This is a genomic window from Streptomyces sp. 8N616 (genome assembly GCF_052246385.1).
Taxonomy (GTDB): domain Bacteria; phylum Actinomycetota; class Actinomycetes; order Streptomycetales; family Streptomycetaceae; genus Streptomyces.
Map to the genome: position 1 here is coordinate 56678 of NZ_JBQQBY010000004.1, position 57671 is coordinate 114348.

A 57671-nucleotide genomic window follows, 5' to 3' on the forward strand; every position below is an offset into this window, starting at 1 on the left:
GGACGGCTAGGTCCGGTGGATCTTCGCCCCGGCCTGCCCTCCCCCGCCCCGGTCGTCGGGCAAGGGCAGGCCGGGTGAGGCAGGCCGGGTGAGGGCAGGCCAGGTGAGGGCTCAGGGCGATCAGCGGGTCAGCGGGGCAGCGGGTCACCGGCAGGTGACCTTCATCTGCCCCGCCGCGTGGTGGGCGTACGTCGGCCCGTACGCGTCCCAGTCCTGGCCGCGGTCGAGCATCTTCACCGCGATCCGGCCGTCCTTCACCGTGTACGTGCCCGCGTTGACCAGCAGCCCGAGGTTGGCGGTCTGGTCGATCTCGAAGCTCGCGTACGCCGAGTCCCGGTCGTCCGGATCGGAGAGCACCTCGTACGTCGTCGGGTCGCCCCCCACGTCGCGGGCGTCGGAGCTCCAGGGCACGTACACCCCGACCGCGCACTTGTCGGAGTCGCCGCCCACCGACCACCACCACAGCGCCCGGTTGTCGTGATCGTCCGTCCGGCTGCCCGACATGGGCACGGCGGCGAAGGAGCCGTCGCACGCCCCCTCGTCGTAGCCGCCGGAGTCGACGGTGTACCAGCCCTCGACGCCGTCGTAGTAGCGGCCGATCTCCTGGTAGCCGCCCTTGGCCGGGGAGTCGCAGCCGTGCCCGGCCCAGGCGGCGTACGTGACGGAGTCCCCGTCCCCGTCCCGGTCCGCGGGCTTCCTGGACGGCTCGGCGGAGGGGGTCCGCGTACGGCTCGTGGGCTCCGGCGGGCGGCTCGGGGACGCGGAGCCGGTGGTGGACGGGTCGGGCTCGGGGGAACCGCCGGTCGGCAGGATCAGGGTCGGCTTCGGGGCGTTCCGTATCTCCGTGTCCTCCGCCTGGTTGGTCCGGGTGCCGAAGGAGAGGGAGGAGACGAGGAGGGCCCCCACCCCGACCAGTCCGGAGACCGCGAGGAGCGCACCTGCGGCGACGAGCGCCTTGCGGCGCCCGGAGAGCGTCGTCCAACGTCCGTACAGTGTCTCGTGGATGACCCACGGCTCCGGCTCCGGCGCCTGGGGCGACGACACGAACCGGCATGCGCACGGCCTCCCGGACAGCGTTTTCTCGTGACCGCCGCACCGCGCACAAGCCATCGAAGGTCCCTCTGGTCCGTACTAATTGAGGTTTCATGGATTTGAGGCGGGACCACTATGCATGAGGGTGCTGACCAGGGGTAGAGGTGTGGCGGCAGAAGATCGGAGGACTGGCGCAGAAGATCCAGAGACGGGCGGATCAGTGCGTATCAGCGGCCCCGCACCACCTCCTTCAGCTCGTCGCCCAGCTCGGCCGCGACCGAACCGTCGTCGTTTCCACGGTCGTTGAGCATCTGGTGGACCTTCGTCTGCACCAGCTCGGTGAAGGCCGCGTAGTACGGAGTCACCGGCCGCGGACTGGCATCGGACAGCGCGCGCTTCAACGGCCTTGTATAGACGGGAAGGCCGTCCGCGTCCCGTTCAGGGGAGCCGGAGCCCTCCCGGCCGTCCTCCCCGCCCGCACCGGGCGACTTGGCACCGGGCAGCGAGCAGTCGGCGCCGCCCGGCTCGTACGACCCCCTCAGCACCGGCGCGAATCCGGCCTCCAGCAGGCAGCGCTGCTGCGCAGGCCCCGCGAGATAGGCCAGGAGCCGACGGGCGTCCTCCGGGTGCTCGCTGCGCTCCGTTATCGCGAGGTTCTGGCCGCCGAGCACCGACTTCTCGCGCACACCCACTCCGGGCAGCGGCGCGACACCGAACTTCCCCTCGACCTTGGAGCCGTCCGCCGACAACACGTTGTAGACGTATGGCCAGTTGCGCATGAAGGCGACCTTCCCGTCCCGGAACATCTCCAGGCTGTCGCGCTCGTCGGCCCACTTCGCCTGCGGCGGCATGATCTCCTCGTAGCGGTCCACGAGGTCGTTCAGCCCTTTCTCTGTCTCCGGTGTCCCCGCACGCACCGTGCCCTCGCCGTCGATGAGTTCGCCGCCCCGGGCCCAGATCGCCTCCTGAGCGTTGACCGTCAGCCCCTCGTACGCGTCGAGCTGGGTCGCGTAGCCGTACGGGAACGTCTTCTTCACCTGCCTGGAGTCCTTCACATCCGCCGCGCTGGATTCCAGCTCGGACCAGGAGACCGGAGGCCGCCGTCTCTCGTCCTTCCAGATGTCCTTGCGGTAGTAGAGCAGGCCCGCGTCCGTGTTGAAGGGGACGGCCCAGGTCCTGCCGTCGTACTGCGCTGTCTTCTTCACCTGGTCCCACATGCCGTCGAGCAGGCCCTCGTCCAGCGGCCGGATGAGCTTGCCGGCCGCGAACTCCGCGGTGTAGACGACGTCGATGTTCACCACGTCGTAGTCCGCACTGCCCGACTGCAGGGCCGCGACCAGCTGGCTGCGCGCGTCGTCCGCCGCGCTCGGCAGCTTGACGATCTCGACCCGGACGTCCGGCTCCTGCTCGTCCCACGCCTCGATCAGGTCCTGCCGAACCGGCCCCTGTGAGACATCGGAGGCCGTCGCCACCCTCAGGACCCGCTCCTGTCCGGGGGACGGCCCCGGATCCGGCGCCGCGTCCCCGCCCGAAGTGCACGCCGCGGACAGCAACGCCACAACGGCGGCCACCCCGACGACCGCACGCCTACCGCCCCTCATCGCCCGTGCCTCCCTGCACCTCGTTCGCCACCTGCTCGGCGAGCCGCTCCGCCGCCTCGTCCGGCCGGCCGGAGAAGCAGCCGGCGCGCGGCGGGTTCTTGAACTCGCTGATCGCCGTGGTGCAGCCACCGGGCGCCACGGAGAGGACGAGTACGTCGGCGCTGCGGTCCCGCCGCTGCTCGTCCCGCATCGCCGCCTGCTCGTTCGTGCCTCTGCCTCCTTGCGGCCGGTTGTCCCCATCCGTGATCAGCACGATCAGCGGCCGGTCCTGCGCGTGCATCTCGCGCATCGCGCGCGTCAGGACCTCGTAGACCGCGGCGCCCTTGGGGACCATCGACTGCTTGGGCAGGGCGTCCGCCCAGGTCAGCGCCTTGGCCCGGGTGTCGCCCGGCGTGCCGGGCTCGATCACCACGCGGGCCTCGGCCGACTCGGTCGCCGACTTCGGGTACGACCAGATCCCGTACGAGTCCTGCGAGCCGAGGCGCTGGAGCGAGCGGCGCAGTGCGGTCGCCGCCAGCGCCCGCTTGCCGCCCTCGGCCATCGACCCGGAGACGTCCACGAGGAAGAGCACCTGGCCCGGCGTGCGGGTCCTGGTGTAGTCGGCGACCACGTCGTCGGCGGTGGACCCGCCGGCCGTATCGGTCACCACGGGGACGTCCTTCAGGATCCCGCTGGCCTCGGTGTCCTCCGAGGCCTGACCACTCGGCAGGCGCGGGCTGTTGCCGCCCGCACCGGCGCCGCGGACCAGATCGCCCAGGAACACCCTGCGGCCCTCTTCGCCCGTCAGCCAGGCACGGAAGTGCTCGATCGCCGCCTCGCGCAGCTCACGGTCCCGGCCCCCGCCCCAGCGCACCTCGGCCAGCGGCATGTCGAGCGCGGGCACCCCCTTCGGGTAGTACGCGAGGAACCGGGACTTCCGGTCCGCGGGCTTGCTGTTGTCGCAGGCGGAGTCGCGCCGCTTGCCCAGGTTGAAATCCGCGACCGCCTTCTCCGAGACGAGGGCTGCCGCCTCACCCAGCCGCGTGTCCTTCACCTCACCCTTGTAGAGCGCGCAGAGCAGCCCGTCGGCGTCGGCCGCGGGTGCGGTGTCCGGCAGGTTCTTCCGCAGCCTCTGCTCCACGGCGTCGGATTTGCTCTTCGCGCCGCCCGCGAGGACGCCGTCGTGCGCCTCGTACAGGGCGACCGTGTGCAGCAGGCCCGTGCCGGAGGTGTCCGGGTCGGGGCGCAGCAGCGGCATGCCGGGCGCGGCCTTGTCCATGGCCTCCAGCAGTTGCTCCCAGGTGCTGCCGGTGCGCGATACGCCCTGCTCCTCGAGCTTCTCCTCCAGCGAGGCGGGGACCGCGAGGACCAGCGGCGAATAGCCCACGGGCCCCAGGTCCTCGACCGTGGCCGGTCCGGGCGTCCGCTTCAGCTGCGCCTGGATGCGGCCGAGTTCGGTGGTCGAACTGGGCAGTAGGAGGTCGGGCTGCGGCCCGACGTCCTGCAGCGGGTCGAAGCACAGCTCGGCCGCGGCCTCGTCCTGCTCAGCCGTCCGCTGGGCACCGGCGCTGCCCGATGCCTCCATGCAAGGGCTGTCGGCTCCGTCCCCCGAGGAGGAACTCATGGGGGTGGGGCCGGACTCGTCGCCGACACGCCCCGCCCAGGCGGGAGTCGCCCCGAAGGCGTCGACCGTGTCGCCCGTTCCGGCGTCGTAGACGGTGAAGTTGGCCCGGCGGCAGTCCGCGGGCGCATGGTCGTCCCCGCCGAGCCGCTCGCGGTCGGCGCCGTCCTTCATATACGCGGTCACGGCCCGCTGGGCGGCGTCCCGCGTCTCGGTGCCGGTCATCAACCGCAGCTCCAGCGGCGGCGGGCATTCCGACGCGGTGCCGCCGCCGGGTCCCCTTGTCAGGTACACCCCGGTGACCACGGCCAGGGCCAGCGCGACGGCGATGGTCAGCACGGTCTTCCAGCGGTCCTTCAGCCACTGCAACCCCTGAAGCCAGGGCGGGAGCTGGGGCGGCGGCGGAGGTGGGGGCGGCGGTGGCGGTGGGGGCGGCGGCGGAACGGGGTCCGGAAAGGAGATCACGATGCCGGGACCGTCCCCGCCGCTGCGGCCCTTCGGCCCCCAGCCGTCGCCGAAGTCCACGTCTTCGTTCCAGCGGGACATCACGTCGTAGAGCCCGTCGTACAGCCCCTGCATCGTCAGCTGCCCGGAGTCCGGCCGCAGGGACTCCATGGCGCGGATGATCTCGTGCGTGAAGCGGCTCCGGCCGCTCTCCACACTGTCCAGGGGCTGGGTCTTCGTCGGCAGGGCGGAGGTCAGGATGTAATGCCCGCTCGTACCGACGCCGCCGCCCTCCGCGGCCACCCCGGAGTTGCAGCAGTCGAGGATGAAGACCGCCCGCTTGAAGTACATGCCGCCGAGCTTCTCCAGGACATCGGTCCACGCGACGGCGGTGCCCACGAGGTCGTCGAGGTGCGCGTTCCGCGTCATCAGATACAGCTGGTTGTTGAGCGGGTCGCGGTAGCCGTGGCCCACGAAATAGACCAGCAGCAGGTCGGTGGCCTCCCGGCCCGCGCTCCGCAGTGCTTCGAGCAACTCCTTTCTGCCGGGCGGCGGCTCGTCCCCCTCGGGCGGCGGGAGGACCGTGATCGCGTCCTTCTCCAGAATTCCCCGTTCCGGGTGGGACAGCGCATCCCGCAGATCCGCCAGATTGCGGTCGACGTACCCCAGCTCATCGAAGCCGGGCGCCGCCACGTCCGGGATGCCGACGAGGATGGCCCGGGACCCCGCCCGGGCCGGCACATGGAAGGTCACAGCTCACGCACCGCCGGTGGATCCGGCCTCCAGCGCCTCCCTGACCCGCTCGACGAGCTCGGGAACGTGGTCCGCGGTGAGGTGCTGCTCGGTGATGCGGACGGGCGCCCGGCCCGGGACCCGTACGACCACGACCGTCCGGTTGCCCCTGCTCAGCCGCACCCGGCTGCGCAGCCAGCCCATCAGGGCGGTGACCATCGCCCGCACCGGCTCCTCGAGCGCCGACACGGCCACATGCGCGGCCAGGGCGACCACCAGGTCCTCGAACGCGCCCGCTCTGCCGGGCGCCGGTTCCGCCGTGAACTTCCAGTGGTCGGTGAAGGATTCGTCGTCCTTGAGCCACCCCGAGATGCCGGTGAGCTCTCTCCCCCGGTCCGCACTGCCCTCGATACTGATCCGGATGTCCACTGCTGCGCTGCCCCCGTCCTTCGGCCCCGCCCTCGCCGGCGTGCACGATCCGTTGTCCTTTCATGACGCACAGCCAAGTGTGTTGGTTCTTGGGCAGGTTGGCCAGGGCTGTGGATAACGTGGCTGCGGGGGTTCGGGTGAGGTGATGGTGGGGGGCCCGATGGTGGTCCGGTGGGGTGCCGGGCGCGGGTGCCGGCGGGGTGTCAGCCCACGTCCGGGCAGGGTGTCCCACGCGGCAGCTGGTACGGCGCGGCGATCCGGTACGCACCGGCCCGGGGGGCGTGCAGCACCGTCCACTCGTCCTCGGGCTCGCCCTCCGCGACCTCCACGACCTGCTTCGTCAGACAGCCGTGGAGATTCACGAAGCCGTCGCCCGTCGCGTACGGATCCGGCGGTTCGACGCCCTTGCCCTCGCTGTCGACGAGGCCGAGCCAGGGCGAGTACGGGATGCGGATGAGGACCGGTCCCGCGGACCGCACGGTGACGATCAGCTCGCCGGCGTCGGCGCGCCTGACCGTGGCGGGAGGGTCGGCCATCGGCGTCGGGTCCGAGACCCGGTAGACCTTCCAATTGGCGTCCGACCACACCTCCTTCAGGTACGGCGGGACCGACTTGACGAGCTCGGCCTCCCCCTTGCCCCCCGTGTCCGGCACGTCGTCCGGCAGCACCACGTACCGGACCGCCCAGCGCTTCAGCCAGGCGTGGTAGCTGTCCGCGGTGAGCATCCCCTCCTCGTAGAAGAGCGGGTTGCGCTCACGGTCGGCCTGCCGGTTCCAGCCGCGGGCGAGGTTGACGTACGGGGCGAGGGCGGAGGCCTCGCGGTGGCTGCGGACCGGGACCACCTCGACCCGCCCGCGGTCGGCGTCGAGCCGCTGCAGCCGGTCGACCAGCGGGGCGAGTTCGCGCGCCCAGGACGCGGCGGGGGTGGTGTTGACCACGTCGTCGACCGTCTTGATGGTCTGCCACGCAGTGACGGCGGCGAAGGCGAGGCAGAGCGCGTACCAGCGGTGCGAGCGGGGGGCCGTCCAGGGCAGCGCGGCCAGGAATACGACCCCGGCGAAGACGAGCGCGAGGCGGGTGACGTTGCTGCCGATCTGGGAGTCGATGATCCAGGTGAGCAGCACACCGAGCGCGTAGACGGCGGCCGCGATCCGTACCGTCCGCCACTGCCGGGGCACCAGCAGCACCGTGGCCACGCCGAACACGACCGGCAGCACGACCGTGCCGAAGTCCATCGGCTGCATGCCGGAGAACGGGAACAGCCAGGCGGACAGGCCGACGACGACGGCGGGCGTGACGCCGAGGGAGTAGGCGGCCAGGCGGCGCTTGTCCAGGAACAGCGCCACGGCCAGGATCCCCAGGAAGAGGCCCGCGACGGGACTCCCCGCGGTCGCGAGTCCGGCGAGCAGCGCGGCCGCGGAGGCACGCAGGTACATCCGGGGGCGGGTGCGCCAGGCGGTGTCGCGCGGCCAGGTGAAGACGGCCGCGACGGCGCCGAGCGCGAACATGGTGCCGAGGCCGAACGTCACCCGGCCCGAGATGGCGTTGCAGGTGAACGCGAAGGCGCCCGCGAGGGCGGGCGGGAGCGGGCGCCTGACTCCCGGGTTGTGGGCGAGGATGAGCGCGAGCAGGCCGCTGGAGACGGTGCCCGCGATCATCATGGTGGTGCGCACGCCGAGTACGTGCATGAGGTACGGCGACACGACGCTGTACGAGACCGGGTGCATCCCGCCGTACCAGGCCAGGTTGTAGGCGGAGTCGGGGTGACGGCCGACGAACTCCGCCCACGCGTCCTGGGCTGCCAGGTCGCCGCCGCTGTTCGCGAAGATCTCGACCCAGACGACGTGGAGCACCGCGGCGACGGCGAGGGTGACGAGGACGGGGTGCGCGGCGATACGGCGGCGCAGCGGGCCGCGGCCACCGCTGCGGTCACCCGTACGCGCGCGTGGCCGGGAGTTCCGGGAGTTGGAGCCGCGGTCCGTGGTGCCGCCCCCGAGGGCAGTGCCGTTGGCAAGGACGGTTACGCCGTCGGCGCCACTCCGACGCTGGCCGGGCACGGATATCCGCCCCTCGGCGCCGCCGCCGTCGTCGCCGGCGCGCGTCGAATCCACGGTGGTCACTACGGCTCTCCCCGTCTGTCCCGGCGTACTTCCCCGAGCGCACGCCGCGCGCTCGCGACGCTAGCACGGGAGATCAGCCGCCCCCGGCTCGGCGCGGCGCCATGGCGTGCACGGCACGCACCTGGCGCCCTAATAGACGGCCGTTCGGACGGGGAGGTTGCCAGACTCGGTCGCCGAACCGGGGGCCGGGCTCAGGTATGGAACCCCTTGGGCCGGACTGGGATGTCGAGTCTGTGGACCGGGCTCAGGTCCGAGCCCAGGGGGCGGGCTCAGGTGCCGGGCTTGCGGCCGTAGACGAAGACGTCGTCGCCGTTCTTCAGCATGCCCCAGTACTTCTTCGCGTCCGCGCTGCGCATGTTCACGCAGCCGTGCGAGCCGGGAGGCGACCAGACGCTGCCGCTGATGGAGTGGAAAGCCTGCCCGCCGTCGAAGAACTGGCTGTACGGCATGGGGACGTCGTAGAGCGTCGACCAGTGGTCGATGTTGCGGTAGTAGATCTTCTTTGCGCCGGTCCTGGTCTCGTACCCGTCGCGCCCCGTACGCACTGGCACGGGGCCGTACTTCAGGGTCTTGCCGTCCTGGATCCAGCTCAGCTGCCGGGTCAGGTCGACGCAGGCGATGCGGCCCTTGTTGGTGGGGCACGTTCCGGCCTTGTTCGGGTTGCTCCCGGCGGCCTTCTGCTGGTTCATCAGGTTCATCACGCCCCAGGTGACGGGCCCGGCGTAGCCGATGTTCGGGGTTATGCCGTGCTTGGTCTGGAACGCGCGTATCGCCGTGCAGTCGGCGGCCGACTGCCTGCCGTCCACCGGCCGGCCGAGGAACTTCTCGACCTGCTTCTGGTACGGCCCTGTGCTCGTCGTGCAGGACGCCGCCTGCGCAGGCGCGCTGCTCAGCGCGACCGACAGCGGAACCACCATTCCGACGACTCCGAGCGCCGCTGCGGCGCGGCGGCGCACTGCCCCCATCACTACTCTCATCTGCTGCTCTCCCCACTTTTGGTCCTGACACTCGTAGGACCGCCGGGGTGGTGGGGAGGTTGCCGTGCGAAATGTCGCGGGATGGCAACAGCCCCGGCTCACGCGCGCGTGAGCCGGGGCTGCGGGCGGGCCGGTCAGAGAATGCGGGTCAGCTTGTCCCCCAAGCCCGGCTCGACCAGGTCCTTCTGGAGCGCGATCGGCACCTTCACCTGGCCGAGACCGTTGCCCACGGTCATCGTGCCGACCTCGGTGCCGGCCTTCGCCACGTGCGGAACCGTCTTCCCGTTGTCGGTCAGGGCGATGTCCACGGTCAGGCCCGTCCAGCCGACCGCCGAGACGTCCTTGGTCGCGACGACCGGAGTCGTACCGCCGAGGCCGTCGTCGACCTGCCCCACGACGTCGCCCTTCTTGACGACCTTGCGGGAGGTGAGGGCGTCGCCCGCCGCGGTGATCAGCGGCTTGCTCGCATCGACGGCGCCGGTCAGGATCGAGTTGTCCGAGGGGGCCGGGGGCTGCCGCAGCACGGCGCCGATGATCAGCTGCGTGGTGCCGCCGACCCTCTTCTCGGCCGCAAAGAGGAGATTGCCCTGCGCGGCCGTGCTCGTACCGGTCTTGATGCCCACGCCGTGGAAGGGCACGAGACGGTTCCAGTTCTGCTGGACCGTGCCGTTGCGGTCCTTGTAGGAGGGCTGGGCCACGATCTCCCGGAACACCGGGTCCTGCATCACCTTCCTGCCCAGCTTGACCTGGTCCTCGGCCGTGCTCACGGTCGTCGCGTCGAGGCCGCTCGGGTCGGTGTACGTGGTGTTCTTCATGCCGAGGTCCTTGGCGGCGTCGTTCATCTTCTCGACGAACGCCTTCTCCGAGCCGTTCGCGTCCCAGCGCGCCAGCAGCCGGGCCACGTTGTTCGCGGATGCGATCATGATGGCTTGGAGTGCCTCGTACTCGGTGAGCGTCTCGCCCTCCTCGGTCTCCACGACCGACTCGTTCTGGGCGCCGAGCTTCGCGTCGTCCTCGGCCTTCTTGTCGACCGGGATGGTGTCGCCGTGAGTGCCCTTCTTGAGCGGGTGGTCCTTGAGGATGACGTACGCGGTCATGGTCTTGGCCACGCTCGCGATCGGCACCGGCTTCTGCTCGCCGAACGTTCCGAAGCTGCCGAGACCGTCGACCCCGACGGCCGCCTGGCCCGTGGCGGGCCACGGCATCGACGGCTTCGCGCCGTCGAACTCGTAGGTGGTGCGCGCCGTCAGGTCCAGCGTCGGCTCGGGCAGCGGGCGCAGCGCCTGCACGGTGGCGAGGATGACCGCGAGCAGCACGGCGAGCGGCGTCCAGATCTTGATCCGCCGCACGATCGTCCGGAGCGGAGTCTCCGGCGGCGGCGGGGTGTTCGTCAGCTGCGCGAGCAACTCGAGCGGAGCGGGGTCGGGCAGCGGTTGCTGCTTGGTCCGCTCGGACTCGGGAAGCGAGGGCGCTGCGCTGGGCTTCGGCGGCGCGCCGGTGGGCTGCGGGGGGACGGCGGGGGTGTCGGGCTTGGCGGGCGCGGAAGACTTGGCCGGCGCGGGGGCCTCGGTGGGCTTGGCGAGCGCGGCGGACGCGGACCCGGCCTTCGCCCCGGTCGCCTTTTCCGCCTCCTTCGCGTCCTTGGCCTTCTCCGCCTCCTTCGCTTCCGCATCCTTCGCTTCCGCCTCCTTCGCTTCCGTCGCCTCGGCCGTGCCGACCGCCGACCGCGGCTTGCGCTGCGCCAGGTCGTCGGACTTCAGCGGTACGAACCGGCTGGTCCGCTCGGCCTCACGCTCACCGGCGCGGCCGCCCCGCCCACCGCCGCCCGGGCGAAGGGTCTTGAGAGCCGCGGTCGGCTGGTCGACGGGCTTTTCGGCGCGCGCGGCAGGCGCCTTGTCGCTCCCGGCGTCACCGCCGCCCGATTCCCGGGTCTCGGGCCGCACGGCCTTGAAGGTGGTGGTCGGTTGATCCACGGGCTTCTTCGGCGCCGCATCCTCCGGCGTACCGGCCCCCTTGCCCGGCTCTGAGGGCGTCTCATCCTCCGCAGCCTTACCCGAAGCACTCGGCGAGGCCTCCGCCTGGGCCTCCACGGGCCTCCCTGGCGCGTCCTCAGCCGAGCCGGAGGGTTTCCTTCCGCCCGACGGCTGTACGGCCCTGAAAACGCCGGTGGGCTGATCCACCGGTTTCTTCGCCGCAGCGCCCTCCGGCTTACCGGAGCCCTCGCTCGTATCGGTGCCGCTCGTACGGGCGCCCTCGCTCGTACCGGCGTCCGATGCGTCCTCCAATGCCTCCGACGGCTTCGTCGAGGCGTCGGCGGAGGCGTCCCGGGCTGCCTCGGAACCCGGCTCGTTCGCGGTCGGCTCCTTCGGCTCCTTCGGCTCCTCGGTCGGCTCGCGGTGTGTGCCGACGGCCATCGTCGGGCGGTCTGCGGGGCGGCGCTTCGGGAGGTCCGTGTCGGGCTTGCCGGAGCGGTCGGCCGCCGACTCGTGCGGTGCGGAGTCGCCCGCCGCGGAGTCGTCGGCCGCCTTCGCGGCCACCTCCGCCTCGTGCTCCTCCCTCTCCCTCCCAGACGGTGCCGCGTCGGCGTCGGCGTCCGTACCCGCGTCCGCATCCCCGTCCCCGTCGGCGCTAGCCACCCAGGCCGCGACCGCCGCCCTCAGGCGCGAGTTGCCCTGGTCGTCGCCCGCGCCAGACGTGGCGGCGGCGTCCTCAGCGGCGTCCCCACCCCCGGACTCCTCGTCCGCCGGAGCCTCATCCCGTGCATCCGCCGGGCCTTCGTCCGGGGCCTTGTCCGAGCCCTCGTCGAGGGCCTCGTTCAGGCTCTCGTTCGGGCCGTCGTCGGGATCCTCGTCCAGGCTCTCGTCCGGACCGTCGTCCGGACCGTCGTTGGGGGCCTCGTCCAGGCTCTCGTCCGGAGCGTCGTCGAGGCCCTCGTCCAGGCCCTCGTCCAGGCCTTCTTCCGGACCCTCTTCCGGGCCCTCGTCCGGGCTGTCCGTGGTGGACGAGGATGAGCCGCCGAAGACGGCGAGGCGCGGATCGCGTTCACGCTCGGGCCCGAGCTCGCGCTCGCTCCCGCCTTCACCTCGAGCCGCCTCCCCCGACGACTTCCGCTGCTCCGACTTGCCGGGGGACTCGCCCGCCACCGATGCCTCCTTCGTACGTCGCGCGGGACGCGGGCGCCTCTCCATGCCGCCCCGTCCCGCTGCCGCTGCCCATCCGCTCTACCAGTTTCCTGCCCGGCCGCGAGTGCCCCGCGCCGCCACGCTGCCGCCGTCTTTCGCGGCTTTCTCGCCGGACGGCGCTCACGTGCTGTTCACACGCTGCCCACGGGCAAGACGAGAACGACATACCTACCGGTTCCCGTACGAACCACCCAGGCGCTCTCGACAGATAAGTGTGAGAGGGGTCACCCTGTCATTCATCCACGCGGGGAGGCATGGATGGGCAAGAGCCGCAGAACAATTCCGGAGGAGCTTCTACTGCTCGCCTTGGACCCGGCCACGGGAACCACGGCGCAGCCGCAGTCGCTCGACCTCGGCCTTGCCGGGGCCCAGCTAGTAGAGCTGGCCTTGGCCGGGCGGATAGCCCCAGACGGGGATCGTATCGCCGTGGTGCTGCCACGGCCGACAGGAGATCCAACCCTGGACTCCGCACTCGAGCTGTTGCGCCGACGCGGCAGCCCGGTTCGCGCTGTCCACTGGATCGGCGGGCCCCGGCTGGGGCTGCGCCAGACGTATCTCACGCATCTGGAGCGGTGCGGCATGGTGCACGCCGTTGCCGGCCAGATGTGCGGGGTACTGCCGACGACTCGCTACCAGGCGACGGATACGGCGATCAGCCGGGAGATCAGGGCCCGGCTGGACAGTGCGATCCGCACCGGCGTACCGCCGGACCCGCGGACCGCGGCGCTCGCCGCCCTGGCCCACGCGGTCGGGCTCGGCAAGCACCTCTACCCCGGCAACGAGGGGCGGTCCTCCCGCTCCCGGCTCCGGGACCTGATCAGGCACGACCCGATGGGCGGCCTGGTCGCGCACGCCGTGATGGACGTGCAGAACGGCGTGGCCGCACAGCCTCGGCGCACACCTGCGCGGGGACGTGCGGGTGAGCCCGCGGGCGTCCCGGTGCAGACGCGCCGCGGTGGCATGGCCCGCGCCGTGGCCCACTGAAAGGCACCGCTGGAAGGCGCGCCTGCCAGACACGGCCGACACGGCCGACACGGCTGAAAGACAACCGAACAGCAGCAAGGAGCACACAACTCCACCCGACCGCACCGCAGTCCCCCATGACCCGGTTCGGGAGCCGCACCACGCGCGCGGGGTGACGGGCCAGGCCGCCCGGACGACGGCCGGTCCAGCCACCCCGCGCGCTTTCACGTACGCGGTGCGCGCGTTCACGTACGCCCCCAAGCCCGGCCGCGTTGCCCCCAAGCCCCGCCGCGTACGCCCGCAAGCCCCCGCACAGCCCGGCACGGGCCACGTACATCCCCGCCGCCAAACCTGCGGCACCATCCCGTGTCAAGTCCCTTGCAAGCCCGCCGTATAGCGGCCTGTGCTCAGACCGGGACCCTCTGTTGCCATTTCCCAGCGCCGCCATGGCCAGAGGTGGCAGTCTGCTGGACAAACAGCGGTACAAGTCGGAGGTGGAGTCCCCGTGGCGTCCAACGTCAATCCCACGGTCAGGCGACGCCGGTTGGGTCAGGAGCTGCGCAGGCTCCGCGAGGTCAAGGGCATGACGGCCGAAGAGGTGGCGGAGCGGCTGCTGGTCTCCCAGTCGAAGATCAGCCGTCTCGAGAACGGCCGCCGCAGCATCAGCCAGCGTGATGTCCGCGACCTGTGCGGGGTCTACGAGGTCGAGGACCACCGGATCGTCGACTCGTTGATGCAAATGGCCAAGGATTCCCGCCAGCAGGGCTGGTGGCATGCCTTCGGCGACATCCCGTACAGCGTCTACATCGGCCTGGAGACGGACGCGGCGTCACTGCGCGTCTACGAGCCGCAGATGGTGCCCGGCCTGCTGCAGACCCGGCCGTACGCGGAAGCGCTCATCACGGGCGCGCTGCCCGAGGCGGCGTCCACCGAGATCGACAAGCGGGTGCAGGTCCGGCTCAGGCGGCAGGAGCGGATCCACGCGGAGGAGTCCCCGCTGCGGCTGTGGGCGGTCCTCGACGAGTCGGCGCTGCGCCGGGTCGTCGGCAACCGCGATGTCATGCGCGAGCAGCTCGAGGCACTGATCGAGCTCTCCCAGCTGCCGCATGTGACCGTGCAGGTCATGCCGTTCTCAATGGGCGCGCACCCGGGTGTGAACGGACAGTACGCGATCCTGGAGTTCCCGGACGCGGCCGATTCGAGCGTGGTGTATCTGGAGGGCGTGACGAGCGACCTCTACCTGGAGAAGGCGAACGACGTCCAGAGCTACAGCGTCATGTACGAGCACCTGCGGGCCCAGGCGCTGAACGCCAACCAGACACGGGAGTTCATCACTGAGGCCGCCAAGGAGTACGCCCGCTGAGGCGGTGAAAGAGCGGGAAGAGCGCAAGATACACCCGAGCCGGGCCATTCCGGAAGATTTGCGCGCGGTAAGCCATCCGGTCGAGTGAACGGCCCCCGCGCAAGACGATGTTGGCGAGTAGCGTCGATCACGACTTCACATCGGCGCCTTCAAGATTTGGCGTATAACTCACCAACTGGCATGAACCGGAGCAGACATGGCAATTCGGCAAGGCTGTGCGGACACCTGGATCAAGTCGTCGTACTCCGGCGGCAACGGCGCCTGCGTGGAGGTGAAATCCCCCGCTCCACTCACCGTCGCGGTGCGCGACTCCAAGGACCCGGAGGGCCCCTCGCTGGCCTTCTCCCCGGAGTCCTGGACGGCATTCGTGACCGAGGTGAGCCGGGGAGCGTTCCACCTGGGCTGACCGGCCTCACGCAGCTCCCGCGCATCCCGCGCATCCGCAAGAACTTACGCGGCAACACCCCAGAGCCCTCTCGACTGGTCGCCGTCCCGGCCGAGGGGGCTCGGTCCTGCTCGCTCCACTTCACACCACTTCGCACAGCTTCACACCGCTTCTTCGCGCCGCGTACGATGTCAGCGCAGCTCGTCGACGTAGCGGTCGGTCCCCGGGACGGTCGGAGTGAAGGGGGCGACCAGCTCGACGCGGCCGAGACCGGCGGCCGCGACCTCCGCGTCCAGGCCCGCGCAGCTCTCCGCGAAGCACTCCCGCGGATCCCGCTCCAGGAACCACAGCAGGGTCAGCCGGGTGTCCACGCCCTCCACCTGCTTCACGTACGACATCCGGTCGAGCGGCAGCGGCGTCGGGCGGAAGATCGTCACCATCGCCGCCGCCGAGCCCTTCAGCCGCTTCGGGAGGTGCTTGGCGCGCAGCCACTCCAGCAGGGCCCCGCGCTGCTCCGGGCCGTCCGCGTCGATCACCTCGACGACGAGCCCGGCGTACGGGTGGTCGAGGGCGTGGAAGTCGCGCGGGCCTGCCGCGCCGTCGCGGTAGACGGTCGCCTCGTGGTCCTGGAAGGCCGTGAAGACGTGTGTACGGGCCTGGTGGACGCGGCCGTCGCGGTTGAGGCGCTTGTTGATGGCGACGGTCCACCGCATGTGGTCGTCGTAGCGGCCGTCGGTGATCCAGTAGACGGTGATGTAGCAGCCCGCGGTGACGGGCTCGGCGACGGCCGACTTCTCCGGGTAGCGGAGCAGCTGGAGTTCGCGGGTGGCGACCCAGCGGCGGCCCGCGTACATCCAGGGCATGGCCATGGCGCCGGCGATGAAGTGGTCGTCCTCGTACCAGCGGTTGTACGCGTACTCGTATCCCGGGTGCGGCTCGACCATGGTGATCAGGGCGTGGCCCGGGTGGACTCCGTACGGCCCGACGGCGGCCAGCTCCGCGTAGACCCCGCTGCGTGTGTCGTCAGTGATGTCGTCGGTCATGCCACAGGTGTAGCTGACGTTGCGTCAGATAGGGAGGGGCGCGGCGGCGCCGACCACATCGCGGACGACCCGAGGGTGCCGACCGCATCGCGGAACAGAAAGGTGGCGGCTACACCTTTCCCGTACAGTGCACGGCACCCCCACCCCCGTACGAGCCAAGGAGCACGCTCATGCCGCCGCGCGCCGCCGTCCCCGGTCTCGCCGCCCGCGCCACCTCGGTGGCCGGGTCGCCGGTGCGTGAGATCCTCGCGCTCACCGCGCGCCCCGAGGTGATCTCCTTCGCGGGAGGGCTGCCCGCGCCCGAGCTGTTCGACACCGGGGGGCTGTACGCCGCCTTCCAGCAGGTCCTCGGCCCGGAGTCCGCCCGGCGCAGCCTGCAGTACTCCACCACCGAAGGCGACCCCGGCCTGCGCGCCGCCGTCGCCGCCCGGATGACCGGCCGCGGTCTCGCGACGGACGCGGAGCAGTTGCTGATCACCAGCGGCTCGCAGCAGGGGCTCACGCTGCTGGCCACCGCCCTGCTCGAGCCGGGGGACGTCGTCCTGGCCGAGGACCCCGGCTATCTCGCCGCCCTGCAGTGCTTCGCCTTCGCGGGCGCCCGCGTCGTACCGGTGCCGTGCGATGACGAGGGCCTGGATCCGGCGGCGCTGGAGGAACTGGTGGACCGGGAGCGGCCGAAGCTGCTCTATCTCGTGCCGACCTTCCAGAACCCGACGGGGCGCACGCTGCCCGCCGCGCGCCGGCGCGCGGTCGCGGAGGTGGCGGCACGGCGCGGGCTGTGGATCGTCGAGGACGACCCGTACGGGGAACTGCGGTACGACGGTGATCCGGTGCCGTGGATCTCCTCGTACGAGGAGGCCGCCGACCGCACGGCACTGCTCGGCAGCTTCTCGAAGATCATGGCGCCGGGGCTGCGGCTCGGCTGGCTGCGCGCCCCGGCCGCGCTGCGCCGGGCGTGCGTCGTGGCCAAGCAGTCGGCCGATCTGCACACCTCGACCGTCGACCAGGCGGCCGCCGCGCGCTACCTCGCGGAGGCGGACCTGGACGCCCACCTCGCGCGCGTGCAGCGGGCCTACCGGGAGCGGCGGGACGCCCTGCTGGCCGGGCTGCCGGACGCGCTGCCGGTGGGGTCGCGGTGGACGAGTCCGGAGGGCGGGATGTTCGTCTGGGCGACGCTGCCCGAGGGGCACGACGCGACGGCGCTGCTGCGGGCGGCGGTCGAGCACGACGTGGCGTACGTGCCGGGCGCCCCCTTCTACGCCGGCCCGGCGGACCCGGCGACCCTGCGGCTGTCGTTCACGACGCACACGCCGGACGAGATCGCGGAGGGGCTGCGGCGACTGGCCAAAGTCATGCGCTGACACGGCACAGCCCCTGCGTCTGGGCACGCCCCCCAGCCGGGCCGGGCACAGCCTTGATGCTGGGCAAGCACGAGGGGTGCTCACCGCCCGCTGCCCCGCCGACCGCCGACCGCCCCGAACCGCCGGCCGCCGGCCACCAGCCGCCGCCCCAGGGCTGTGACCTTGGCTTTCGGCGGCGGACCGGAATCGATCGTCCGGGGTCGATTACAGTGCAGAGCCAGATCAGGGGCCGAGCATCGATCACGGAAAGGGGCGCCCCCGTGACCGCAACCGCCGCATCCGCGACCGCCGTGTGGGGCCGCGCCGAGCAGCAGGACTTCCGCAGCCGCGTGCGCGGATGTCTGCTCGGCGGTGCGATCGGGGATGCGCTCGGCGCGGGCATCGAGTTCGACTCCCTCGAGGACATCCGTACGAAGTACGGCCAGGACGGCGTCACCGACTACGTACCCGCGTACGGGCGGCGAGGCGCCGTCACCGACGACACCCAGATGACCCTCTTCACCGTCGACGGGCTCATACGGGCCCAGGTCCGCCGCGACACCGGCGCCTGGCACCCGCCCACCGACATCCACCGCGCCCACCTCCGCTGGGCCGCCACCCAGCACGACTGGGGCCCCGACGAGCGCCGCGCGGAGGACGGCTGGCTCGCCCGCGAGGAGTGGCTCTACGCCCGCCGCGCTCCGGGCCGCGCCTGCCTCAGCGGCCTCGCCGACGACGTCATGGGCACCCTGGACAGACCCAAGAATCCCGACTCCAAGGGCTGCGGCGCCATCATGCGCTCCGCGCCCTTCGGGCTGCTCGTCGGCTGGGAGCCGCAGCTCGTCTTCCAGCTCGCCGTGGAGTGCGCTGCCCAGACCCACGGCCACCCCACCGGCTACCTCGCGGCCGGCGCCTTCTCCGTCATCGTCCACAGCCTCGCCCGCGGCGACGATCTCGACAGCGCCGTCCAGCACGCGCTGCGCCAGCTCGCCACCCGCCCCGGCCACCAGGAGACCACCGACGCCCTGCGCCAGGCCCTCGGCGCCGTACGTCAGGGCCTGCCGTCCGCGGCCCGCGTCGAGTCCCTCGGCGAGGGCTGGACCGCGGAGGAAGCCCTCGCCATCGCCGTCTACTGCGCCCTGGTCGCCGAGGACATACGCCACGGCCTGCTCCTCGCCGTCAACCACAGCGGGGACTCCGACTCCACCGGCGCCATCTGCGGCAACCTGCTCGGCACGCTGCACGGCGAAACGGCCCTCCCGCCCGGCTGGCTCGCCGAGCTGGAGGGCCGGTCCACGATCCTGGAAATCGCGGACGACTTCGCCATGGAGATGACCCAGGGCCCGGCGCTCCACGGCCCCGCGGCCTCCTCCCCCGGCTGGCTCGCCCGCTACCCACGGGCCTGATCCGCGCCCAGCCTGCTAGTCGGCCGACTCCCCCACGACCGTCGTGTCGCCTGCCGCCGCCGGTGCCGGCACGGCCGCCGCGGCCGTTCCCTGGCCGCTACCACCACCGTCGGAGTTGATCCTGGCGAGGATCTCGTCCCGCTCCGGGGTGTCCTCGGGCCTGATGAAGCCGATCACGACGTAGAGGAAGAGCGAGACCGCCAGCGGCGCGGCGACCTGCCACTGCAGCTCCACGCCGTCCACCTGGTAGTTCAGCACGTAGAACGCCACCAGGCCCATCGCCCAGCTGACCAGGGCCGCCGTGGGCCCGGACCTGCGGAACGGCCGGAGCATGCCCAGCATCAGCGGGATCGCGATCGGACCCATCAGCCCCGCCACCCACTTGATGACGACGGAGATGATGTCGCCGAAGAAGCCCGAGTCGACCTGGGTGGCGATGGCCATCGAGAGCCCGAGGAAGAGCAGCGTCGTCCAACGGGCGGCCAGCAGCCCGGTCCTGCTGCTCCACTGCCGCACGCTGCGCGAGACGGCGGGCATGATGTCGCGCGTGACGACCGCCGCGATCGCGTTCGCGTCCGAGGAGCACATGGCCATCGTGTGCGAGAAGAAACCGACGATGACCAGACCCAGCAGGCCGTGCGGCAGCAGCTGTTCGCTCAGCAGGGCGTACGAGTCGGCAGGCCTGTCCGTCTTGACGAGCAGTGGGGCGACCCACATGGGGAAGAACAGAACGAGCGGCCAGATGAACCACAGGGTTGCGGACAGCCGCGCGGAACGCTTGGCGGAGGCGGCAGAGTCGGTGGCCATGTAGCGCTGTGCCTGGTTCCACATCCCGCCGTTGTATTCGAATGTCTTGATGAAGAGGTACGCGAGCAGGAAGGTCATGGTGTACGGGCCGACCGTCGGCTCGGAGTGCGTCTCCGGCAGGTCGTCCCATACGGTCCACAGCGCGCTCACGCCGCCGAGTTCGGCCAGGACGGCCACCAGCATCGCGAGGCCGGCGAGGAACTGGATGACGAACTGGCCGAGTTCGGTGAGGGCGTCCGCCCAGAGCCCGCCCACCGTGCAGTAGACGGCGGTGACCGCGCCGGTGATCAGGATGCCCTGGTTGAGGGAGACACCGGTGAAGACGGACAGCAGGGTCGCGATGGCAGCCCACTTCGCTCCCACGTCCACGATCTTCAGCAGCACACCCGACCAGGCGAGCGCCTGCTGCGTGGGCAGGTTGTAACGGTTCTTCAGGTACTCCAGCGGCGACGAGACATGCAGCCTGCTGCGCACCCGGTTCAGCCGCGGCGCGAAGAGGTTCGCACCGATGGCGATGCCGATGGCGATCGGGAAGGACCAGGTGACGTACGAGGTGATGCCCCACTCGTACGCGATGGCCGCGTAGCCCGTGAACATCACCGCGCTGTAGCCCGACATGTGGTGCGAGATGCCCGAGAGCCACCATGGCATTTTGCCGCCCGCGGTGAAGAAGTCGCTGACGTCGCCGACGCGTCTGTGCGACCAGATGCCGATGGCGACCATGACGCCGAAGTATCCGATGAGCACGGCCCAGTCGAGACTGTTCATGCCCCCTCCAGGGGTCCGCCTTGTGAACGGGGAGCGCACTTCGCCGGTACGTCCGCGGGGCGGTGCCCCGTACGGGAGCGGGGACTTCGGGGATTGAACCGCTTGATCCGGCGGGTAGTCAAGGGCGTTGGTGGTCACGAATGTGAACTCAGATCAGAAAGTCGAACGAATTTACTCGCTCTTGACCCTCAGGGGCGTTGTCCCCGGCGCGACGGCGCACACAGGATGAGCGGGCACTTCGCCGGGGGCAGCCGACTGCGCCGGGAGGCCGCACGGGCCGCGGGAACCCGTGCGGAGGAGGGGAGGGACGCACGTACCGGAGCCACTCTGGTCGGACCCACTTCGGACCGCCGCATCAGCCGCACGTACCGGATGCGAGAACAGGTCTCAGGTCAGCGTTCAGCGCATCAGTTCACCAGCGTTGACCAGGAGCGACTGGCCGGTGATCGAGCGCGCCCGGTCGGAGGCCAGGAAGACCGCGGCCTCCGCCACGTCTCCGTCCGTCGCCAGCTCCGGCAGGGCCATCCGGTCGGTGAGCCGGCCGAGCACCTCGTCCTCGGGCACACCTTCGGTGTGCGCCGTGAACCGCACGTACGCCTCCACCGGCGGGCCCCACATCCAGCCGGGCTGCACGGTGTTGACGCGGATGCGGAGCGGGCCCAGCTCGCGGGCGAGCGAGTACATCGCGGAGACGAGCGCTCCCTTCGAGGCCGCGTACGCCGCCTGCTGGACCTGCGTAGGGGCGGCCACCGAGGACTGGGTGCCGATGATGACGACCGAGCCGCCGCCCCGCTCCTTCATCGAGGGCAGGCACGCGCGCGTCATCCGCAGCGTCCCCAGCAGGTTCACGTCGACGACCTTCGCCCAGGTCGCGAAGTCGGCGTCCTGGAGGCCGCCGAAGTACGCGTCGAGCGCGGCGACATGGACGACGGCATCCACCCCGCCGAACCGCTCGGCCGCCAGCGCTGCCAGGGCACCGCACTGCCCCTCGTCGCCAATGTCCGTGGCCAGCCATGCGGTCCGCGTGCCCGAAGGGTCGACCTCGGCCGCGGACTTGGCGAGGTTGGCCTCCGTGCGGGCGCCGAGCACGGCGTTCGCCCCGTCCCGTACGCAGGCGGCGGCGAGCTGGTGGCCGAGCCCCGCGCCGACCCCGGACACGATCACGGTCTTCCCGTGCAGCAGCATGGTCGCCTCCCGGACGGACGGCACCGGATGGACGGCACCGGATGGACGGCACCGGAAAAGGGGTAACTGACGGCGCGTCAGAGTACGGCTGCGCGCCGGGGAAGGCCATACACGCAGCAGAAGAGCCCCCGGGGGCAGAGCCGCTATTCGGCGCTCAGCACCGGCAGCAGCTCCGGCAGGTGCCCGTCCGATGTCATCGCCGCCTCCTGACGCTGGGCCGGGACCTCGCCGTACGTGGTCGTCCTGGGACGGGACGGGCGGCCCGCCGCGTCGGCGATGGCGGCCAGGTCACGGATCGAGCGGTACGAGCCGTAACTCGAACCCGCCATACGGGAGATGGTCTCCTCCATGAGCGTGCCGCCCAGGTCGTTGGCCCCGGAGCGCAGCATCTCGGCAGCGCCCTCCGTGCCGAGCTTCACCCAGCTGGTCTGGATGTTGCGGATGTGCGGGTGGAGGAGGAGGCGAGCCATGGCGGTGACGGCGCGGTTGTCGCGGGTCGTGGGGCCGGGGCGGGCGATGCCGGCCAGGTAGACGGGCGCGTTGGTGTGGACGAAGGGCAGGGTGACGAACTCGGTGAAACCGCCCGTCTCCTGCTGGATTTCGGCCAGCAGCCTCAGGTGGCCGAGCCAATGGCGGGGCTGGTCCACGTGGCCGTACATCATCGTCGAGGAGGAGCGGATGCCCAGCGAGTGGGCGGTCTTGATGACCTCGACCCAGGCGGCCGTGGGCAGCTTGCCCTTGGTGAGGATCCAGCGGACCTCGTCGTCGAGGATCTCCGCGGCGGTGCCGGGGATGGTGTCCAGGCCCGCTTCCTTGGCGGCTGCCAGCCACTCCCCGATGGGCATCCCCGTGCGCGTGGCGCCGTTGACGACCTCCATGGGTGAGAAGGCGTGCACATGCATGCCCGGGACGCGCTCCTTCACGGCGCGCGCGATGTCGAAGTACGCGGTGCCGGGCAGGTCGGGGTGGATCCCGCCCTGCATGCAGACCTCGACCGCGCCGACGTCCCAGGCCTGCTGGGCGCGGTCGGCGACCTGGTCCAGGGACAGGGTGTAGGCGTCGGCGTCGGTACGGCGCTGGGCGAAGGCGCAGAAGCGGCAGCCCGTGTAGCAGACGTTGGTGAAGTTGATGTTGCGGGTGACGATGTAGGTCACCTCGTCGCCGACGGCCGCGCGGCGCACGTCGTCGGCGATCCGGCACAGCGCGTCCAGGGCCGGGCCTTCGGCGTGGAGGAGGGCGAGGGCTTCGGGGTCGGTGAGCCGGGTCGGGTCGTCGGCTGCCACGGCCAGGGCCGACTTCACATCCGCGTCGATACGGGACGGGACCATGCCGGGGGCCGCGGCCTCGCGCAGCGCCTCCCAGTCCCCGTACACCTCGTCGAAGTCGTCGCGGCGGTCGGCGGTGCGGCCTTCGGTGTCGATGGTGTGGTGCAGGTCCGTGCGGCCCGACGAGACGAAGCCACGCCCGTCAGGGCTCATCGACGCAGTCTCGGGCTCCTGCCAGGGGTGGCCCTCCACCACGGCGTCCTCGCGCGCGAGGCCGGTCTCCGGCTCGGCCAGGGCGGTCACGTGCGGCAGCAGGCGGGGGTCCAGCCAGGGCTCGCCGCGCTGAACGAACTCCGGGTAGACGGCGAGGCGTTCACGCAAGGAGAAGCCCGCGGCGGCGGAGCGTTCTGCGAGCTCGTCGATCTGCGGCCAGGGGCGCTCGGGGTTGACGTGGTCCGGGGTGATCGGGGAGACGCCGCCCCAGTCGTCGATACCGGCGCCGATGAGCCGCGCGTACTCGTCGTCCACCAGGTTGGGCGGCGCCTGGAGGCAGCCGGAGGGGCCCATGATGTGCCGCGCGACGGCGACGGTGGCGACCAGTTCGTCCAGTTCCGCGTCCGGCATGCCGCGCATCGCCGTGTCCGGCTTGGCGCGGAAGTTCTGCATGATGAGTTCCTGGATGCCGTGGTACGCGCGCGAGACGCGGCGCAGCGCGAACAGCGACTCCGCGCGCTCCTCGTAGGTCTCCCCGATCCCGATCAGCAGCCCGCTGGTGAAGGGGACGGAGCTGCGCCCGGCGTCCTCCAGGACGCGCAGCCGGACGGCCGGCTCCTTGTCCGGGGAGCCGTAGTGCGGCCCGCCGGGCTCGCTCCACAGCCGTGTCGCCGTGGTCTCCAGCATCATGCCCATCGACGGGGCGACGGGCTTGAGCCGCTGGAAGTCCGTCCACGTCATGGCGCCGGGATTGAGGTGCGGCAGCAGCCCGGTCTCCTCCAGGATGCGGATCGACATCGCCCGTACGTACGCGATGGTGTCGTCGTACCCTTCGGCCTCCAGCCATGCCCGGGCCTCGGGCCAGCGGTCCTCGGGGCGGTCCCCCAGGGTGATCAGCGCTTCCTTGCAGCCCAGTTCCGCGCCGCGCCGGGCGATGGCCAGGACCTCGTCCGGGGACATGAACATCCCATGGCCCGCCCGGCGCAGCTTGCCGGGGACGGTCGCGAAGGTGCAGTAGTGGCACTTGTCCCGGCACAGGCGGGTGAGCGGAATGAAGACGCTCTTCGAGTACGTGATGACGCCGGGGCGGCCCGCGGCTTCGAGTCCGGCGTCGCGCACGCGGGCGGCGGAGGCGCACAGGTCCCGGAGGTCGTCGCCGCGGGCCTGGAGCAGCACGGCGGCCTCGGCGACGTCCAGCGCCACGCCGTCGCGGGCACGGCGCAGCGCCCGCCGCATGGCGTTCGCGGTCGGTGCGGACTCCTCGGACCCCTGCGCGCTCGTCGTCATCCCCTGAGCATACGAGCGCCCTCGGACAGTGCTCGGCTCCGCGGGTCGTACGGCCGTGTGCACATGGTCACGGCCGTACGCGCCGTATGCCGGGAATACGCCTGACTGCGGCGCGGCCGCGCGCGCCTGCGGCGGGGGTCCCCCCAATCCGGCATCCGCCCTCCGCCATCCCCCATCCCTCCGCCAGGGCGGCCCTCGCCGGGCCTAAGGAACGTAGTCCCTGGGCGCCGGCGAGGGGCGGCGGCTCTACAGGTACTGCGCGTACGCGTCCAGCGTGCGCAGGACCTCCGCCTCGTCCGCCGACGGCAGTTGGAGGACGACCTCCGCGAAGCCCAGGTCGCGGTAGTGGGCCAGCTTCCCCGGCGAGGGGTGGACGGCGTACGGCACGACCTGCGGCCCTTCCGGACCTCGTCCGGCCTGCTCCCATGCCTCCCGCAGCGCGGGAACCGTTTCGGTGAGGCCGCGGCCGCCGATCGGCATCCATCCGTCCGCGTACTCGGCGATATGCGCGAAGAGCTTGGGCCCCGCGCCGCCGCCGATGAGGGTGCGCGGGCCGGTGAGCGGGGGCGCGCCCTTGCGCTCGCGCGGCTTCTGTACGGGTTTGGGGTGGGCGTGGCTGGCACGTACGGACCCGAACTCGCCCTCGTAGGCCGTCGGCTCGTCCGCCCACAGGGCCCGCATCAGGGCGACCCGGTCGCGGCCGAGTTCGCGGCGGCTGCGCCAGTCGACGCCGTGGTCGGCGGCCTCCTCCACGTTCCAGCCGAAGCCGATGCCCAGGGTGAAGCGGCCGCCGGAGAGGTGGTCGAGGGTGGCGATCTGCTTGGCGAGGCCGATGGGGTCGTGCTGGGCGACGAGGGTGATGCCGGTGCCGAGCGCGATCCGCTCGGTGACGGCCGCGGCCTGGCCGAGGGCGATGAGGGGGTCGAGGGTGCGGCCGTACTCGCGAGGCAGCGGGCCGCCGGGCGGGTACGGGGTCTCACGGCTGATGGGGATGTGGGTGTGCTCGGGGACGTAGAGCCCGGCGAATCCGCGCTGCTCGAGCTCGCGCGCGAGTCGGACGGGGGTGATGGTCTCGTCGGTGAGGAAGATGGTCGTCGAGATCCGCATACGCGTATGTTCTCGTGCCGTCATCGAGTTATCCACAGGCCTTCTCCTCCGTGTCACAGGCGCGTAGAACGGTGTCGAGCGGCACTTCCGACTCAGGGGGGATCCACATGGAACGGCGCGATGTGCTGAGGCTCTCGGCTGTCGCCGGTGCGGCGGGGGCGCTTACGCTCGGGACTGTGACGTTCGCCAGAGCCGAGGAGCGCGACGGCGGCGGTGAGGAGACGAGGACCGTCACCGGTCACCTGCCGACGGGCTCGCCCGACTTCGTGTATCTCCCCGTCGAAGTGCCCAGCAGGGTCCGCGAGATCGCGGTCTCGTACAGCTACGACAAACCGGCGGTCCCGCCGGGCACGCAGGGGAACGCGTGTGACATCGGTATCTTCGACGAGCGCGGTACGGATCTCGGCGGCCGGGGCTTCCGTGGCTGGTCGGGTGGGTTCCGCTCGGAGTTCGCGATCAGTGCGGAGCAGGCGACGCCCGCCTATCTCGCGGGCCCGGTCCTGCCGGGCACCTGGCATGTCGTCCTCGGTCCGTACACGGTGGCGCCGCAGGGGCTGAACTACGAGGTCACGATCACGCTGAGGTACGGCGAGCTGGGATCCCCCATGCCGGAGGCCTCGGGAGAAACCCCGAAGCCCGTCTATCCGCCGCAGCGGGCGAAGGGGCGCGGCCGGGCCTGGTACCGGGGCGACTGCCACCTCCACACCGTCCATTCGGATGGCAAGCGGACCCCGGCCGAGGTGGCGGCGGCGGCGCGGGCCGCGGGGCTGGACTTCATCACCACGACCGAGCACAACACGTCGTCCGGCCACGGCGCCTGGCAGGGGCTGTGGGGTGACGACCTGCTCATCCTCACCGGCGAGGAGGTCACGACCCGGAACGGCCACGTGGTGGCGCTGGGCATCGACCCCGGCACCTTCATCGACTGGCGCTACCGCGCGCGGGACAACGCGTTCGGCTGTTTCTCCCGGAAGATCCGCGAGGCGGGAGGTCTGGTGGTCCCGGCGCATCCGCACGCGACGTGCATCGGCTGCAACTGGAAGTTCGGCCTCAACGACGCCGATGCGGTGGAGGTGTGGAACGGGCCCTTCACCCCGGACGACGAGGTGACGATCGCCGAGTGGGACAACACCCTGGTGGCCGCCATCCGCGGGCGCGGCCGCTGGCTGCCCGCCATGGCCAACAGCGACGCGCACCGCGAGCCCCAGGTCGTCGGCCTTCCGCAGACGGTCGTCCTGGCCGACGACCTCTCGCGGCCCGCGATCCTGGAGGGCATCCGCGCCGGGCGCAGCTGGATCGCCGAGTCCTCGGCGATCCAGCTGGCCTTCCAGGCGAGCGGAGGCCGGGGGAAGCACGCGGGGATCGGCGGCCGTCTCGCAGTGGACGCCGACGACGAGGTGACGGTGCGCCTGGAGGTCTCCGGCACCCCGGGCTGCTCGGTCCGGTTCGTCACGGACCAGGGCCAGCTCTACGCGACTGCGCTGCCCGCCTCCGGCGCGGGGACGGTCGAGTGGCGGACGACGCCTGCGTATGCGGCCTATGTGCGGGCGGAGATACGGCACGCTCCGGCGGACGGCGGCGCGAGCGGTCTGCCGGGACCGATGGCGGCTCTGACGAACCCGATCTTCCTCGGGCGGGAGTAGGTCATGGTCCGGATGCCGAGGTTGGCCGGGCTGTTCTGATCCGTCCGGCGGGCCCAGCCCTGCTGACCGGCCGCCGCCACCAACCCGGAGGCACTGTGAGCCGATCCGGCCAGCGGGCGCAGCATGCTGGAACTGCGCACGTGGCCGGGCGGCAAGGCGGCCGTCGAGGCCACGGGGCGGGAGGTTCACAACACTTCCGGGCTCGCGCTCAGCTGGACCCAGCGGTCCGCCGTAGGCGGTCCAGGAGCATGGCCTGGCGCAGGCTTTCCGGTCGGCCCAGGCTCATACCGGCGCGTGCAGCCCGAGCGAACGCCGCAACGGTTTCCGCCACTTGGTCGTGTGGCGCGAGCACGGGCTCGCGGACCTCCGTGCCGGTCTCCAGCCGGATGGCGGGCCGAAGGCCGGCAGGCGAGGTGAACGCGCGGTCCACTGTGATCCGGCCCCGGCTGCCGCAGATCGTGTAGCTGGAGCGGTAGCCGTGGTCGAGACCGAAGGTGAGATGCGCGGTGACGCCTCCCCGGGTGCGCAGCAACGCCGCGCCCCCGGTGTCCACGGCGAAGCCCGGATGAGCGGTGAGGACGGCGCCGACGACCTCGAGCTCGGTCTCCAGCAGGTGCATGGCAGCCCGCACCGGGTAGACCCCGGTGTCCCACAGCGCACCGCCGCCCAGCCCGGGGTCGTAACGGATGTCGTCCGTGGCACGCCGCGGAACGGTGAACTCCGACTGGAAGGAGCGGAGTTCACCGATCGCACCCTCGGCGACGAGCTTGCGCACCACGTCGTGCTGGTGGTGATGGACGAACATGACGTTCTCCATCAGCGCCACCCGGCGCTCGCCGGCCAGCTGGAACAGGCCCGCGGTCCTGGCCGGTTCCAGGGTCAGCGGCTTCTCGGCCAGCACGTGCTTGTCCGCCCGCAGGGCCGCCTCGACCCACTCGGCGTGCAGCGCGGCGGGCAGCGGCACGTACACCGCGTCCACCGTCTCGTCGGCGAGCAGGGCCTCGTATCCGCAGACCGCGCGGCAGCCGTAGGGGCGGGCGGTCTCCTCGGCCTGGCCGGGGTCCCGGCTGGCGACCGCGACCACCTCGACGTCCGGGCACGCTGCCATGGCCGGGAGCATCCGGCGCCGGGCGATGTCCGCGCAGCCCAGCACCCCGATCCGTACGGGGCGCGCCGAGGTTGCCATCAGCAGCTCACCGCCTGTGCGTTCAGGCACGCGAGCAGCGTGCGGGCCTGGACGTTGACGTAGTGGCCGTGCCGGGCAAGGGAGTTGAGCTGGCCGGGCGTAACCCAGCGGTAGCCGGGCGGGACCGCTACCTCGTCGTCGGCGTCGACGACGAGGTAGCGGGACTCGGCATGGAGAAAGCGGCCGCCCTCCTCGGAGTGGACGGCCTCGTAGCGGATCCGGTCCGGCCCCGCCGTCAGCACCCAGTCCAGGAACGGCGGCCGGTCAGCGCCGGTCAGGTGCGCGTAGTTGCCCGGCGCGTACTGGACGGTGGGCCCCAGCTCGACAGTGTCCAGAAAGCCGCCCTCGACCCGGGCGTGCGCCAGCACGTGCGGCACACCGTCGATCCGGCGGGTGAGGAAGGCGGCCACGCCCCTCTCGACCGGCTCGAACAGCGGCTGGCTCCAGCCGGTCACTTCTCGGTTCCCGGCCTCCACCTCTACGGCCACCACCCGGAAGTACCGCCCGTGCTCGTGCTCGATCGCCCACGCGTTCCGCTGCCAGCCGGCGACCTGGGCGAGCGGGATGCGTTCGATCCGCACCTCGTGCCGGGACCGCTCCCCCGTGAACCAGGACAGCAGCTCGGTGTCCGAGTGCAGCGCCTCGCTCTCCGGGTACACGGCCGGTGCGCAGGCCAGCACGGTACGGGCGTCCATGTTGACCACGTTGTCGCGGCGCAGCAGCTCGCCGATCTGGCCCAGGGTCAGCCAGCAGAAGTCCGGGTCGAGCGGCACGTCGTCGGTCGTTTCAACGAGCATATTCCGGTTGGACTTCCGGAAGAACCAGGAGCCGTGCTCGGACTGCAGCACGTCCGCCAGCACCCGCCCGCAACCCGGTGCGGTGAAGTGGTCGATGTACTTCACGTCCGCGCCGCGGTGGACCTTGGTGTAGTTGGACCGGGTCGCTTGCACGGTCGGCGAGAGTTGCAGAAGGTTCCGGTTGCCGGGCTCCATCTTCGCCTGCATCAGGAAGTGCAGCACCCCGTCGAACTCCTTGGCCAGGATGCCCAGGATGCCGACTTCGGGCTGCTTGATGATCGGCTGCCGCCACTCCCGCACCGACTCCCCGTCCACCCGCGCGTGCAGCCCTTCCACGGTGAAGAACCGCCCGCTTCGGTGGGCCAGATTTCCGGTCGTCTCCTGGAAGAACCAGCCGTCGAGCTGGTCGAACGGGATCCGCTCCACCGCGAAGCGGTGCGCACGGGCCCGCTGCGCCAGCCACTCGGCGACATCCTCGGTGCGCAGCTGGGCACCCCCGTCCCGTTCGGCCGCGGATCGGGTCAGACGGCCGGGCAGCCCGATGTCCTCGCGGGGGCGCAGGGACGCGGCCCTGGTCATCCGTGCCTCCCCACGAACTCCTTCACCGAATCGACGACGTAGTCGATCATTTCGTCGGTGAGCCCCGGGTAGACACCCACCCAGAAGGTCTGCTCGGTGACCAGATCGCTGTTGGTCAGCTCGCCCACCACCCGGTGCGGCCGGTCCACATAGGCGGGCTGCCGGGTGAGGTTGCCCGCGAAGAGCTGACGGGTGCCGATCTTGCGGCTCTCCAGGAAGTCCACCAGGGCGGCCCTGCTGAACGGCGCGTCGGGGTCAACGGTGATGACGAAGCCGAACCAGCTCGGCTCGCTGCGCGGCGTCGGCTCAGGCAGCAGCAGGTGCGGCACCCCGTCCAAGCCCTCACGCAGCCGCCGCCAGTTGCGCCTCCGGGCCGCGATGAAGCCGTCCAGCTTGTCCAGCTGGGTCAGTCCCAGGGCGGCCTGCAGGTCGGTGGCCTTCAGGTTGTAGCCAACGTGGGAGAAGATGTACTTGTGGTCGTAGCCCTTGGGCAGCTTGCCCATCTGGTAGTCGAACCGCTTGAAGCAGGTGTTGTTCTTGCCCGGCTCGCACCAGCAGTCCCGGCCCCAGTCGCGAAGTGACTCCACGACCCGGGCCAGCTTCAGGTCCGAGGTGAGCACGATGCCGCCCTCTCCCATCGTCAGGTGGTGGGCGGGGTAGAAGCTCACCGTGGTCAGGTCGCCGAACGTGCCGGTGAGCCTGCCGTCGTAAGTGGAGCCCACGGCATCGCAGTTGTCCTCGACGAAGAGCAGGCCGTGGTCCTTTGCGAGCTGGGCGATCTCGGCGACCTCGAAGGGGTTGCCGAGGGCGTGCGCGATCATGATCGCGCCGGTCTTGGGACCGATCGCCTGGGCGACGCGGTCGGCGGTGGTGTTGTAGATGCCCAGCTCCACGTCGACGAAGACCGGGATCAGGCCGTTCTGCACAATCGGGTTCACGGTGGTGGGGAACCCCGCGGCGACGGTGATCACCTCCTGCCCCGGCCTCAGCCGCCGGTCGCCCAGCGTGTGGGAGGTCAGGGCGGTCAGGGCCAGCAGGTTCGCCGATGAGCCGGAGTTCGTCAGGTGGGCCTTGCGCCGCTTGAGCAGCCGGGCGAACCGGGATTCGAACTTACGGCACCGGTCCCCGGCGGCGATCCGCATGTCCAGCGCCGCCTCCACAAGCGCCGCCCGGTCGTCGGCGTCCAGCACCGCGCCGGAGGGCCAGATCTCGGTGACGCCGGGCACGAAGCCACCGTCGCGCTGGACGTCCAGGTGGTGCTTGCGCGTCTCGTCCAGCACCAGTGCCTTGTGGTCACTCATGTCCGGTCACCTCTCCCCTGCGTTGTCGTCGTCGCGGCCCTCGCGGTCGGCGCTCCCGTGCTTGACGGCCTTCCACCAGCCGGGGTTGTCGCGGTACCAGTCGACGGTGCCGGCCAGTCCCTGGTCGAAGGGGATCCGCGGCGCGTAGCCGAGCTGTTCGCGGATCTTGGTGTCGTCCAGCGAGTAGCGCAGGTCGTGTCCCTTGCGGTCGGCGACGTGCCGGACCATGGACCAGTCGGCGCCGCACAGCTGGAGCAGCCGCTCGGTGACGGCGAGGTTGGTCTGATCGTTGCCGCCGCCGATGTTGTAGATCTCGCCTGCCTGACCCTTGGTCAGCACCAGCTGGACGGCCTGGCAGTGGTCGTCCACGTGCAGCCACTCACGGATGTTGCGTCCGTCCCCGTACAGCGGCACCCGCTCGCCTTCCAGGAGGTTGGTCACGAACAGCGGAATCAGCTTCTCGGGGTGCTGGTAGGGGCCGTAGTTGTTGGAGCAGCGGGTGATCGACACATCGAGCCCATGGGTGCGCCAGTACGCGCGGGCCACCAGGTCAGAGGCCGCCTTGGAGGCGGCGTAGGGCGAGTTGGGCGCAAGCGGCCACTCCTCGGTCCACGACCCCTCCTCGATGGAGCCGTACACCTCGTCCGTGGAGACGTGCACCACCCGTTCGACGCCGACCTCGAGGCAGGCGTCCAGCAGCGTCTGCGTGCCGCCCGCGTTCGTGCGCACGAACGCGGCGGCGGACTGCAGGGAACGGTCCACGTGGGATTCGGCGGCGAAGTGCACCACCGCGTCGTGGCCCGGCAGCAGGTCGAGCAGGAGCGGCAGATCGCAGATGTCGCCGCGGACGAACTCCAGCCGGGGGTGGGAGGCCGGGAGGTTGTCCCGGTTCCCGGCGTAGCTCAGCTTGTCCAGGACGGTCACCCGGGTCCTCTCGTAGCCCGGATAGCCGCCGTCCAGCAGCGTCCGTACGTAGTGCGAACCGATGAAACCCGCACCGCCCGTCACCAGGAACTTCATGCCGCCACCTCGATCCGCGTGTGGTCGCCGACGACGAGCCGGTGCCGGGCTGAGGTGCCGACGCTGGCGTTCCGGCCGATGAGCGAGCCGTACAGCCCCGGAACGTTCACGATCGACGCGCCGTCGAGCACGATGGAGTCGGCCAGCCGGGTGTCGCGCAGCACACAATCGCGCCCGATGGAGGTGCCGGGCCCGATGTGGCTGTCCTCGACGACCGAGCCCACGCCCACGATGGCCGGGCCCTCGACCCGGGAACGCACCACGCGCGCCCCGGCTTCAATGAGAACCTGGCCGTCGAGCTCGCTGCGGGAGTCCACCTCGCCGACGATGCCGGGCCGCAGCGATTCGAGCAGCCTGCGGTTGCACTCAAGAACGTCCTCGGCGCGGCCGGTGTCCCTCCAGTAGCCGCTGTACTCGCTCGCCCGGACCTCGGCGCCCTGGGCCACCAGCCACTGGATGGCGTCGGTGATCTCCAGCTCGCCGCGCGCGCTCGGGCGGATCGAGGCGACCGCCCGGTGGATGGCCGAGGTGAAGAAGTACACGCCGAGCAGGGCCAGATCGCTGCGCGGCTGCTGGGGCTTTTCCACCAGCCGCTCCACCTGCCCCGCGGCGTCCAGCTCCGCCACCCCGAAGGCCCGCGGATCGGCCACCTTCTGTACGACGAGCTGCGCGGCCGGCCGCCCGGCGGTGAAGTCCTGGGCGATGTCGGCCACCCCTTCGGGCAGCATGTTGTCCCCCAGGTACATCACGAAGTCCTCGTCGCCGAGGAAGGTCCTGGCCAGGGTGACGCAGTGCGCCAGGCCCAGCGGCTCGGCCTGCGGGATGTAGGTGACGCGCAACCCGAGCCGCGAGCCGTCACCGATGACCTCGGCGATCTGTCGGCCCCGGTCGCCGACGACGATGCCGGCCTCGGTGACGCCCAGTGCGCGGACATTGTCCAGGACGTGTTCCAGGACGGGCTTGTTGGCGATGGGTATGAGCTGTTTGGGCATGGAGTAGCTGAACGGGCGCAGCCGGGTTCCAGACCCGCCTGACAGCACCAGAGCCTTCATGACGGTTCTCTCCTCACAGCGGTACGGAGTGGGTGACGCCGTCGCCCTCCCAGCGGGCCAGGACTCCGGCCGACTTGGCCTCGGCCACAGTGGGGGCCCTCGCGTCCTTGTCGGACAGCAGCGGCGGCTCCGTGAATCCCCAGGGAAGTGCGAGATCGGGATCCAGTGGGTCGATGTCGATCTGGGTGCCGGGCACATAGGTGCTCGTCAGCACGTAACAGATGCAGGTGTCGTCGGTGAGCGTCAGAAATCCGTGGCCGACGCCCTCGGGGACGTAGACGCCGCGCCCCGAGGACGCGTCCAGCTCGTGGACGGCGTACTGTCCGAAGGCGGGGGATCCCACGCGCAGTTCGACGACGATGTCGCGCAGCGCCCCCCGGACGCAGGTGACGTACTTCGCCTGGCCCGGCGGGATGGCCACCCCGTGGATGCCGCGCACCGTGTTACGCCTTGAGGTGGAGTAGTTGATCTGGCGAGGGACGAAGGGGTGCCCGAGGACCTCTTCGAGGACGTCGGCGCGCATTCCCTCGTAGAAGTTGCCACGCTGGTCGTGGAGTTGGTCCGGGGTGACGACGTATGCCCCGGGGACGGCCGTCTCCTCGATCCGCATGGCTCAGGCCCCGTCTCCGGGGGTGCCGCGGAAGGCGGACAGCCGGTTCTCGACGGACTTGCGTAGCTCGTCGACCACGGTCCGTACGTCCGCGTCGTCCAGCCCCTGGTGCAGCGGCAGCAGCAGCGTGGAGTCCGACGCCTCGTCGGTGCCGGGCAGCTCGCCTCCGTCCGCCCGGTAGACGGGGACCTTGTGCAGCGGCGGGTAGCGGAAGGTGGTGTAGATGCCGCGGTCCAGCAGGTCGGCGGCGACCTGGTCGCGGATGGCCGGGTCGAGCTGGATCCAGTAGAAGTAATGCGAGGCGGTGTGGCCGGGCGGCAGCGGCGCGGGCAGCGTGACGCCCTCGGCGCCGGCGAGGAGCCGGTCATAGCTCTCGGCGACCGCGCGCCGCCGGGCCACCGACTCCGGCAGCCGCCGCAGCTGGACACTGCCGATGGCCGCGGTGACGTCGTTGCCGATGATGCGCCGCCCGAAGTGCCGGACGTTCAGCTCCCACCAGCGGTGGGACACCTTCGCCGCAGCGAATCCGCTGGACTGCTCGAGCCCGTGGTAGGCCAACTGCCTCGCCCTGCGAGCCAGTTCGGGGTCGCGGGCGTAGAGCGCCCCGCCGTCCCCGGTGACCAGCACCTTCATCGAGTCGAAGCTCCAGACTGCGAGGTCGCCGAACGTACCGCAGGCAGTGCCGTCGGCGCTGGAGGCCACGGCGCAGGCGGCGTCCTCGATCAGGGTGACCCCGCGCGCCCGGCACAGTCGGGCGATAGCGGCGATGTCGCCCGGGTAACCGCCGTAGTGCAGCACCAGCACCGCTTTGGTGCGCGGCGTCAGGGCGCGGTCGATGTGGTCGGCGGTCGGGTTGAGAGTGCGCGGGTCCACATCGCAGAACACCGGGCGCGCGCCGGTCGCGGCGACGGCGTTGGCGGCGGCGACGAAGCTCACCGACGGCAGCACCACGTCGTCGCCCGGCCCGAGCTCGAGCAGCTCGGTGGCGAGGAAGAGCCCCGCGGTGCAGGAGTTGATGAACAGCACCTGCTCGGGCTCGGCCCCGATGTGCTCGGCGAACTCCGCTTCGAAGGCCTTGGTGCGCGGCCCGTGCCCCAGCCAGTTGCTGGCGAACACCTCCGCTACGGCCTGGAGTTCCTCATCGCCCAGACTGGGCTGGAATACGTTGATCATTCTGCGTCTCCCGAAGAAACGACAGGGCGGCGTGGCCTGACCACGCCGCCCTGTATGTCTGGCGTCCGGAGGTTGCGCCCGCCGCTGCTCGGCCGGACGCCGGGGCCTCAGCGCCGGTACGGAGTCCTCTCACGCGCCTCACGCAGCGCGTCCGCCCACCACACCAACTGGTCCAGGAGGGACTTGGCCGCACCCTCACTGCCATCCGGCGACAGCCGCCCCTCCTCGCCGAACTTCTCCCAGGCGTTGTGGAAGCTCAGCACATCCCGGACAGTCATCGCGTGCACCTCCGCGAAGATCTGGCGCAGGTGCTCCGTGGCTCGCAGCCCGCCGCCCATGCCCCCGTAGGAGATCAGGCCGACGGGCTTGGCCACCCACTCGTCGAAGAACCAGTTGATGGCGTTGCTCAGTGCCGGAGACGTGGTGTGGTTGTACTCGGGCGTCACCACGGCGAAGGCGTCGGCCTCGGTCAGCTTCGCGGAAAGCTGGTCGCGCACGGCCTTCGTCTCCGGTTGGGGGTCCTCGCCGAAGGGCGGCATCTGCAGGGGAAGCGGGTGGTCGAGCAGGTCGATGACATCGACGGTGACGTCGCCGTGCTCCCGCGCCTGCCGGGCGAACCAGTGCGCGACCGTGGGGCCGAAGCGTCCGCCCCGTACGCTGCCGATCAGCACAGCGAGCTTGATGGGCTTGTCGGACACGATTTTTCCTCCAGTGGATGACGGGCAGCGCGAGGGCTACGAGCGGTGCTTCTCGGTCAGCTTCACCAGTTCCGGCACGAGTGCGTCCGGTCCCGGCACCGCGGACAGGTCCGCGTACAGAGCGTTCGCTCCCTCCGCGAAGGAGGGCTCGTCCAGCAGCCGCAGGACCTGCTTCACCAGGTGGGAAACGGTGAGCCCGGCGCGCTCGGCGACGAGACCGGCGCCGAAGTCGGCGGCATAGCGGGCGTGGTCCACGAAGTCCCCGCCCTCCTTCGGGATGATCAGTTGGGGGACCCGTGCAAAGGCCGCGGCGACGAACGTGCCCGCACCGCCGTGGTGCACGATGGCGGAGCAGCTGGGCAGCAGCAGACTGAGCGGTAGGTAGTCGACGGTGCGCACGTTCTCCGGCACCGCGCCACGGTCGGCGAGCTGACGGCCGTCCACGGTGGCCACCATCTCGATGTCCAACGCTCCTACTGCATCCAGCAGTTCGGCGACCGGGACGGCATCGTCGGCGAAGAACTTCCGTCCGCTCACGCCGAGGGTCAGGCACACCCGGGGCCGCGTGGGTCGCTCGTGGAGCCACCCCGGCAGCGCCGCCGCCCCGTTGTAGGGGACCCAGCGGACGGGCACGTGGTCGAGATCGGTCGGCAGCCGCAGCCGCGGCGGCGTGGGGTCGACCGTCCACTGACCGACCAGCAGCTCTTCCGCGAATTCCTGACCCAGGCGCTGCAGCGTTGGCTGCATCATCGCGGCCATCAGGTCCTCGCGCGGCTCGGCGCCCGGCGCGTTCAGCCGCTTGACGAAACGCTCCCTCGCCCAGCCGAAGTGGTCAAGCCCCCACAGCAGCCTGGCGTGTGCGGCTCCGCACGCACGCGCCGCGAGGGGCGCGGGGAAGAAGAGCGGATCCCAGAGCACCAGATCCGGGCGCCAGGAGCGCGCGAAGTCCACCAGCGCGTCCACCATGGCCGGCTCGGACGGCGCCGGTAGGCGGGCCGGGTAGTAGTGCGCGAAGGGGGCCATCAGGTAGTGGCGCAGGGCGGTGTACAGATTGCGGTCCGCGGGGTCGAGGGCGAGGGCGCCGACGATGCGTTCCAGCTCCGCGTTGTCCGCGGCGGACCGGACCGAGGAGGCCAAGTCGGCCTCGGGCCCCAGGGGCACGGCAGTCAATCCGGCGCGGGTGGTCGCCTCGGCGATGTCCGGGTGCGATGCGATCCGCACCTCGTGCCCCGCGCTCTGCAGTGCCCAGGCGATCGGGACGATCGGGTACAGGTGCGCCGGGGCCGGCATGATCGTGAACAGGACCCTCACGGCGCCTCTCCCTTCGCGGTCTGCGCCCCACCGGTGAAGAACGGCAGCAGCGGGGCCGGGAAGACCCCGGTGGCCGCGGCCTGGTCGACCAGCTGCCCGACCAGCTGCGTCAGCCGTTCAACCCGCTGGGCACCCAGGGCGTCGTACGGATCGCGGTCGAGCCGGTCCGTGGTCACCTCCAGTTCATGGCGCATGCGGTGCCCGGCGGGTGTCAGCGCTCCGTCGGCGGCCATCAGGCCCTGGCGCCGCAGCCGCTGCTGGGCGGCGCTCCAGTCCCGCTCGGACCAGCCCCGCTTCGTCATCACCACGTCCTTGGGCATGCCGTCGCCGCTGGCGGTGTGCGAGACCAGTGCCTCCAGGCCGTCGAGCCCGGCCTCGCTGAGTGCGGTGACGTGACCGTCACCGCGGTGCTCGCGCAGCAGAGTGGCCGCGAACCACAGGGCGAGGTGCGGCTCATCGGGCACCGGCTGATCCGCGTGGGCGGAGTACAGTGGGCGTCCCTCCCGGCGGCATCCCTCGGTGACTCGCAGGGCCAGCTCCGCCGCCTCGGCGACCAGCGGCCCGGCGACGACGTCACCGCCCAGCGCGTCACGCAGGGTCAGGTCGACAGCCCGCAGCCGGGCCGCCCACACGGTCTCCGGCGTGGCCGCCCGCCACACTCCCGGGATGTGCCGGGCCACGAGATCGTGCCGAAAGCTGTAGAACGCCGCCGTGACCGTCCCGGCTCCGACAGGCCCCAGGGCGGCGGCCCGGCCGGCCAGGTAGACGGCCATGGGGTCGTCGATGCCGTACGCGACGAGCTCCTTGTCGAGATGGGGGGTGAAGTAGGCTGTCGAGTGCAGGGCGTTGAGTACGTCGTGGCAGCGGCGCACCGCGGCCAAGGACAACGTGGTCATGGGAGTGTGCCCCCGTCAGGTCGTGGCGCGTTGTGTGGATGGGGCCGGCTCGTCCGGCTCATCGGTCGGTTCACCCGGCTCCGCGGCCTTCCCCGTAGCCGGGACGTGGCGCAGCCGCGGCACCGCAACGGCTGCGAGAGCGACGGTGATGGCGCATCCGATGGCGGCCGTGGTGTGCAGCCCGCTGGTGAACGCCGCCCGAGTCCCGGCCAGCAACTGCTCGGCGAGCCCCTCGGGCAGCGTCCTAGCCGCATTGACCGCACCGCCGAGCGTGTCCCTGGCCGCCTCGGCGGCCCGGGCCGGAACGCCCTCGGGTACTGCGTCGTTGGCCTGGGTCCCGTACACGGCTGTGCCGACGCTCCCGATGACGGCCAGTCCCATGGACAGACCGAACTCGCTGCCGGTCTCCGAGATCGCTGAGGCCGCTCCCGCACGCTCCGGAGGGGCCGAACCCACCATCATGTCCGTGGTCAGGGTCATCGTCGGCCCAAGGCCGAGGGAGAGCACCACGAAGGCGCTGATCAGGAGCGTGAGCCCGGAGTCCGGAGTCACTTGCGTCATGGCGGCGAAGCCGACGGCCGACAGCAGCAAACCGACACCCATCACAGCGGCTGGACGGATCCTGCGGACGGCGGCGGGGGCCAGCATGGCGCCCACGATCCCGGCGGCGGTCGACGGCAGCGTCCACAGTCCGGCCTGCAGCGGGGACAGCCCCACCACCAGCTGAAGGTACTGGCCGATGAACAGCTGGGTCCCCGCCATCGCGAAGACGCCCAGGGTTTGCGTGGTCAGAGCCGTGGAGAAGGTGCGATCGGAGAACAGCCGCAGGTCCACGAGCGGGTCACGCAACGCGCGCTGCCGCCGCACGAAGACCACGCCGAGAGCGAGGCCGACGAGGAAGGCGGCTCCGGCGGACCAGTCCACGCCGTGCTCGGCCAGCTGCTTGATTCCGTAGACGCCCGGCAGCACGGCAGCCAGCGACAGCAGCACACTCACCAGATCCAGGCGTCCGGCCTCGGGAGCGCGGTACTCGGGCAGGAGAACGGGGCCCAGGAGCAGCAACAGCAGCATCACGGGTACGCCCAGCAGGAAGGCCGAGCCCCACCAGAACCTCTCCAGCAAAGCGCCGCCGACGAGGGGGCCGATCGCTCCACCCACCATGAAGCTGGTCATCCAGGTGCCGATGGCAACACCGCGCTGGGCGGAGTCGGGGAACATGTGGCGGATCAGCGACAGGGTCGAGGGCATCAGGGTCGCGCCCGCGATGCCCAGCAGCCCGCGGGAGAGGATGAGCAACTCGGCGCTGGACGACAACGCGGCGAGCACCGACGCGACGGCGAAGGCGCTACCACCGGCCAGGAGCAGCCTGCGCCGACCGATCCGGTCCCCGAGCGCCCCCATCGTGATCAGCCACCCGGCGATCAGGAACCCGTAGACATCGAGGATCCAGAGCAGTTGGGTGCCGCTGGGGCGCAGATCAGCGCTCAGTGCGGGCACCGCCAGGTGCAGCACCGTCAGATCCATGGAGACGAGCAGGGTTGGAAGGACCAGCACCGCCAGCCCGATCCACTCCCGCCGTCCGGCCAGGGGTGGAGCAGTGGTGTTCATGGAAGATCAACCCTCACGGTGTCGGGGGCCGTCCTGGGCCCCGGTCACGGCTTCGGTCCTGCGGACCAGGTCAGATGGAAGGCCCACCGCTGAAAGCGCCAGCCCTCAGCCGTGCGCACCGCCTCTCCCTCGTAGTGGCCGCCGATGTCGAACAGCGGTCCCTCACCCGGATGCACATGGGTGGCGAGCATGTGGAAGCGGACGCCGGCCCGGTCTCCGTCCAGACCGATGAGATAGTTCGAGGCGAGATGGTGCGTCCGGTCGAATTTCCTCTTCGCCTGGTAGTGAAATTCAGCCACTCCGTCCAAGCCTTCGTGATCACCGATCGGGAAGCTCAGCCGGACGTTCTCGGTAAAGATGGAGCGGGGCCAGGAATCGTCGAATCCCGCCTCGTCCTGCGTGTCCAGCAAGACGACATAGCGATCAATCAAGGCTGCGATCTCGGAACGGTCGACGAGCTTCCGGATCTGCTCCTCAAGCAGAGCAGACCCGGTTCCGGAACCCACCGCGGTCGGCAACACGAATCCTCCCGTTCGGATTGCTGACTGCCCCGACGAAGGGCAGAAATGACGGACTCGAAATTAATGCGCCCGATGCCGTTGCCAGTCTCTTGGCACGACTCAGGACACCGCAATTCACTTAACGAAGACTTGTAGCTGCGGGCCTTCCGCGAGGATCTCCTCGCAGTCGGAACGCTAGGAGCTCAACTCGGGTTGAGGTCAAGGAGCACGATCCCGTCCCCCGTCGCCCCGGCGCTGCCAGGTGCGCGGGCCGGTGAAGCCGGGCTCCCGCTCCGGGCGCGCCCAGTGGGCCACCGCACGCCGGGGCCGGGAGAGGTCGTCGGGGTCGGCTCCGACGGCGGCGGTGCGGGCCAGGAGCACCGCGGTGAGCGCGGCGAGTTCGGTGGCGTTCGGATTGCCCTTGGCGATGCGGATGAGCTGGTGCTCTTCCGGCTCGGTCGCGTGCTGTGCCACGGCCACCTCCCCTGTCACTGCGGCGGGTTGCCGTGCTTGCGGTGCGGCAGCTCGGCATGCTTGGCCCGGAGCATCGCGAGCGAACGGATCAGCACCTCGCGCGTCTCGCCGGGGTCGATGACATCGTCGACCAGTCCGCGCTCTGCGGCGTAGTACGGGTGCATGAGCTCGGCCTTGTACTCCTTGATGCGCTGCTGGCGTACCGCCTCGGGGTCGTCAGCCGCGGCGATCTGCTTGCGGAAGATGACGTTCGCGGCGCCCTCGGCGCCCATCACCGCGATCTCGTTCGTCGGCCAGGCCAGCGCGATGTCGGCGCCGATGGACCGCGAGTCCATCACGATGTAGGCGCCGCCGTACGCCTTGCGCAGCACCACCGAGATCCGCGGCACCGTCGCATCGCAGTACGCGTACAGCAGCTTCGCGCCACGCCGGATGATCCCTTCGTGCTCCTGATCGACGCCGGGCAGGAAGCCGGGCACGTCGACGAGGGTGACCAGGGGGATGTTGAACGCGTCGCAGAACTGCACGAAGCGCGCGGCCTTTTCACTGGATTTGATGTCCAGCACCCCGGCCATGGACAGCGGCTGGTTGGCGACGAAGCCCACCACCTGCCCGTCCAGCCTGGCCAGTGAGCAGACGATGTTGGCGGCCCAGGAGGCGCTGACCTCGAAGTGTTCCCCGTCGTCGGCGAGTTCCTCGATGACCTGGCGGATGTCGTACGGCCGGTTCCCGTCGAACGGCACCAGCTCCCGCAGCGCCTTGGTGGGACGGTCGGCCAGGTCGTCGGCCGGTACGGCGGGCGGGAGTTCGCGGTTGTTGGACGGCAGGAGGGACAGCAGGTAGCGGACCTCCTCCAGGCAGGTCTCCTCGTCGTCGTAGACGAAGTGGGCCACGCCGGAGGTGTCGGCGTGCACGTCGGCGCCGCCCAGCCCGTTGTGCGTGATGTCCTCGCCGGTGACCGCCTTGACCACGTCGGGCCCGGTGATGAACATCTGCGAGGTGTCGCGGACCATGAACACGAAGTCCGTCAGCGCGGGCGAGTACGCGGCCCCGCCCGCGCACGGGCCCAGCATCACGCTGATCTGCGGGATCACCCCGGACGCCCTGGTGTTGCGGCGGAAGATCCCGCCGTATCCGGCGAGTGCCGTGACGCCCTCCTGAATCCGCGCGCCCGCGCCGTCGTTCAGCGACACCAGCGGCGCCCCGGCGGCGATGGCCCGGTCCATCAGCTTGTGGATCTTGTCCGCGTGCGCCTCGCCGAGCGCACCGCCGAAGATCCGGAAGTCGTGCGCGTAGACGAAGACGGTCCGGCCGTCCACCGTGCCCCACCCGGTGACCACACCGTCGGTGTAGGGCTTCTTGTTCTCCAGCCCGAAGCCGGTCGCCCGGTGCCGCCGCAGCGGCTCGATCTCTTGGAACGACCCCTTGTCCAGTAGCAGTTCGATCCGCTCACGGGCGGTGAGCTTGCCCTTGGCGTGCTGACGTTCGGTCGCCGCCGGGTCCGGGCCCTGCCGGGCCTCTTCCTTGATCGCGTTGAGTTCGTCCAGGTGCTCTTGCGTCATGCTCGGCACTCCCCTGTCTGGATCCTTCCGTCAGATCAAGCCGGCAAGCCGGCCCGCGTTGCGGGCGCCGGTGCGGTCCAGCGCGGCGACGCGATCGCGTCGATGACGGCCCCAGCGTCCTCGGCGTACAGGCAGTCGGCGGGCAGCCAGCGAATGGTGGTGGGCCAGGTCACGTCGCCGCGCACCGCGGCGGCGGCGACATGGATGGTGTGGCTGGAGCCGCAGGGCACATTGCGCACGGTCCACTCCGGCGGGTAGGGCGGCGCCGCGGTGCCGCCCTCGCCGAGGTAGTCGGCCGTCAGGTCACGACTGAGCCCGGTCCCGATGCCCTTGAGGTACGCCTCCTTGCGGGTCCACAGCCGCCCGAAGGCCGTCAGCCGGTCCGGCCGTGCGTGGCGTTGGAGCTCGGCCTGCTCGACCGGGTGCAGCGCCGGGCTGCACAGCTCGACGGTCTCCTCGCCCGGGAACTTCTCCACGTCCACCCCGACCGGCTCCGTAGCCACGCCGAAGAGCGCCAGCCCGTTGCTGTGCGACAGCGAGAAGTGCAGCGGGGCCGGACGGCCGGCCACGGCCGGCCGGCCGTGCGACTCACCGCAGCCGGGGCAGGGCTCGCGGGTGAAGCGCACCTCCCCCGGCGGGATCCGCAGATACGAGGCGAGCAACCGCCGCAGCGCGATGTGCGCCGACAGGTACAGCAGCCGGTCATGGGTACGGCAGAACGAATCCGCGCGCGCCATTTCCCGCTCGTCGAGGTCGGACACCACCAGCGGGTCGCCGGGCAGCTCGGTCCACGGCTGCCGCAGCATCCACAGGTCGAGCCGGCCCTTCGCCGGCCGGCCTGGGTTCATCGCAGACCGCCGACGGAGAGGGCTGCCTCCTCTCCGGGCCCTCCCAGCGGATCCTCCATCAGCAGGGCGAGCTTGGCGGCCAGCTCGGCCACGCTCTCCGTCCGCAGCACCTGTAGCACGCCCACCTCGACGTCGAGCGCCAGCTCGAGCAGCCGCTTGAGCTGCAGTCCAATGATCGAGCCCACTCCCTGGGTGTGCAGCGGACGCCGGGCGTCGACCCGGTAGGCGGGCGGTATGTCCAGGACGCGGGTCAGCTCCTGGCAGATGAAGTCCTCGATGACCCGGGTCCGCTCGTCGACGTCGGCGTTGCGCAGCGCCTCGAGGTCGGGGGCCGGGGTTCGGCCGTCGCGTGTGGTGGCGGCCCGTTGGCTCAGTGTCGTCATCGTCAAGGTCCCTTTCGTGTGCTGTGTGATGAGCGCAGTCCACTGACTGCGACGAGCAACCCGAGGCCGCCGACAGCGGTGATGAGCAGCACTGCCGGGCGCTCGCCGGGGAAGGTCTCGCGCACCGCCGCGACCAGGCACAGCATCAGCACCGCCCCCAGCTGCACCCCGGTCTGATAGAGCGGGACGGCCAGCGCCCGGTCCGCGGCGGACACGCTCGCGGTGGCCTGCATGTTCAGCGCGGCGAAGGCGAGCACGAACCCGGCGCCGACCAGCAGCAGCGTCGGCAGCAGCCCCGTCGCGTAGCCGTCCTTGCCGAACGGCACCAGCTGGAAGCCGTAGCCGAGCGCCGGGGCGAGGGCGCCCAGGGCGATCAGCCGGGGCGCGCCGAACCGGGCCACCATCCGCCCGGCGAACAGCACGGAGACTGCCAGCGGCAGACAGGCGGGCAGAAAGGCCAGCGCGGTCTGCCAGGGCGTGAAACCGTGCTCGTTCTGCAGCACGAAGGTGGTGAGCAGGAGCAGGCTCAGATAGGTGCCGTTGAGTGTGGCGGCCCCCAGTGCCGACCGGGTCAGAGGACCGTTGCACAGCAGCGCGGCCCTCAGCAGCGGCGGTGCGGTGCGGCGCACGGCGGCGTCCTGGTCCTTGGCCTCCTCGGGAATGAGCCGGGCCGCGAAGGGCAGCAGCACCAGCGCCACCGGGGCGGGGAACAGGATGGTCCAGTGCCAGTCGGCCCCGGTCAGAATGCCGGAGAGCAGCAGTCCCGCGGTGAACCCGGCGGCGCCGAAGAGCGAGTAGACCGACACGGCCCGGCGCTGTTGTGGGCCCTCGGGGAAGGTGGTGCTGATGATGGCGAGACCGGTGGGGGCGGTCAGCGCCGCGCACACGCCCTTGACCACCCGGGTAATGATCAGCAGGGCCGCGCTGTCGGTCAGGCCGCCGACGAGTGAGGCGGCGGCGAACACCAGCAGGGCCGCGAGATAGACGCGGCGCCTGCCCCAGCGGGCCGTGACGCGCGGGCCGAGGAGCAGCAGCGCCGCGAAGCCCAGGGCGAAGCCGCTCATCACCCACTGCACGTCCCACAGGGAGAGCGCCAGGTCGTCGGCGATGGTGGGCAGTGCCACGAGCACCACCGACACCTCGAGCGCGTCAAGGAGCATGTTGCCGGCGAGCACGCAGAGCAGCACCCACAGTCTGGGGTGCGGCCGGGGCGCGGTGTGCGGGGTGTGCGAGTGGGACAGCGTGCTTGTCATATCGGTGTCCACCGCCGTGTGCGCAGGTCGGGTGTGGTCGGGCGAGAGCGAGATGGGCCGGCCGCGGCGGTTGTACGGGGAGAACGTCGCGGCCGGCCCGCCGGCGCCCCGGCGGGGGATTCCGGGCGCCGGTGTCTGACCGCTTAGCCGCCGAGCAGCGTGCCGCCGCTGGCGTCCAGGTAGGAGCCAGTGATCCAGCGGGCGTCGTCGCCGGCCAGGAACGCCACCACGGCGGCCACGTCGTCGGTCTCCCCGACCCGGTTGAAGGCGGACAGCGCCGCCATCTGTGCCGCGGCCTCGGGGATGTCGAAGACCGGGGTGCCGTTGTTGGTGATGCCGGGTCCGACGCTGTTCACGGTGATGTTGCGGGGCCCGAGGTGCTTGGCGAAGTGGAGGGTGAGCTGGTCGATGGCTCCCTTGGTCATCGCGTACGCCACCTCCTGCGGGTTGGCGAAGCGGGTCAGCCCGGAGGAGATGTTGATGATCCGGCCGCCGTCGGGCATGTTGCCCACGGCGCGCTGCAGGATGAAGAAGGGGGCTTTGGCGTTCACCGCGTAGAGCCGGTCGAACTGCTCGGGGGTGACGTCCTCCGGTGCCACGCCGCCCATCACCCCGGCATTGTTGACCAGGATGTGCAGGTCGGTGGCACCGGTGCGCTCTTTCAGGCCCTGTTCGAGCGCGAGGAACAACTCGTGGACATCGCCGGTGACGCCCAGTTCGGCCTGGATGGCGAACGCCCGGCCCCCGTCCTTCTCGATCGAGGCAACGACCTCGTCGGCGGCCTCGCGGCTGCTCGAGCCGTGCACGGCGACCAGTGCGCCCTCCCGCGCCAGCCGCACCGCCGTCGCCCGGCCGATGCCCCGGGTGGAGCCCGTGACGAGCGCGGTCCTGCCGGTGAGCGTGCCCATGGTAGTCCTCCTGTGCGTGGTGGCGGTGATGATGTGCTGCCGGGCGGGGGCGTGCGGCCGGGCTGGGTACGGGTTCTCCAGGCCGCTGATCATCGCGGCGAGGTGGCGTGGCACCGGGCCGAGCCGCAGCAGTTCGGCGAAGACGGCGCGCAGGGCGTCCACTTCGGGCCCGCCGAGCAGCAGCTGGGCCTGTGCCTCGATGTTGTTCAGCGCGCGCTGCCCGGCCGGGTGGCGGGTGGCGTGGTATCCGTCCAGCAGCGCCTCGTCAGGCCGGTCACCGAACTGTGCGGCGAGCCTCCAGCCGAGGTCGGCGGCGTCCTGCAGGCCGAGGTTGAGCGCCTGCCCGCCGACGGGCAGCTGAACGTGCGCGGCGTCCCCCGCCAGCAGCACCCGGCCGCGGCGGTACTCGGTGACCTGGCGGCGGGCATTGCCGAAGGCGTTGACCCACACCGGGCTACCGTGCCCGATGTCCTCACCGGTGACGCGCCGCCAGGCCGCCGCCACCTCGGCGAAGTCCGGCTCCCCGGAGCGGTGCCGGGGCGTGCTGCCGTACTCGTGCACCATGACCCGGGTGGTACCGTCCGGGCCACGGGCGGCGATGGCCAGTCCGTGCGGGTGCCGCTCGAAGCGGCGGCCCGGGATGTCGATGTCCGCGACGTCCGCCCGCAACAGCTCCTTGGTGGCGTCCGTGCCGGGGAAGTCGAAGCCGGCCAGGCGCCGCACCGTGCTCTTCTCTCCGTCGCAGCCGACCACAAAGGCGGCGCGCAGCCGCAGCGGGACCCGGTCGGGCCCGACGGCCTCCACCTCGACGCAGCCGGGCCGCTCGGCCAGGCCGGTGACCCGGTGCCCGCGCCACACCTCGGCGCCCAGCGCCACGGCCCTGCGGTGCAGCACTGCCTCGATCCGGGTCTGCGGCGCCTTCCACTGTCCGGCGTGCGGGTGGGCGGGGTCGGCCACGGTGAGATCCAGCGGGATGCCGCCGAAGTGGCCCGTGCCGCCGGGCGGCGGTGGGCCCAGCTGGTCGAGCAGGCCGCGCTCGTCGAGCAGCTCCATGGTCCGGGCGTGCAGCGTCGAGGCCCTTGACTCCGTGGTCGGCTCGGCCAGTTGCTCCAGCACGGTCACCCGGGCCCCGCCGGAGCGCAGCTCGACACCGAGCAGCAGGCCGACGGGGCCGGCACCGACGACGATGACGTCGGCGTCGAGGTCCGTGTCAAGGTCGGCCTCCAGCACGGCGCTTGATGTCGTGGGCTGCCTGGACATGGTTCAGCGCCGCGCTTCCGCGTATTCCTTGGCGTGGCCGAGGGTGGCCCGGCTGTTGGTGCCGAGCGCGTTGCGGATGAACGAACGCGCCTCGGCGACCCCCGCGTCGGGGCCGAGGATCCTGGTGATGTTCTCGGTGTTGAGTACGACCGTGTGCTGCGAGGTGGCGGTGGTGACGCCGTTGTCGTCCTCCGTCAGCTCCCAGTAGCCGGTGTGCAGCTTCATCAGGCCGGGCAGCGTGGTCTGCTTGTAGGCGATCTTGTGGTGCGGGAAGCAGACCCGCACCGACTCGGTGGTGTGCGACGAGCCGTCCTTGGTCAGGGTGTCCATGCGCAGCACCTGCAGCCCGGGGGTGTCCTCCCTCAGGTCTACGTGGGCGACGTGCGGCAGCCGCTGCTTCCACCGGTGGGCCTCATTGATGAAGTCGTACACGTCCTTGGCGGAGCCGTTGATCTCGACGCTGTCCTCGAAGGACAAGGTCAGCTCGGTCGCGCCGGTGGCGAGCTCGACGTTGGCCTTGAGCGAGGCGAGCTCGGAGCGGCTGTTGCGGTCGACGGCCTGGTCGATCCAGGCCAGCTTCTCGGGGTCGTCGCCGACGGCCCGGTAGTCGTGGAGCAGGCGTACCCGGGCGGAGCTCTCCCCGAGCGGCTCGATGATCCACGTACCGCCCATCGCCGCGACCGGCGGAGCGGGCACCTCCTGCCGGAAGGTGATGCGCAGCCGTTCGGGCTCCAGAGTGCGGCGGGAAGTCCAGTTCTTGGCCTCCCCGTTGGCGGTGGCCCAGATCCGGATCCGCTCCTCGAGCTCGCCACGCTCGACGTGGTCGACGTAGACGGACGGGGGGAAGATACGCGGCCAGTTCTCCACGTGGGCGATCAGCCGGTACACCTCGGTGGCCGGGGCTTCGATGGTGATGTCGTGCTCGACCTCACGCACGGTCATGTCTTCTCCTTGGCTTGGCGTGGCCGGGGCGGGGCGTGGGGGCGGATCGTCAGAAGTTGCCCAGGCCGCCGCAGACGTTGAGCGCCTGCGAAGTGATCGAGGCGGCGGTGTCGGAGGCCAGATAGCCGATGAGCCCGGCGACCTCCTCGGGGGTGGAGTAGCGGCCGAGCGGGATCTTGCCCTGGAACTTCTCCAGGATCTTCTCCTCGCTGGTGTCGTAGGCGGCGGCGTAGCCCTGCCGGACGCGCTGCGCCATGGGGGTCTCCACATAGCCGGGGCACACCGCGTTCACGGTGATGCCGGTCGGGGCCAGCTCGTTGCCCAGCGCCTTGGTGAAGCCGACGACGCCGTGCTTGGAAGCGGAGTACGGAGCGCCCAGGACGACGCCCTGCTTGCCCGCGGTGGAGGCGACATTGACGATCCGGCCGCGCTTTCTGTTCCGCATGCCACCGGTGTTCAGCACCTCACGGGTCATCAGGAAGACGCTGTTGAGGTTGGTGTTGATGACGTCGAACCACAGCTCGTCGGCGATGTCCGCGGTCACGCCGCCGCCGGACCGGCCCGCGTTGTTGACCAGGACGTCCACCGGTCCGTAGCGGTGGACGGCGGCCTGCACGAAGCGGCCGATGTCCTCCGGTGACCGCACGTCGCACGGCATGCCGTCGACGTCCAGGCCCTCGGCCTGGAGCTCCTTGACCGTGTCGGTCACGCTGTCCTCGGTGCGGGCGCAGAGGAACACCTGGTGTCCCTGCTGAGCCAGCAGCCGGGTCACGGCGAGCCCGATTCCACTGGTCGCGCCGGTGACGATGGCGACCCGCCGGTCCTGCTGCGTCATCTCTGTCTCCTGGAAGTCGGTTGGCCTGGTGGTGCGGGGCGGATGTGCCGCTGCCGCCGCACCGGAGCGCGAGCGGCGGCAGCGGCCCGTACGCACGGGTGGCGGCGCGTACGGTTCGGGGTTGGGGTGGGTACGAGTAGGGGTGTGGGGTCAGGCGGCCGTGACGGGTGCCAGGTGGGCGTTGACGACCTCGAGCAGGGCGCGCGGCGTCTCGGCGTCGGTCAGCGCGGAGTCGTCCAGCGTGATGCCGTACTCCCGCTCGATCCGGCCGCCGGTCTCCAGCAGCGCCAGCGACTCGTAGCCGAGCCGCTCGAAGTCGGTGTCGAGGATGTCGCCGTCGAGGTCGACGCCCTCGTCGGCTCCCGCGCCCTCACGCAGGATCCGCCTGAGGTCCTCGAGGGTGAATTCGGTTGCTGACATGTGTGTCCTCTCGTTCGTTTCTCAGTAGTGGCCGTCGAACGTCAGCGGCCACAGGTCCGCGCCACGACCGCGGAGTTGAAGCCGCCGTGGCCGCGGCCCAGGACCAGGGCGGCACGCAGCTGCGAGGCCCGTCGCGGCTGCGCGGTGACGAGGTCGATGTCGTACTCGTCGGCCAGGGTCACGTGCGGGGTCGGCGGGATGATCCCGTCCCGCATCGCCAGGAACGCGGTGGCCAGATCCAGCGGAGCGGCTCCGGAGTACAGCCGCCCGGTCATCGTCTTGGGCGCGGTGACCGGCACGGCGCGCGGTCCGAAGACCTTGGCGATGGCCTCGGCCTCGATCCGGTCGAGCTCGGGGATGGCAGCGGCGTCCGCGAAGACCACGTCGATCTCCTCGGGCCCGGTGTCCGCGTCCTCCAGCGCCAGCTCGACGGCCTTTTGCAGCCCGGGGCCCCGCCCGCTGCCGGGCCGGGGGTCGAAGGTCGAGCCGTAGCCGGCGATCTCCCCGTAGATGCGCGGGGCGCGGCGGCTGCGGGCGCTCTCCAGGTCCTCCATGACCAGCAACGCCCCGCCCTCGCCCGGTACATGGCCGCTGGCCGCCGCGTCGAAGGGCAGATAGGCCCGTTCGGGGTCGTCACTGGTGCTCAGCCGCTTGCTGGCCAGCAGGGCGACCCAGCCCCAAGGGCAGATCGAGGCGTCGATGCCGCCGGAGATGATCAGCCGGGTGCCCTTGCGGATCTGGCGGCGGGCTTGGGCGACGGCGTCCAGCCCGCCGGCCTGGTCGCTGACGACCACGCCGCTGGGCCCGCGCATGCCGTTGCGTATGGAGATCTGGCCGCTGTTGACGGCATAGAACCAGGCGAACGACTGGTACGCACTGACGTACTGGCTGCCCTTGCTCCACAGGTTCTGCAGCTCGCCCTGGCCGAACTCGAAGCCGCCCGACGAGCTGGCGGTGACCACGCCCATGTCGTACTCGGGCAGATCGCCCGGTTGCACGGCCGCGTCGGCGAACGCGCAGTCGGCGCCGACCAGGGCCAGCCGGGTCACCCGGTCAGTCTGCGGGATGAGCCGCCCCGGCAGATGTTCCTCGACCGCGAAGCCCTCGATCTCCCCGGCCAGCCTGGCCGGGTACTGCGAGGGGTCGAAACGGGCGATACGGCCGATGCCGTGGGTGCCGCTGCGAGTCGCGGCCCAGTAGTTCTCCACGCCCAGGCCGTTGGGTGCGGCGATGCCGAGGCCGGTGACGACTACCTTGCCCTTCCTCTCGCCGTTCTCGCCGGTCGTCATGCGCCACTCCTCTCGGGACGGGCGAGCACCGTGGCGCTCTGGAATCCGCCGAATCCGCTGCCCACGGACAACACCGTGTCGGTCTGCCACTCCCGCGCGGTCAGCGGCACATAGTCGAGGTCGCACTCGGGGTCGGGGGTGTGCAGGTTGGCCGTGGGCGGCACCACGCCGTGTTCCATGGCCAGGGCCGACGCGGCGATCTCGATGGAGCCGATGGCGCCCAGCGAGTGACCGACCATCGACTTGATGGAGCTGACCGGGGCGCGGTAAGCGTGCTCGCCCAGGCTGCGCTTGAAGGCCGCGGTCTCGTGCCGGTCGTTCTGCTTGGTGCCCGAACCGTGCGCGTTGATGTAGTCGATGTCCTGCGGGTTCAGCCGGGCCTCGTCGAGGGCGACCCGGATGGCCTCGGCCATCTCCCGCCCATCGGGGCGCAGCCCGGTCATGTGGAAGGCGTTGCACCGGGAGGCGAAGCCGGCGATCTCCGCGTAGATGCGCGCCCCGCGCCGCCTAGCGCCCTCCAGCTCCTCCAGCACGAAGACAGCCGCCCCCTCGCCCAGGACGAATCCGTTACGGGTCCCGTCGAACGGGCGGGAGGCGTGTTCCGGGTCGTCGTTGCGTGGTGTGGTCGCCTTGATCGCGTCGAAGCAGGCGACGGTGATGGGTGAGATGGGTGCATCGGTGGCACCTGCCACCATCACGTCGGCCGTGCCCTCCCGGATCAGCTCGGTGGCGTGCCCGACCGCGTCCAGACCCGAGGTGCAGCCGGTGGAGACCACCGTGCTGGGCCCCTCGGCGCCGACCGCCCAGGCAACCTCGGCGGCGAACGAGCTGGGGACCAGGTAGTTGTACAGGTGCGGCACCGCGTACTCGTGGTCGACCAGGTCCAGCCGTCCGCTGTCGCTGACCGTGCGGTACTCCCAGTCGAGACCCGTGGTCGCGCCAACCGCGCTGCCGATGGTCACGCCGGTGCGGTAGGGGTCGAGCCCGGCGAACTCCAGTCCGCTGTCGGCCACCGCCTCCCGGGCGGTGACCACGGCGAACTGCGCTGCCCGGTCCATCCGCCGCACCTCCTGCGGGGTGAGCCCGTGCAGGTCCGGGTCGAAGTCGGCCTCCGCCGCGACCTGGGAGCGGAACGGGGAAGGGTCGAAGGAACTGATCCTGCGGGTGGCGGTGCGGCCATCGGTGAGCAGGCTCCAGAAGTTCTTGGTCCCCACTCCGCCCGGCGCGATGACCCCGATGCCGGTGATGACGACGCGCCGACCGCCGCTCACAGCGCACTCCAGTGGTAGAAGCGGCTGGCCATCGCGTCGGCGGGCGAACGCCAGGTGGCCGGGTCGTACGGCTCGATGAACGGCTTCAGATCCGCGCTGATGCCGACGAAGCGGGGGTCGTTCTTGGCCGCCTCGATGCGCTCCCCGCCGTCCTCGGAGTCGAAGTCCTGCAGGTGGAAGTAGAGCCCCCGGTACGAGAAGAGCTGCCGGCGCCGGGTGCCCATCCCGTGCGGCATGTCAGTCTCGTCGAAAGCCGCGAACAGCCTGGCGACATCCTGGGCGGAGCCCGGCTCCATGCGGGCCACGATCAACGTACTGTGCATGTGTCTGTCTCCTTGTGGGCTAGACCTATCGGGCGGGGCCGAACCACCGCTCCAGGGCCATGGGAAGGTCGTGGTGGCTGCCAGGCGCGGCCCAGGCGACATGGCCGTCGGGGCGGATGAGCACCGCAGCGGTGTCCGCCAGCGGACCGTCGCTCCAGGCGCCCTCGGGCGTGCCGGTGACGATGTCGATCCGGTCCCTCCAGCCCGCCGCCCGGCGGCGCAGCTCGGGGTTGTCGGCGAGATCCAGCAGGACGCCGTGCCCCTGGTGCAGCAGTTCGGCGGAGCTGGTGGAACGGCCGTCCCGGGTCAACCGCAGGCGGGGCATGCGCAGGCCGAGCAGCGGATGGCTGCCGGAGCCGACGTCGTAGCGGACCTCCAGGCCGCTGACCATGGCGGCCAGATGGCGGCTGACCTCCTCGTACCGGATCAGCTCGGCGAGCACGTCGCGCAGCGGCTGCATCTCCTCGCCGCTGAGGAAGAGCAGGCCCTGGGCCTGGGTGTTCATCAGCAGCCGGTGCCCCACCGGGTGGCGTTCGTCGTGGTAGGTGTCCAGCAGCGCCTCGGGCGCGGTGCCGCGGACCACGGCGGCCAGTTTCCAGCCGAGGTTCACCGAGTCCTGGATGCTGGTGTTCATGCCCTGGCCGCCGGCCGGGAGGTGGATGTGTGCGGAGTCGCCGGACAGCAGCACCCGGCCGCGCCGGTACTCGGTCACCTGGCGAGTCGCGTCGCCGAACGCGCTGACCCACACGGGCTCGGCGTCGGAGATGTCGATACCGGTGAGCCGTTTCCAGGCGTCGGCGACCTCCGCGAAGGCGGGCGGCTCGGCACGCCGCTGCGGCGGGGTGCCACGCTCGCAGACGATGATGCGGGTGATGCCGCCGGGCAGTGGGCCGACCATGACCATGCCGCCGGGCACCGTCTCACCGATCATGCGCGGCTCGAGCTCGACGCCACGCAGGTCGGCGAGGTACATCTCCATGGTGGCGGCGGTGCCGGGGAAGTCGAAGCCCGCGGCCTTGCGGACGGTGCTGCGGCCGCCGTCGCAGCCCACCACCCAGGCGGCATGCAGGGTCTGTTCCCCGTCCGGGCCGCGCACGTCGATCCGGACGCCGTCCCCGTCGTCATGCAGGGACAGCAGCTCGTGGCCGCGGCGGATGTCCACGCCGAGCTCCGTCGCCCACTGCTCGAGTATGGCCTCGGTGGCGGACTGCGGCACGGTCTTGGCGGCCTGGTGCGCGCCCTCCAGGACGCCGAAGTCGACGGGGATGCCGCCGAAGTGGCCCTGGTTGCTGGTCTCGATGTCGCCGAAGCGGCGCAGCAGGCCCCGCTGGTCGAAGACCTCCATGGTGCGGGCCGTGAAGCCCAGTCCGCGGGACTCGCCGGTGCGCCCGGGAAGGCGTTCTATGACGGTGACGTCGACGCCGGCGAGGCGCAGTTCTGCAGCGATCATGAGTCCGGCCGGACCGGCGCCGGCAACGATGACTGGAGCGTCCATTACCTCTCCTAGGAGGGTCGGGAAACGGAACGAATTACGCCCGCACGCGGACGGAAGGAAAAAGCGAGGCCGCATGGGCTCGCTTGGCGCGGACTTACCGGCCCGCTCCGGTTGCCGGAGCCGGTCCGCGCAATCGCCCCGCCGCGGGACCTTTGCGGTTTCCCCGCGGTCCGGCGCCTCCCGCGACACGGATGTTTGCGGCTTTGAGTGGCCTCTGCCTCGCCGCATACAGCGCACCGGGAAAGGCGCGCCGCGCTCCTCTCGGCGCAGTTCGGGGGAAGCTAGATAACAGCTTCTTCGGCGGCCGAAGCGCCGTCAAGGAAGATCGCTCAAGAGAACCGCAAACCTGTGTCAAGGAATTGAAACTCCTCAGCACGGCGTCAATTACCGTGTGGCGAACGAAAAATATCCACGGCCGTACTTGGCCCTCCCGCCCCCTCTCCCTAGCGTCCGGAACGTGCAACCAGGCACGAGTCCTTTCGCGAGGGAGAGCGACATGGAACGGGTGGAACTCTGTGAGGGTGCCGAATGCCGCCGGGTGGCGGCGGGGGGCGGAGGCCGGCTCTGCGCCACATGCCAGGCCCGGCTCGCCGCCGACATCCGCGCGTTGCCGCGGCTGTACGACTCCCTGGGCCAGATACTGGGCGGCGGCCGCGCCGAGCTGCGGGAGCGGACCTCGGGCGGCCACCTGCCCGGCATGCCCTTCAACGCCGCGGCCTCGGAGGCGCGTTCGGCCATCCATGGTGTCCTGTGCTCCTGGGCCGCGATGGTCGCCGAGGAACGCGCGGTGACGCCGCCGGCGCGTACCGTGCGGCACCTGGCCGACTTTCTCGTCCGGCACCTGGCGTGGCTGGCCGGGCACGACGCCGTGGCCGACCTCACCGTCGAGATGGCCCGGCTCGCCCGCCGGGGCCGGCGGATCGCCGACCCCGACCCGGTGCGCCGGGTGCCCGTCGGCGCCTGTGCGGAGCCAGGCTGCTCCGGCACACTGATCGCCCTCCTACGGCCTGGGACGGCCGCTGAGTTGGCGGAGATACGGTGCGACGTGGACCCGGCGCACCAGTGGGCCGCGCACGAGTGGACCCGGCTGGGCCGGCGCCTGCGCGGTCTGACCGCTCGGCCGGCGGGGTCGCAGACGGGACGGGTGGCCTGGCTGACGGCCGCCGAGATCTCGCGGCTGTGGGACATCTCGTCCGGCAGTGTCTACCGGCTGGCCAGCGAGCACCGCTGGAGGCGCCGCAGCCGGGGAGGGCGCGCCTATTACCACGAGGACGACGTCACGGACGCCTTGCGGGAGAGGGAACCGCGCTCGGCATAGCGGCCCGTCGCAGTGGCCCCGCACACCATTGAGGGGCGGCGCCTGTGGCGCCGCCCCTCGCTCCTTCCTCACCCCGTCGCCGCGGGCCCTCACCCGTTCCCGAACAGGAAGCCGACACCGCGCACGGTGCGGATCCAGTTGCTGGAGCCGAGCTTCCCGCGCAGGGTGCTCACGTGCGTATCGATGGTGCGGCTGACGTGCGGGCTCGCGGTGTGGGTCATGGGGTCACCCCAGATCTCGGCCATCAACTGACGGCGCGAGATGACCACACCAGGGTGGCTGGCGAGGTAGTAGAGCAGGTCGAACTCCTTACGGGTCACCTCCACCAGTCCTCCGTCGAGCCACACCTCGCGGGTGGCCGCGTCGATGCGCAGCGGACCATGCTCGATCGCCGGATCAGTGGCCGGGTGCCGCGGCCGGACCCGCCGCATGACGGCGTCGATCCGGGCCATCAGCTCCCGGAAGCCGTACGGCTTGTTCAGGCAGTCGTCCGAACCCGCCTGCAGTCCGAGCACCCGATCCGACTCGTTGCTGTGGTCGGTGAAGGCGATGATCGGGGTGTCGCCTGCCGCCCTGATGGTGCGGCACACCTCCAGCCCGTCGATGTCCGGCAGTTCCAGGTCGAGCAAGACCAGGTCCGCGTCGCGGTACGTATCCAGCGCCCGGGATCCCGTGGCGACTCCGACCGCGACATAGCCGTGGCGGCGCAGACCGCGGATCAGGGACTCGGCGACATCCACCTCGTCCTCGACTACGAGTACATGCATGGCCATCCCCAAGGTTGACGGCCGACCAGGCGGTCGGCACTGCTCTCTGCCTGCCAACGGGAGCCGGGTACCAGCGTGCATTACCCCCGTTCAGCACTCTGACAGCATAACAAACCGTCCGGGCTGTTTTTCAAGTCCAGGTCAAGCATTGACCGTAACGCCACCATCCGCTTCCCTCGTCGAACGGACTGCGATACAACCGCCTTCACACCCAGATACCCGCATCGAACTGCACGTATGTACCGGCCACAGAAGCGGCAATCCACGAGAGGGGCCTCGGGCTAGGATCGCCAAAATAAGACCATGCAGTCTGTTTTCTCGATCTTCGGGCAGACTAGGATAACCAAAGGTGTCCAGCCAGACACGAGCAGTCATGAGCGTGCCGTGTCCGGAGCGAACGCCACAGACCGAGGGGACGGGACCGCCCCATGCAGTTACGAGCCGAACACACACGACAAGCCCTCATCGACGCAGCTGCCCAGCTGTTCGACAGCAAGGGGCTGAGGGCCACCGGCCTGCTCGACATCAGCCGGAGTGCAGGGGTGAGCAAGGGCGCGCTGTACTTCCACTTCGGCTCGAAGGATGAGCTGGCCACCGCGGTGTGGCGTGAGGCCCGCAGCCGCGCGCACAGCCTTGCGCGGCGGCACTTCCCAGCCACCGCTGCTCCGGCTGTGGCCTCGGTGGCCCGGTTCGTCGTGGCCCTCACCTCCGAGATGCGGCGGGATCCGGTACTGCGAGCCGGAATCCGGCTGGAGGCAGAGGGCGAGCTCGACCAGCTCACCGGACCCACGCTGCGCCAGGAGTGGTTGACCTTTCTGGACTGCCATCGCCCGGAAGGCCAAGACGGCCGCTTCGTAGCACAGTTGCTCGCTGCCGTGACGGCCGGCCTGGAAGTGCTCGGACGTGAGGACGACACCTGGTGGGCGGGAGAGACCGTTGCCGGGATCTGGAAGCTGCTCCTGCGCCTCGTCCCGTCCGAAGCGACACTCAGCGCGCCGGAGAGTCAGGCGTCATCCTGACGATGTCGGCCGGCCGGCGCGAAATACAGCCCGTGTTCGTCGGCCCAGTCGGCATAGCTTCGCGCGGGCCGCCCGATCAGCCGCTCCACAGTGGGGTTCACCTGACCGCCGTTCCCCAGGAGCCTCCGCTCGGCGATCTCCAGCAGCGCCTGGGCCACCGGCGCCGGATAGCGGCTCTCGAGCAACTGCCGTGTCTGCTCACGGGACTGCTCGCGAAACACCAGAGGGCGCCCCAGCACGGTGCCGAGGATCGCAGTCTGCTGACGGGCCGTCAGCGACTCGGGTCCGGTCAGTGCGTAGGCCCGGCTTGCGTGGCCCGGCTCGGTCAGCGCACGGGCCGCGACGGCCGCGATGTCATACGGGTCGACACAGGCCGACGGTGCGTCACCCGGCCAGGCGGACACGGTGCCCTTCGCCCTGATGTCCGGTGCCCAGCCGAGCGAGTTGCTCATGAACGCTCTGGGCCGCAGCAGGGTCCACTCCAGCCCCGATGTCCGAACGCAGTCCTCGGTCTCCCGTTGCCAGCGCGTGATGAGGTCGTCGGCGCTCGAATCGGTGACGCCCAGCGCGGAGAGCTTGACCAGCCGCTGGACTCCGGCCCGGGCGGCAGCGGTGATCAGCTCGGCATCGTGTGCGGGGCGCAACGGGTTGTTGGTGACGATCAGCGCCGCCCCGACCCCGGACAGCGCCCGGCGCAGCGTGGCGGGCTCCTCGAAGTCCCCCACCACCGTCTCGGTCCGCGCCGTCGGCTCCGGCAGCCGCGCCGGATCCCGGGTCAACAGCCGTACGGCATGGCCCTCGTGGGCCAGCAGCCGTGCGGTCCGCCGTCCCACCGTTCCGCTCGCTCCGGTGAGCAGAATCATTCATATCCCCCGTATGCACAGACCTAGACCGAAGCCGTCGGACGCTCCATCTCGGCGACCACCCGCGCCCCGCGGTCAGGGGCCGCATCCAGGTGGGCCAGCACGGCGGGCACCGCGATCCCGGGCAGCACGTGCCGGTAGAACACGGAGACCTCCTCTTCCAGATCGGCCAGGTGTGACCCGGCCTTCGAGAGGATCAGAATCCCGTTGAAGGACGCGACCACGAAGCGGGCCGTCTGCCGCGGCACCACATGCGGGAGCACCTCGCCCCGCTTCTTGGCCTCGGCCAGCAGGGCGGCCGTCACGTCGATCCACCCCTCCTGCGGGCCCACCCGGAACAAAGTCTGCAGGCTCGGATCGGTCAGCAACTGGGACCCGGCCCGCAGCACGGGGTCGCGCGGGAAGCGGTGCGCGAGCACCATCCCCGTGTCCACCCACTCCTGCAGCTTGGAAGAACGCGCCGGAAGCTCCTCTTCCGTCAACTGCCCCTCGAGCACTCCATGCAGCAGAGCCTCCTTCGAGGCGAAGTGGAAGTACAGCGATCCCTTGGTCACGCCCGCCCGGGAGAGAATCTCGGAGATGCTGGCGGCGGCGTAGCCGCGCTCGGCGAAGACCTCCGCCGCAGCCTCCACGATCTGCCGACGGGTCCGGATCGCACGCTCCTGCTGCGCCATCGCGGCCTCCTGCCTCCTCGCTTCAGGGCCTTCCACCACGGGCGAAGCACCAGACTGGCGAGTGCAGTGACGGCGCCCTGACAGAAAACCAAACCGAACGGCACGTATATTACCGCATCGACTACCGGTTGCCATCTGCGCGAC

At 70.9% G+C, this 57671-nt stretch carries 49 protein-coding genes (1 of these 49 cut by a window edge); 9 read left to right on the top strand and 40 right to left on the bottom strand.

The window, feature by feature from the left end; genetic code table 11:
* Positions 1-10, top strand: partial view of a DUF5954 family protein gene (locus tag ACTWQC_RS04850; protein ID WP_443314257.1) — the 3' portion only. The gene continues 1004 nt to the left of window position 1, outside the view; 10 of the gene's 1014 nt are visible here — the last part of the coding sequence; the start codon falls outside the window, past its left edge; it ends in the stop codon at positions 8-10.
* A gap of 134 nt (positions 11-144) precedes the next feature.
* On the opposite strand, the gene ACTWQC_RS04855 is transcribed toward ACTWQC_RS04850, so the two are convergent.
* From ACTWQC_RS04855 to ACTWQC_RS04885, 7 genes are all read right to left on the bottom strand, one after another.
* The gene (locus ACTWQC_RS04855; protein WP_443314258.1) at positions 145-1044 is read right to left on the bottom strand and encodes an adhesin; all 900 of its coding nucleotides are present in this window, start codon (positions 1042-1044) and stop codon (positions 145-147) included.
* Between the two features lie 215 nt (positions 1045-1259).
* Complete coding sequence (locus ACTWQC_RS04860; protein ID WP_443314259.1) at positions 1260-2633, bottom strand: extracellular solute-binding protein; 1374 nt, start codon at positions 2631-2633, stop codon at positions 1260-1262.
* The gene (locus tag ACTWQC_RS04865; protein ID WP_443314260.1) at positions 2620-5430 is read right to left on the bottom strand and encodes a hypothetical protein; all 2811 of its coding nucleotides are present in this window, start codon (positions 5428-5430) and stop codon (positions 2620-2622) included. The genes ACTWQC_RS04860 and ACTWQC_RS04865 overlap by 14 nt, the downstream gene beginning before the upstream one ends.
* Positions 5431-5433: 3 nt before the next feature.
* Entirely contained in the window at positions 5434-5838 is a 405-nt protein-coding gene (locus ACTWQC_RS04870) for an effector-associated constant component EACC1 (RefSeq protein ID WP_443314261.1), read from the bottom strand.
* Between the two features lie 203 nt (positions 5839-6041).
* A complete protein-coding gene (locus ACTWQC_RS04875) occupies positions 6042-7958 on the bottom strand; it encodes an MFS transporter (RefSeq protein ID WP_443314262.1) in 1917 nt (638 codons plus the stop codon).
* A gap of 269 nt (positions 7959-8227) precedes the next feature.
* Positions 8228-8923, bottom strand: a complete 696-nt coding sequence (locus ACTWQC_RS04880; protein WP_443314444.1) for a L,D-transpeptidase family protein — start codon at positions 8921-8923, stop codon at positions 8228-8230.
* Positions 8924-9069: 146 nt separating this feature from the next.
* Complete coding sequence (locus ACTWQC_RS04885; RefSeq protein ID WP_443314263.1) at positions 9070-12078, bottom strand: D-alanyl-D-alanine carboxypeptidase; 3009 nt, start codon at positions 12076-12078, stop codon at positions 9070-9072.
* A 297-nt stretch (positions 12079-12375) separates the two neighbouring features.
* Here ACTWQC_RS04885 and ACTWQC_RS04890 point away from each other — a divergent pair, with 297 nt between their 5' ends.
* From ACTWQC_RS04890 to ACTWQC_RS04900, 3 genes are all read left to right on the top strand, one after another.
* Positions 12376-13101 (top strand): GOLPH3/VPS74 family protein, encoded by a 726-nt coding sequence (locus tag ACTWQC_RS04890; protein ID WP_443314264.1) that lies wholly within the window; start codon positions 12376-12378, stop codon positions 13099-13101.
* Between the two features lie 484 nt (positions 13102-13585).
* Complete coding sequence (locus ACTWQC_RS04895) at positions 13586-14443, top strand: helix-turn-helix domain-containing protein (protein ID WP_443314265.1); 858 nt, start codon at positions 13586-13588, stop codon at positions 14441-14443.
* 196 nt (positions 14444-14639) lie between these two features.
* Positions 14640-14849, top strand: coding sequence for a DUF397 domain-containing protein (locus ACTWQC_RS04900; protein ID WP_443314266.1), 210 nt, complete (start codon positions 14640-14642; stop codon positions 14847-14849).
* Between the two features lie 170 nt (positions 14850-15019).
* Here ACTWQC_RS04900 and ACTWQC_RS04905 read toward each other — a convergent pair whose 3' ends face one another.
* A complete protein-coding gene (locus ACTWQC_RS04905) occupies positions 15020-15871 on the bottom strand; it encodes a hypothetical protein (protein ID WP_443314267.1) in 852 nt (283 codons plus the stop codon).
* 170 nt (positions 15872-16041) lie between these two features.
* Between ACTWQC_RS04905 and ACTWQC_RS04910 the strand changes: the two genes are divergently transcribed.
* Positions 16042-17232 (top strand): aminotransferase-like domain-containing protein, encoded by a 1191-nt coding sequence (locus ACTWQC_RS04910; RefSeq protein WP_443314268.1) that lies wholly within the window; start codon positions 16042-16044, stop codon positions 17230-17232.
* 260 nt (positions 17233-17492) lie between these two features.
* Positions 17493-18617, top strand: a complete 1125-nt coding sequence (locus ACTWQC_RS04915; protein WP_443314269.1) for an ADP-ribosylglycohydrolase family protein — start codon at positions 17493-17495, stop codon at positions 18615-18617.
* A 15-nt stretch (positions 18618-18632) separates the two neighbouring features.
* On the opposite strand, the gene ACTWQC_RS04920 is transcribed toward ACTWQC_RS04915, so the two are convergent.
* The 4 genes from ACTWQC_RS04920 to ACTWQC_RS04935 form a co-directional block, all read right to left on the bottom strand.
* Positions 18633-20192 (bottom strand): sodium:solute symporter family protein, encoded by a 1560-nt coding sequence (locus tag ACTWQC_RS04920; RefSeq protein ID WP_443314270.1) that lies wholly within the window; start codon positions 20190-20192, stop codon positions 18633-18635.
* Positions 20193-20591: 399 nt separating this feature from the next.
* Positions 20592-21377: an SDR family oxidoreductase gene (locus ACTWQC_RS04925; RefSeq protein ID WP_443314271.1), complete on the bottom strand. Its 786-nt coding sequence runs from the start codon at positions 21375-21377 to the stop codon at positions 20592-20594.
* 143 nt (positions 21378-21520) lie between these two features.
* The gene (locus tag ACTWQC_RS04930) at positions 21521-24142 is read right to left on the bottom strand and encodes a bifunctional FO biosynthesis protein CofGH (protein WP_443314272.1); all 2622 of its coding nucleotides are present in this window, start codon (positions 24140-24142) and stop codon (positions 21521-21523) included.
* A 246-nt stretch (positions 24143-24388) separates the two neighbouring features.
* A complete protein-coding gene (locus ACTWQC_RS04935) occupies positions 24389-25249 on the bottom strand; it encodes an LLM class F420-dependent oxidoreductase (RefSeq protein WP_443314273.1) in 861 nt (286 codons plus the stop codon).
* Positions 25250-25356: 107 nt separating this feature from the next.
* Here ACTWQC_RS04935 and ACTWQC_RS04940 point away from each other — a divergent pair, with 107 nt between their 5' ends.
* Positions 25357-26892: a CehA/McbA family metallohydrolase gene (locus ACTWQC_RS04940; protein ID WP_443314274.1), complete on the top strand. Its 1536-nt coding sequence runs from the start codon at positions 25357-25359 to the stop codon at positions 26890-26892.
* Positions 26893-27100: 208 nt separating this feature from the next.
* On the opposite strand, the gene ACTWQC_RS04945 is transcribed toward ACTWQC_RS04940, so the two are convergent.
* The 25 genes from ACTWQC_RS04945 to ACTWQC_RS05065 all read right to left on the bottom strand — a co-directional run bounded on the left by ACTWQC_RS04945 (position 27101) and on the right by ACTWQC_RS05065 (position 52886).
* Positions 27101-28108: a Gfo/Idh/MocA family protein gene (locus ACTWQC_RS04945; protein WP_443314275.1), complete on the bottom strand. Its 1008-nt coding sequence runs from the start codon at positions 28106-28108 to the stop codon at positions 27101-27103.
* Positions 28078-29454 (bottom strand): NDP-hexose 2,3-dehydratase family protein, encoded by a 1377-nt coding sequence (locus ACTWQC_RS04950; RefSeq protein WP_443314276.1) that lies wholly within the window; start codon positions 29452-29454, stop codon positions 28078-28080. Before ACTWQC_RS04950 ends, ACTWQC_RS04945 begins: the two co-directional genes overlap by 31 nt.
* The gene (gene rfbH / locus ACTWQC_RS04955) at positions 29451-30755 is read right to left on the bottom strand and encodes a lipopolysaccharide biosynthesis protein RfbH (RefSeq protein WP_443314277.1); all 1305 of its coding nucleotides are present in this window, start codon (positions 30753-30755) and stop codon (positions 29451-29453) included. Before rfbH ends, ACTWQC_RS04950 begins: the two co-directional genes overlap by 4 nt.
* 6 nt (positions 30756-30761) lie before the next feature.
* Positions 30762-31775: a dTDP-glucose 4,6-dehydratase gene (gene rfbB / locus ACTWQC_RS04960; protein WP_443314278.1), complete on the bottom strand. Its 1014-nt coding sequence runs from the start codon at positions 31773-31775 to the stop codon at positions 30762-30764.
* The gene (locus tag ACTWQC_RS04965; RefSeq protein WP_443314279.1) at positions 31772-32827 is read right to left on the bottom strand and encodes a glucose-1-phosphate thymidylyltransferase; all 1056 of its coding nucleotides are present in this window, start codon (positions 32825-32827) and stop codon (positions 31772-31774) included. The genes rfbB and ACTWQC_RS04965 overlap by 4 nt, the downstream gene beginning before the upstream one ends.
* Before the next feature lie 13 nt (positions 32828-32840).
* Positions 32841-33437, bottom strand: coding sequence for a dTDP-4-dehydrorhamnose 3,5-epimerase family protein (locus tag ACTWQC_RS04970; protein ID WP_443314280.1), 597 nt, complete (start codon positions 33435-33437; stop codon positions 32841-32843).
* 3 nt (positions 33438-33440) lie between these two features.
* Entirely contained in the window at positions 33441-34610 is a 1170-nt protein-coding gene (locus tag ACTWQC_RS04975) for a DegT/DnrJ/EryC1/StrS family aminotransferase (protein ID WP_443314281.1), read from the bottom strand.
* A gap of 107 nt (positions 34611-34717) precedes the next feature.
* Positions 34718-35308 carry an NADPH-dependent FMN reductase gene (locus ACTWQC_RS04980; RefSeq protein ID WP_443314282.1) on the bottom strand — a complete coding sequence of 197 codons (591 nt, stop codon included), beginning with the start codon at positions 35306-35308 and terminating at the stop codon, positions 34718-34720.
* A 36-nt stretch (positions 35309-35344) separates the two neighbouring features.
* A complete protein-coding gene (locus tag ACTWQC_RS04985) occupies positions 35345-36619 on the bottom strand; it encodes an activator-dependent family glycosyltransferase (RefSeq protein ID WP_443314283.1) in 1275 nt (424 codons plus the stop codon).
* Positions 36616-37515, bottom strand: a complete 900-nt coding sequence (locus ACTWQC_RS04990; protein ID WP_443314284.1) for an SCO6745 family protein — start codon at positions 37513-37515, stop codon at positions 36616-36618. Before ACTWQC_RS04990 ends, ACTWQC_RS04985 begins: the two co-directional genes overlap by 4 nt.
* Positions 37516-37530: 15 nt before the next feature.
* Positions 37531-39123 carry an MFS transporter gene (locus ACTWQC_RS04995; RefSeq protein WP_443314285.1) on the bottom strand — a complete coding sequence of 531 codons (1593 nt, stop codon included), beginning with the start codon at positions 39121-39123 and terminating at the stop codon, positions 37531-37533.
* A 44-nt stretch (positions 39124-39167) separates the two neighbouring features.
* Positions 39168-39641, bottom strand: coding sequence for a nuclear transport factor 2 family protein (locus ACTWQC_RS05000; protein ID WP_443314286.1), 474 nt, complete (start codon positions 39639-39641; stop codon positions 39168-39170).
* 201 nt (positions 39642-39842) lie between these two features.
* Positions 39843-40097: an acyl-CoA carboxylase epsilon subunit gene (locus ACTWQC_RS05005; RefSeq protein ID WP_443314287.1), complete on the bottom strand. Its 255-nt coding sequence runs from the start codon at positions 40095-40097 to the stop codon at positions 39843-39845.
* 14 nt (positions 40098-40111) lie between these two features.
* Positions 40112-41659, bottom strand: coding sequence for an acyl-CoA carboxylase subunit beta (locus ACTWQC_RS05010; RefSeq protein WP_443314288.1), 1548 nt, complete (start codon positions 41657-41659; stop codon positions 40112-40114).
* Positions 41660-41694: 35 nt separating this feature from the next.
* Positions 41695-42507, bottom strand: a complete 813-nt coding sequence (locus ACTWQC_RS05015; protein ID WP_443314289.1) for a 4'-phosphopantetheinyl transferase family protein — start codon at positions 42505-42507, stop codon at positions 41695-41697.
* Positions 42504-42890 carry an acyl carrier protein gene (locus tag ACTWQC_RS05020; protein WP_443314290.1) on the bottom strand — a complete coding sequence of 129 codons (387 nt, stop codon included), beginning with the start codon at positions 42888-42890 and terminating at the stop codon, positions 42504-42506. Before ACTWQC_RS05020 ends, ACTWQC_RS05015 begins: the two co-directional genes overlap by 4 nt.
* Positions 42891-42892: 2 nt before the next feature.
* Positions 42893-44143: an MFS transporter gene (locus ACTWQC_RS05025; protein WP_443314291.1), complete on the bottom strand. Its 1251-nt coding sequence runs from the start codon at positions 44141-44143 to the stop codon at positions 42893-42895.
* A 143-nt stretch (positions 44144-44286) separates the two neighbouring features.
* A complete protein-coding gene (locus ACTWQC_RS05030; protein ID WP_443314292.1) occupies positions 44287-46311 on the bottom strand; it encodes an SDR family oxidoreductase in 2025 nt (674 codons plus the stop codon).
* A gap of 3 nt (positions 46312-46314) precedes the next feature.
* Complete coding sequence (locus ACTWQC_RS05035; protein ID WP_443314293.1) at positions 46315-47253, bottom strand: aromatase/cyclase; 939 nt, start codon at positions 47251-47253, stop codon at positions 46315-46317.
* 49 nt (positions 47254-47302) lie between these two features.
* A complete protein-coding gene (locus ACTWQC_RS05040; RefSeq protein ID WP_443314294.1) occupies positions 47303-48088 on the bottom strand; it encodes a 3-oxoacyl-ACP reductase in 786 nt (261 codons plus the stop codon).
* 150 nt (positions 48089-48238) lie between these two features.
* Complete coding sequence (locus ACTWQC_RS05045; RefSeq protein ID WP_443314295.1) at positions 48239-48508, bottom strand: acyl carrier protein; 270 nt, start codon at positions 48506-48508, stop codon at positions 48239-48241.
* A 41-nt stretch (positions 48509-48549) separates the two neighbouring features.
* Entirely contained in the window at positions 48550-49797 is a 1248-nt protein-coding gene (locus ACTWQC_RS05050) for a ketosynthase chain-length factor (RefSeq protein ID WP_443314296.1), read from the bottom strand.
* Positions 49794-51068 (bottom strand): beta-ketoacyl-[acyl-carrier-protein] synthase family protein, encoded by a 1275-nt coding sequence (locus ACTWQC_RS05055; protein ID WP_443314297.1) that lies wholly within the window; start codon positions 51066-51068, stop codon positions 49794-49796. Before ACTWQC_RS05055 ends, ACTWQC_RS05050 begins: the two co-directional genes overlap by 4 nt.
* Positions 51065-51391 carry a TcmI family type II polyketide cyclase gene (locus ACTWQC_RS05060; protein ID WP_443314298.1) on the bottom strand — a complete coding sequence of 109 codons (327 nt, stop codon included), beginning with the start codon at positions 51389-51391 and terminating at the stop codon, positions 51065-51067. Before ACTWQC_RS05060 ends, ACTWQC_RS05055 begins: the two co-directional genes overlap by 4 nt.
* Before the next feature lie 25 nt (positions 51392-51416).
* A complete protein-coding gene (locus ACTWQC_RS05065) occupies positions 51417-52886 on the bottom strand; it encodes an FAD-dependent monooxygenase (protein WP_443314299.1) in 1470 nt (489 codons plus the stop codon).
* Between the two features lie 496 nt (positions 52887-53382).
* Between ACTWQC_RS05065 and ACTWQC_RS05070 the strand changes: the two genes are divergently transcribed.
* The gene (locus ACTWQC_RS05070; RefSeq protein ID WP_443314300.1) at positions 53383-54204 is read left to right on the top strand and encodes a hypothetical protein; all 822 of its coding nucleotides are present in this window, start codon (positions 53383-53385) and stop codon (positions 54202-54204) included.
* An 89-nt stretch (positions 54205-54293) separates the two neighbouring features.
* Here ACTWQC_RS05070 and ACTWQC_RS05075 read toward each other — a convergent pair whose 3' ends face one another.
* Entirely contained in the window at positions 54294-54971 is a 678-nt protein-coding gene (locus ACTWQC_RS05075; protein WP_443314301.1) for a response regulator transcription factor, read from the bottom strand.
* Between the two features lie 428 nt (positions 54972-55399).
* On the opposite strand from ACTWQC_RS05075, the gene ACTWQC_RS05080 reads away from it, so the two are divergent.
* Positions 55400-55990, top strand: coding sequence for a TetR family transcriptional regulator (locus tag ACTWQC_RS05080; RefSeq protein WP_443314302.1), 591 nt, complete (start codon positions 55400-55402; stop codon positions 55988-55990).
* Here the strand turns inward: ACTWQC_RS05080 and ACTWQC_RS05085 are convergent.
* Together ACTWQC_RS05085 and ACTWQC_RS05090 are read right to left on the bottom strand one after the other, a co-directional pair.
* On the bottom strand, positions 55975-56853 hold the full coding sequence (locus tag ACTWQC_RS05085) for an NAD(P)H-binding protein (RefSeq protein WP_443314303.1): 879 nt from the start codon (positions 56851-56853) through the stop codon (positions 55975-55977). The genes ACTWQC_RS05080 and ACTWQC_RS05085 overlap by 16 nt on opposite strands.
* A 23-nt stretch (positions 56854-56876) precedes the next feature.
* Positions 56877-57527: a ScbR family autoregulator-binding transcription factor gene (locus ACTWQC_RS05090; protein ID WP_443314304.1), complete on the bottom strand. Its 651-nt coding sequence runs from the start codon at positions 57525-57527 to the stop codon at positions 56877-56879.
* Positions 57528-57671: the final 144 nt, after the last annotated feature.

Excerpts from the sequence above, each read along its gene's own strand:
- ACTWQC_RS04975 (WP_443314281.1), bottom strand. The coding sequence starts at position 34,610 with ATGATCAACGTATTCCAGCCCAGTCTGGGCGATGAGGAACTCCAGGCC.
- ACTWQC_RS05025 (WP_443314291.1), bottom strand. The coding sequence starts at position 44,143 with ATGACAAGCACGCTGTCCCACTCGCACACCCCGCACACCGCGCCCCGG.
- ACTWQC_RS05080 (WP_443314302.1), top strand. The coding sequence starts at position 55,400 with ATGCAGTTACGAGCCGAACACACACGACAAGCCCTCATCGACGCAGCT.
- ACTWQC_RS04900 (WP_443314266.1), top strand. The coding sequence starts at position 14,640 with ATGGCAATTCGGCAAGGCTGTGCGGACACCTGGATCAAGTCGTCGTAC.
- rfbB (WP_443314278.1), bottom strand. The coding sequence starts at position 31,775 with ATGAAGTTCCTGGTGACGGGCGGTGCGGGTTTCATCGGTTCGCACTAC.
- ACTWQC_RS04925 (WP_443314271.1), bottom strand. The coding sequence starts at position 21,377 with ATGCTGCTGCACGGGAAGACCGTGATCGTGTCCGGGGTCGGCGCGGGG.
- ACTWQC_RS04905 (WP_443314267.1), bottom strand. The coding sequence starts at position 15,871 with ATGACCGACGACATCACTGACGACACACGCAGCGGGGTCTACGCGGAG.
- ACTWQC_RS05070 (WP_443314300.1), top strand. The coding sequence starts at position 53,383 with ATGGAACGGGTGGAACTCTGTGAGGGTGCCGAATGCCGCCGGGTGGCG.
- ACTWQC_RS05050 (WP_443314296.1), bottom strand. The coding sequence starts at position 49,797 with ATGACGACCGGCGAGAACGGCGAGAGGAAGGGCAAGGTAGTCGTCACC.
- rfbH (WP_443314277.1), bottom strand. The coding sequence starts at position 30,755 with ATGAGTGACCACAAGGCACTGGTGCTGGACGAGACGCGCAAGCACCAC.
- ACTWQC_RS04970 (WP_443314280.1), bottom strand. The coding sequence starts at position 33,437 with ATGCGGATCGAGGAGACGGCCGTCCCCGGGGCATACGTCGTCACCCCG.
- ACTWQC_RS05075 (WP_443314301.1), bottom strand. The coding sequence starts at position 54,971 with ATGCATGTACTCGTAGTCGAGGACGAGGTGGATGTCGCCGAGTCCCTG.
- ACTWQC_RS04940 (WP_443314274.1), top strand. The coding sequence starts at position 25,357 with ATGGAACGGCGCGATGTGCTGAGGCTCTCGGCTGTCGCCGGTGCGGCG.
- ACTWQC_RS04935 (WP_443314273.1), bottom strand. The coding sequence starts at position 25,249 with ATGCGGATCTCGACGACCATCTTCCTCACCGACGAGACCATCACCCCC.
- ACTWQC_RS04920 (WP_443314270.1), bottom strand. The coding sequence starts at position 20,192 with ATGAACAGTCTCGACTGGGCCGTGCTCATCGGATACTTCGGCGTCATG.
- ACTWQC_RS04990 (WP_443314284.1), bottom strand. The coding sequence starts at position 37,515 with ATGACCACGTTGTCCTTGGCCGCGGTGCGCCGCTGCCACGACGTACTC.
- ACTWQC_RS05065 (WP_443314299.1), bottom strand. The coding sequence starts at position 52,886 with ATGGACGCTCCAGTCATCGTTGCCGGCGCCGGTCCGGCCGGACTCATG.
- ACTWQC_RS04880 (WP_443314444.1), bottom strand. The coding sequence starts at position 8,923 with ATGGGGGCAGTGCGCCGCCGCGCCGCAGCGGCGCTCGGAGTCGTCGGA.
- ACTWQC_RS05010 (WP_443314288.1), bottom strand. The coding sequence starts at position 41,659 with ATGACGCAAGAGCACCTGGACGAACTCAACGCGATCAAGGAAGAGGCC.
- ACTWQC_RS05015 (WP_443314289.1), bottom strand. The coding sequence starts at position 42,507 with ATGAACCCAGGCCGGCCGGCGAAGGGCCGGCTCGACCTGTGGATGCTG.
- ACTWQC_RS05045 (WP_443314295.1), bottom strand. The coding sequence starts at position 48,508 with ATGTCAGCAACCGAATTCACCCTCGAGGACCTCAGGCGGATCCTGCGT.
- ACTWQC_RS04995 (WP_443314285.1), bottom strand. The coding sequence starts at position 39,123 with ATGAACACCACTGCTCCACCCCTGGCCGGACGGCGGGAGTGGATCGGG.
- ACTWQC_RS04910 (WP_443314268.1), top strand. The coding sequence starts at position 16,042 with ATGCCGCCGCGCGCCGCCGTCCCCGGTCTCGCCGCCCGCGCCACCTCG.
- ACTWQC_RS04965 (WP_443314279.1), bottom strand. The coding sequence starts at position 32,827 with ATGAAGGCTCTGGTGCTGTCAGGCGGGTCTGGAACCCGGCTGCGCCCG.
- ACTWQC_RS04950 (WP_443314276.1), bottom strand. The coding sequence starts at position 29,454 with ATGACCAGGGCCGCGTCCCTGCGCCCCCGCGAGGACATCGGGCTGCCC.
- ACTWQC_RS05040 (WP_443314294.1), bottom strand. The coding sequence starts at position 48,088 with ATGACGCAGCAGGACCGGCGGGTCGCCATCGTCACCGGCGCGACCAGT.
- ACTWQC_RS05090 (WP_443314304.1), bottom strand. The coding sequence starts at position 57,527 with ATGGCGCAGCAGGAGCGTGCGATCCGGACCCGTCGGCAGATCGTGGAG.
- ACTWQC_RS05030 (WP_443314292.1), bottom strand. The coding sequence starts at position 46,311 with ATGTCCAGGCAGCCCACGACATCAAGCGCCGTGCTGGAGGCCGACCTT.
- ACTWQC_RS05085 (WP_443314303.1), bottom strand. The coding sequence starts at position 56,853 with ATGATTCTGCTCACCGGAGCGAGCGGAACGGTGGGACGGCGGACCGCA.
- ACTWQC_RS04860 (WP_443314259.1), bottom strand. The coding sequence starts at position 2,633 with ATGAGGGGCGGTAGGCGTGCGGTCGTCGGGGTGGCCGCCGTTGTGGCG.
- ACTWQC_RS05035 (WP_443314293.1), bottom strand. The coding sequence starts at position 47,253 with ATGACCGTGCGTGAGGTCGAGCACGACATCACCATCGAAGCCCCGGCC.
- ACTWQC_RS05060 (WP_443314298.1), bottom strand. The coding sequence starts at position 51,391 with ATGCACAGTACGTTGATCGTGGCCCGCATGGAGCCGGGCTCCGCCCAG.
- ACTWQC_RS04930 (WP_443314272.1), bottom strand. The coding sequence starts at position 24,142 with ATGACGACGAGCGCGCAGGGGTCCGAGGAGTCCGCACCGACCGCGAAC.
- ACTWQC_RS04890 (WP_443314264.1), top strand. The coding sequence starts at position 12,376 with ATGGGCAAGAGCCGCAGAACAATTCCGGAGGAGCTTCTACTGCTCGCC.
- ACTWQC_RS05020 (WP_443314290.1), bottom strand. The coding sequence starts at position 42,890 with ATGACGACACTGAGCCAACGGGCCGCCACCACACGCGACGGCCGAACC.